This window comes from Paenibacillus shunpengii (assembly GCF_042684905.1).
GTDB lineage: Bacteria > Bacillota > Bacilli > Paenibacillales > Paenibacillaceae > Paenibacillus > Paenibacillus shunpengii.
Genome location: NZ_JBHUMJ010000003.1, coordinates 115344 through 173014, shown reverse-complemented (window position 1 = coordinate 173014; position 57671 = coordinate 115344). Strand labels below are relative to the sequence as shown.

Genomic DNA, 57671 nt, shown 5'->3' with positions numbered 1-57671 from the left:
TTCATACAGCTCACGAGTAGGATCATAGGACACATTCAGCAGCTTCAGAGAACCATTGCCCTCATTACCGCTTCCGCAAGCTGTAAGTGACATCGCAAGAGAAGCAGCGAGCAATACCCCAACACCTATTTTTAGACGGTTACGAACACCCTTTTTCATAGTAAACATCCTTTCTTTTATAGAAGCCGCCCATCTATTGAATAGTAAAAACGGAGGAACATGGCCCGCAATAGAAGGGTCAAACCGGTTATCATCCGTGTCTGCTGTTCTATGCTGCCGCTGCTCATCCGCTGCCCTGCGGTAGGCTGATAATATATCGTTTATTCCTACCTGTTTAGTATGTTATGTTACATTTTAATAACGCAGACCAGCGCTGTCAAACATTTTTTAACAATTATAGATAGGAAAAGATACGTGCTCTCTTTTTTCCAAATCTCGTTTCAATCCTCTCTAATCTATTGGGTCAACAAAAAAAGAACCGCACTAAAAATGCGGTCCTTCGATACCTGATTATTCAGTTCTTCGTTAAGGTCCTCCGACCAGTCGAATATTCGGTGCAGGCGGCGTGCTCATCCCCGTTCCCAAGTAGAAGCCGGTATGCGGCGGCTGATTGTAGGCCACATTTTGCCATGCGATGCCAAGACGGTAGATCGGGTCGTGCATCAAGGTGTAGATCCGCTGTTCTGTAACTGCGGTCGTTGTATAGATCCGAAGGGCTGTACTGTCGTCCGTTCGCCACACCGCTTCCTCGCGCCAGTCTCCCAGCAGATCAGCTTGAAGGTTTGGAGTCGCCTTCGTTCCATTATTGCTTGCTGCTCCTGTAGCAGTCAGCAGATTCGTTGTTGTGGATGTTTCATAATTCCATTTATCAATTCGGTTATTATCCAGCAGCTCCCTGCTCAGATCTCCGTCCCACCAGATTCCAAAATTCGTAGACGGTACCTTGTTAACAATAACCTGCCCCTTCGCTGTATACAGTACTCCGTTGGCCCAAACCTCCGCTCCTTTGTAACGAGGATCAATGTCTGAGGCCATTCCTCTGCCTATGTCCTTGGTCGTTGGTACTCCCCAGATTAAGGCCCCGGAATCGGCATCTCTGAATTCGATGCCCGCATTTGAAGGAACCTCATGAACCTGGAATACCTCAAGTCCAGCCCGATCCGGATCCAGATCGCTCAGGTGCATCGCATCGCCGTGGCCAAGTCCTGTCGTATACAAGCCCTGACCATTATCATCAACCGCCATTGCGCCATATATAATTTCATCTCTTCCATCGTTATCCACGTCGCCAACACTTAAATTATGATTCCCTTGACCGGCATAACCCGAATTCCCGGACGAATTGGAATCAAAGGTCCACCGCTTGGTGAGCTGACCATTTCTATAATCATAGGCTACTAGAACAGACCGGGTGTAGTATCCTCTCGCCATGACCAGACTCGGTCTTTCTCCATCAAGATAGGCAATGCCTGCAAGGAAGCGATCAACCCGATTGCCATAATTATCTCCCCAATTGCTTACGGTGCCGCGCGGCGGCTCGTAATTCACTGTAGTGAGCACTCGGCCCGTCTGGCCGTTAAATACGGTCAGATACTCCGGCCCCGATAATATATAGCCGCTGCTGTTCCGATAATCCTTGCTTCCATCACCGATGACCGTGCCTGCAGCGTCTTTGGTACCGTCAGCCGTTTTCATTGCAACTTCGGCCTTGCCGTCGCCATCCAGATCGTAGACCATAAACTGAGTATAATGCGCGCCTGCCCGAATATTTTTGCCGAGACTGATCCGCCAGAGTCTTGTTCCATCAAGCTTGTACGCATCAATAAATACTTCACCCGTATAGCCGCTCTGCGAATTGTCTTTGGCGTTCGACGGGTCCCATTTTACAATCAGCTCATATTTGCCGTCTCCATCCAGATCGCCCGCGCTCGCGTCATTGGCACTATACGTATAAGCTACACCGTCAGGGGTTGTCCCCCCAGCAGGCTTCACCAGAGGCACATTCAAATAGTTTGTTCCCCACACGCTTGCTGCCGGAGAAGCCGCCTGCTCCGTACCATTCACGACGGCTCTTACCGTATATTTCGAGCTTGTTGATCCCGCATTATCCTGCAGATTCGTACTGTTTGTTATTGGGGAGGAATTCACCTTCGTCCCATCCCGATACACATTGAATCCAACGTTAGAGCCTTCGGTTCCGAGAAGCCGCCAGCTGACGAATACACCTGTGCCTGTTTTTACAGCAACGACGCCTCGATCCAGGTACTCCATTTGTCTAGGATTTGCTGCTCTGGCGTCATCTGGCGATACACCAAAGCACCCACCAATCATGGCTGCACTGAGCATAGCGAGCCCGGCCGTTCGCCAGCTGCGTTTTTTGGTTAACATGACATAGCCTCCTTTAATTTAAGAAAACGATCTGCCTGGGATACCCATTATTGTAAGCGCTTTATATTGTGAGTAGAATTATATTTTATACAAGTAATTCCATAAATAGGTCCTTTATCATAAATCGTATTTAAATATCAGACTTTTTCGGGCAGGCAAAGGATATTGGCTATTGGAGGACACAAGTTTTACTCATAGGGGATGAATGCTTATACGAGATCGCGGTGCCCGGAATACAACTAAAGAAGAGCAAAGATATAAGTAAAGACCTGCAACCTGCGGCAGGCCTGTTAGAAAAGAGGGGATTTTCTTGAGAATCGATCTAGGCTGTGGACGGCAGAAATTTCCCGGATGCATCGGTATTGACTTGATTCCTTATGATGGGGTGGATCTGGTCCATAATATAAATGATCCTCTTCCGTTTAATGACAACAGTGCTGAATTTCTTATTGCTTCACACAGCCTTCAGTATGTACATGATCTGAATAACGTCTTGCGTGAGATTTACCGGGTATGTAAGCATAAAGCCATTGTATGTATCGTGGCTCCTTATGCCCACGTAACTGCCAATATGGTGAACCCGCTGTATAAACAGCAATTCAACGAGCATTCCCCCCGCTACTGGACACAGGATAATCACAAGCTGATTGGTGATGAGGAGCATTTCTTCTCCTGGCCATCCACATGGTCCCTCGCTGAACCGATCCCGGGAGCGGCTCCAATCGATTTAAGACTGATCCGAATGGAGTTTTTTTATTTCCCTGAATACGGAGCGTATGATGATCTGGAGCTCGTGCTCCTTCGGCAGAGCCAATTAAATGTGGCCTATCAAATTATGTATCATTTCCTTGTTATCAAGGAACCTGTATCATCACCCGATCTTGAAATGTGGGGATCCTGCGAATTGGAAGAGCCGCTGTACATTAAAGAACAGAGAGCTTCATTCCGAAATCTCCGCTATGGCGATCAATGGGTGCAGACAGAACATCTCTCCGCAATATTGGACGCAGATCACTCACGACATTCACATCATGTACTTGAAGGAAGCACCGCCCCATCCGCTCATGATCCTCATCCGGCTGTTCCAGAGCCTTCTCCTAATATCGCTCCCTTGGACAAGAAGCGTCCCCATAGATCCGGCAGGAGTACGAAGGCAAATCAATCTCGACTTTCCAGATACAGCAGATCAAAGAATGGGTCTGCCAAAAACAAATCAAGGATAAACAAGAAGAAGCCCGGGAAAAGGAATTGATTCCCCGGGCCTTTCATTTGCGCTTTTTTAATACTATTCTATCTTATTCCTCTCCGCCCGGAACGACTCTGATATTGACGATGACCGTATAGATCTCGCCCGAAGCAAGCGTAACGATGAACGTAATCTGATCAGGTCCGATATAATCGAGGTCCGGTATATAAGTGAAGGTGCCATTGGCATTTAACGTGACCCGTCCGTTATTCGGCGGATCCACGAGCTGTGCTGTAGACAATCGTCCAAATGAGTTCAGATCCCCGGATACAGAAGTATTCTCCTCTGTTCTTAGATCAATTAGCACCGTGTTGGATAACGCCACTACATTCACGGTCACTACATATAGATAAACTGCTCCTCTGGCATCGGTATATCGGATGGTAAACGTATCGCTGCCGATAAAGCCTGGATTTGGCGTATACGTAAACGTGCCGTCTGGACGTAGCCTTAGATTTCCATTCGCAGGCTGGCTATACACCTGATATACGGCGCCTGGTCCGCCATCAGCCGCTCCGCTTACCGGTCTGCCCTGAGGTGTCGTCAGCTGAACTTGAATGATCGTCTCTCCTCCCGTATTTGCTGAAGGGTATACAACGACGGTCACTGTTGAAACGGCTGCCCGGCCCTGGCTGTCTGTTACTGTAATCGAGAACGTATCTATACCACTAAAGCCTGGATTCGGTGTATAAATAAAGCTTCCATCCGGGTTCAGCTCCAGTGATCCGTTAACTGGCGATTGCAGGACGATATATGCTAATGCAAGCCCTGCCGGGCTGCTGGCCAGAATCTGTCCGGTGACCGGCTGCCCCTGATTCGTTCCAATACCGATATCTGTCGTGATTGGTCCCCCTGTAAAAGGAGGACTATCCTGAAGCACCGTTACCGTGGCAAAGGCCACTGTAAACAGTCCTGCACTGTTGGTCACGATCACAGTAAAGGTATCGGTTCCGACAAAGCCCGGATCTGGCGTGTACGTAAACGTGCCGTCCGAATTAACAACCACCGTACCATTTGATGGAGGAATGCCCAGCGAGAACGTCAGCGCGAGTCCATTCGGATCGTTCGCGATGACTGTACCACTAACCGGCTGACCCTCTGTCGTTCTTACATTCACCGGAGATGCAACTGGCGAGTCGCCGCCTACAATGACCGTAACCGGTGCAACTGCCGATATTCCTGCACTGTTCGTCACGATCACACTAAACGTATCTGTACCGGTAAAACCAGGATTCGGTGTATACGTAAACGTACCATCCGGGCTCACAACAGCCGTCCCGTTCGTCGGCGGATTCCCGAGTGTGAAGATCAGCGGCAACCCGGCGGGATCCTCTGCCGGTATAAACCCGGTAACCGGCTGCCCTGCGGCAGTCCCTACATTCACCGGAGTCGCAATGGGTACATCTTCACCTACCACGATGGTCACTCGAGAAATTCCGTTCTCCCCATACAAGTCAGACACAATAATCGGGAAGGTATCGACACCTGTAAAGCCCGGGTTTGGTGTATACGTAAACGTACCGTCCGGATTGACCACCACCGTACCGTTACTCGGCAGAGGTACATATTGAGTGTAGATCAAGGTGCTTGCTTGCGGATCGGATGCAATCACTACTCCGCTTACCGGCGTATTAATCGGGGTGGTCAAGAAAATATCAGGTGCCACCGGTGGAGCAGAGAACACGGTAATCGTCACCCTTCCGGTGGTTGAAGCTCCAAACGGGTCAGTTACAACCACGGTGAAGGTATCGGTTCCGATAAAGGCGACATCCGGAGTATACGTAAACGTCCCATCTGGATTGACTACGACCGTACCGCTCAATGGCGCCGTTCCTAGCGCATAAGTGAGCGGATTACCCTCCGGATCCACGGCTGGAATCTGTGACGTTACAGGTGTGCCGACAAGTGTGCTTGTTGCAAAATCAGATACAATGGGCGGCAGGTTCGGTATCGTAATACTGACTGTGGATACGGCAGATCCTCCTGTTCCATCCAGTACCCATACCGTAAATGAATCGGTACCGACAAAGCCGGTATTCGGGGTATAGATGAAGCTGCCGTCGGCATTCAGTACGACGGTGCCATTCGTCGGGAGAGATCCAATGACATAAGTCAGCGGATCGCCATCCGGATCTGACGCAATAATCTGTCCGTCTACACTTGTATTTGGTCCCGTTTCAATGGATTGATCCTGTGTAATCGGCGGACGACCTGTGACGGTAATCGTCACCAGGGCAATCGCCGTACCTCCAAGTCCGTCACTGACCAAAACGGTGAAGGAATCTGCCCCGACAAATCCGGTGTTTGGTGTGTACGTAAATGTACCGTCCGCATTTAAGATCACCGTTCCGCTTGATGGTGTCGAATTTAAGGTGAACGTCAGTGTATTACCGTCCGGATCACTAGCTGTCACCGCTCCTGACACAGGCGTATTCTGGATCGTTGTCAAGCTTGCACCATCTGCGGTAGGAGGCACATTGGACACAGTCACCGTCACGGTACCCACACCCGAACCGCCTGCTGAATTCACCGCCAGAACCGTGAAGCTGTCGGTACCGATAAATCCGGGATCCGGTGTATAGGTGAATGTTCCATCTGGATTGACAATAACTGAACCGTTTAGAGGTGGAGACAGCAGTGTGACCGTCATCGGCAATCCATTAGGATCTGTTACTGCTACCTGCGAAGATACAGGTATATTTCCTCCCGTAGTTATGCTCAGATCCTGCACAACAGGTGGATTAATAGAAACCTCAATCGTAATTACCCCAAAGGTGATTCCACCCCGTCCGTCACTGACCGCTACGGTGAAGAAATCGGTCCCGAAGAAGGTCGGAATGGGTGTGTAAGTGAAGGTACCATCCGGGTTAAGCAATACCGTTCCACTCGCGGGAGCTGTATCTATCACATAGCTCAGCGGATCGCCGTCCGGATCACTTGCTGTAACAACACCAGATACGGGTGAAGGCTGTACCGTACCGTATGTTGTATTGGATACAACAGGCGGACGATTGACGACTTGGATCGTGACGGTGGATACTGCCGTTCCGCCCTTCCCGTCGCTCACCAGCACAGTGAAGCTGTCAGGTCCGCTGTAACCTGTGTTCGGCGTATAGATAAACGTTCCATCCAGATTCACCTCGGCAATACCATTTGCTGCAAGTGACAGGATGCTGAAGGTCAGTGGATCGCCATCCGGATCTGTCGCTGTTACTTGCCCGGCTACCGGCGTGTTAATATTCGTCGTCAGACTTAGATCTGATGTCACCGGCGGATTGTCTGTGACGGTAACTTCAACCGAGGCAATGGCCGTGCCTCCCAATCCATCACTTACAAGGACCGTGAAGCTGTCCGGCCCTACATAACCGGTATTCGGGAAATAAGTGAACGTACCGTCAGCATTAACAACTGCCGTTCCATTCACCGGTGAACTGAGCAGTGCGAAGGTCAGCGGATTGCCTTCCGGATCGACGGCAGTGACCGCACCATTGACTGGTGTATTCTGCGGCGTCGTCACACTCGTCCCTGTCGCTACAGGCGGAGCATTGGTCACTGTAATACTCACCGTAGAGATGGCGGTGCCGCCTTTTCCGTCATCTACCAGAACGGTGAAGCTGTCTGGTCCTACATAGCCTGCATTTGGTGTATAGGTGAATGTACCGTCCGGGTTGACCACAGCTGTTCCAAAGACCGGAGCAGCATTGAGACTGAAGGTGAGCGGATCCCCGTCCGGATCGGTGGCGGTCACAGCGCCAGCCACTGGCGTGCTGTTCGGTGTACTTAGACTTACATCCTGGGTTACCGGCGGACGATCAATAATATTCACTGTAACGACGGAGGTCGCTGTTCCACCCCGTCCATCATCGACAAGCACAGAGAACGTATCTACTCCAACGACGCCCGCATTTGGTGTATAGGTAAACGTACCATCCGCAGGATTTAGCAATACGCTACCCAGTGCAGGCGGAACAGACAAGGTGTAGTTCAGCGGATTGCCGTCAGGATCGCTCGCTGGAATTTGGCCTGCAATCGGAATGTTCTGGAACGTATCCAGCGTCAGGTTGCCTGCAATCGGTGGAACGTTGCTGACGTTGACCGTAACCTGTGAATCTGAGAATACGCCGCTTGTATTCGTAACTCGGACCGTGAAGGTATCTGTCCCGGTAAAGCCTGCATTTGGTGTATAGGTAAACGTACCATCCGCCGGATTCAGCAGCACTGTACCATTCGCTGGCGGAACCAGCACGGCATAGGTCAGCGTCTGGCCTTGTGGATCAGTCGCAATGACCTGACCGAGGGCGGGGACATCCGTGGTCGTATTCAAGGTGACATCTGAGGTTACCGGCCCATCAACAGGTACACCGATCGTAACCGTGGAAGTCGCAGTACCTCCCTTGCCATCACTGACGAGCACCGAGAATGTATCTGTCCCTACAAAATTAAAATTGGGAGTATACGTGAAGCTGCCGTCTGGATTCAGTACTACTGTTCCGTTTGCTGGTGGAACAGATAAGGTATAGGTCAGCGGATCGCCATCTGGATCGGTCGCCGGAATTTGACCTGCTACCGGTGTATTGACGTTTGTTGTGAGTGTCAAATCCTGTGCTACCGGAGGCTGATCGATGACCGTGATAATGGCTGTACCGACGGCAGTGCCGCCTTTGCCATCGCTGATCAGAGCTGTGAACGAATCAGTACCCACAAATCCAGCAGCGGGGGTATACGTGAAAGTACCATCAGGATTGACAACCGCTGTTCCATTCGCTGGAGGAGACAGGAGCGTAAAGGTCAGCGGATCGCCATCCGGATCGGTGGCAAGCAGTTGTCCCGGCAGCGGTGTATTTTGCAGCGTGCTGAAATTCTGGGTCTGCCCAATCGGCGGCTGATCGATCACTGTGATGAACACCGTGGATATAGCCGTGCCGCCGAGCCCATCCGATACAAGCACCGTGAAGCTGTCTGGACCCACATAACCCGTATTCGGCGTATAAGTAAACGTTCCGTCCGGATTCACTACCACGCTTCCATTCACCGGTGCAGACAATTGGGAAAAGGTCAGCGGATCCCCGTTCGGATCGGTCGCTACAACTTGACCCCCTGCTGGCAGATTCTGCAGTGTAGATAGAGAAACATCGCTGGTTACCGGCGGCAGGTTCTGGACATTAACCGTTACCGTGCCAATAGCTGTGCCGCCAAAGCCATCAGATACGAGAACCGTGAAGGAATCCACTCCAGCAAAGCCAGGGTTCGGCGTATACGTGAACGTACCATCCGGATTCACAATTACAGATCCGTTCATTGGCAGTGAATTCAGGCTGAATGTCAGTGGATTTCCATCCGGATCGGTCGCAATGACCTGACCTCCAGCTGGTGTATTCCCTAACGTAGACAACGATAAATTCTGGACGATTGGCGGCTGATTCGTGACCATAACGGTGACAACAGAAACTGCCGTCCCTCCATTCGGGTCGCTTACCAGCACGTTAAAGTTATCTACTCCAAGGAAGCCAGGATTCGGAGTGTACGTGAACGTACCATCCGGGTTGACCACGGCTGTACCATTGGATGGAGCAGACTGCAGTGTGAAGGTCAGCGGATCCCCGTTCGGATCGGTTGCTGTAACCTGACCTTCTGCAGGCACACCTAATGTTGTCGCTATACTCAGATTACTTGTTACCGGCGGCAGATTGATTACCTCTATCGTCACGGTAGAGATGGCAGTGCCCCCGCTCGGATCAGTGACCAGCACCGTGAAGGTATCTGTACCGATGAATCCAGGATTCGGATTGTACTGGAACGTTCCGTCTGCATTCACCACTACCGTTCCATTTACTGGCGGAGCATTTAATGTAAACGTCAGTGTATCCCCATCCGGATCGGTCGCAATCACCTGACCTGTAATAAACAGATTCTCTGGCGTTATCAGATCTAGGTTCTGTGCCACGGGCGGCTGATTGAGAACGTGAACCGTGACGATTCCAATGGCTGTGCCTCCATTCGGATCGCTGACGAGATAGGTGAACGAATCATTGCCCGCAAAGCCAGGGTTCGGATTATACTGGAACGTTCCGTCTGAATTGAAGACAACCGTGCCGTTTGACGGCGATGAATTCAGACTGAACGTGAGCAGGTCTCCATTTGGATCCGTCGCTGTAACCTGACCTGTTGCAGGAACATTCTTCGTTGTGGACACATCCAGGTTATTAGCAATAGGCGGCTGATTAAGCACCGTTACTGCAATCGTTGAAACCGCTGTGCCGCCGAAGCCATCGCTGACCAATACGGTAAACGAATCGTTCCCGACGAACCCTGTGTTAGGGGTATATTGATAAGTGCCATCGGGATTGACGATTGCTGTCCCGCTTGTCGGCACCGAATTCAGTGAGAAGGTCAGTGCATCTCCGTCCGGATCGACACCTGTAACCTGACCCCCGGCGGGAATATTCTCATTGGTGACAAGAGAATAGTTCTGTGTCGTTGGCGGCCGGTTGCCGATCGAAATGCTATTGCCGTTCGATTGGGACATCCCTTGGAAAGTCGGCCCGCCCGGAAGACTTTGAAAATTGTAGGTGAGATTTGCTACGTTCGACTGCGTTGATCCTGGCGGCCTAGACACAATTTGAACCGAGTAGATAATCGTCAGCGTCTGTCCTGGAGCCACAGTGCCCAGATTGACACCGACCGTTGGATCTGCCCCCGGCTGTGTAACCCCATTCACCGAGAAGGAGCCAGGGACGAAGACGCCGGAAGCAGGAAATGTATCCTGCAGCAGCACTAAATTGGCAAAGGCCGTACCTGTATTGCCTGCGGTGAGTGTATACTGAACTACATCTCCGACCAGTGCACTGCTCACATTGGAGCTCTTACTGAACACAAAAAAAGGTGCATTGACATCGACTTGAAGCCCAAGACCATTTACAAGATAAGCATCGCCCTGAGATGTGGCCTGTATGACGGCAGAAGTCTGTGAATTGACAAGCCTGGAGGATACGTCGACATTGGTTATATCCCAGCCTTGTCTGGCACCAATGACCGCATTACCTGGCGTACTATTCAGACTGCCAAACGTTCCCCTTGTATCCAAGAGCCCCAGATTGTTGTTAATCTGTGAACCAAAAAAGTTACTGACCGGATTGTTCGGACCTGATATGGCTACAAGCGTTGCTGCTGTAGGCCCAAACCTCAGCTGATCACCTAACAGCTGAGGATCTCCCTCTCCTGCGCTGACCATCAGCCTTCCGCTTACGACACCGGTAACAGGGGTAGCGAATCCGGTAATCGTAGCCGTCGCGGCACCGAGCGCCTGGTTTACGACCTCTGCACCGACAAACACGCTCATGTTCCTTGACGGGAGGAACGGATTCTCATACACGACAGCAAGCGTCCATCCGGCAAAGTTATCATTGTTATTAGATGCTGTGACCGTCCCCGGCACCGCCCCTGTTATATAAGTACCGGCTCCCCCTTGCTGGACAAGAGCCGTTACATTCGCCGAATTGACATAATCATTCGCTGTCGGTGCGGTATTCCGCGCTGTCGCCGGATCAGGAGCAACGGAGAAGGTTCCTGCCGGCGTAGTGAATAATACGGGATTGCCAATCTGCCCAATGACGTTATTCCCCCCCGTATTATAGCTGGCTGCCCAGATCAATTCGGCATACAGCACCGTCGAACCGCTCGGCAGATCCAAAATAGCGGTTGAAGCATTCTGGGTGTAATCCAGCGTTGTGCCCAGCGGGAAATTACCGACTCGGACCGAAGTATTTAACGTGCTGAATGCTCCAATTGAGCCTGTATTTCCCTGATTATTCTGATTCGTCACCTTGTTAAGCCCCAGTGTATTTCCTGTAAAAGTCATAGCCCCGTTCATTGTTGTATTAAACCTTAATATAAAAGGCATCTTGCGCTGTCCACCCCCAAAAATAGCATAAATCCCCATACAATATATTGTTTATGACTCTGTACTATGCAGATTAATTCTGAGTAACAACAAAAAAAGACATGATCCAGATCTGGATCATGCCTCACAATAGCGATATAATTCATGGCATTTCATATTTATATAGTGAAAATGTTAACCCTTCTTACAGGGTTCAATGCATACTGGAGTAGGGATTTCGAGCTCGTACCCCGTAGGTGTAAGCCGCCCGTTTTCACTGTCTATTTTGAAGGAAACCAGATTGTCACTGTCCTGGTTTGCTGCGATCAGCAATCCACCCTCCAGCAGATTGAAGTTTCTCGGCGTCTTGCCCTCTGTACCCACACACTCTACTGCGGTAAGCTCACCACTCTCCTCATTAATATGGAACAGCGCGATTGAATCATCACCACGGTTGGATACATAGAGGAAACGACCGCAGGAGGATATGCGAATATCCGCACCTGTATTTTCTGACTGTTCTGTTTCACCCCGTGTTGAGATATGATGCGTGATCTGGAACTCTCCACGATTCTTGTTGAAGGTTAGCGCCGTAACCGTATTGTTCAGCTCATTAACGACATAAGCAAATTTCTCATTAGGATGGATCACCAAATGTCTCGGACCAGAACCGGCGGGCAGCTTCAGCTCATAATGGGTCGACAGCTTACCCTCCTGCATGCGGTACACAATGATCTGATCCAGCCCAAGGTCACACACGATAGCATACTCACCTGCCGGATCCGGTACGATGGAATGTGCATGCGGTCCCTCCTGCCGATCTTCGCGGAAGCCCTTGCCTACATGCTCAATCTTCGCAGACATCTCCACAGGAGTGGAGGATTCATCCAGCTTATATACATTGACACTTCCACTTGAATAGTTAGCTACAAGCACATAGCTGCCGCTCTGATCCACCGAAACATAGCAAGGGTCAGCACCTTCGGTAGGTTTGCGGTCCAGGAGATGCAGCTCACTCGTCGACGGATCTATTTTATAAGTAAACAGTTCCCCTTCACCTGTCTCGCTCACCGCATACAATACTTCTCCATTCGGATGCAGCGCAAGGAAGGAGGGGCGCTCGATTCCCGATGCCTGGTTCACGATTCGCATCTCTCCGCTATCCTTGTTCACGGCCACCAAATAAATGCCAGGGTCTGCTGCCGCAGAATAAGTCCCCGTATAGAAACAAACCTCGTCTGATTTCTTCGCTTGTGGGTTCATCATCGATCGCTCCTTATATTCAGATCATTACTGGATAGACTACCGGAATTGATATTAATCTATTAACCACAAATGACTTCCATCCCTTCAAAAACAAGGCGGTTTACAAAAATTTCACGAATAGACTATTGCTCTGAAATGCATTTCATAACTTAAGATGCTTATGTAAAAGCTATGGTCAGCTGTAATCATAGACATAACTCGTAAGGAGGACATAAATATGATACACGAAAAATTACCGCCCTTCCCCGCGGACTTTCTCTGGGGCTCTGCTTCTGCTGCCTATCAGATTGAAGGCGCTTGGAATGAAGACGGCAAAGGACCTTCCGTATGGGATCTATATACCAAAATTCCAGGCACCACCTTCAAGGAAACGAGCGGGGATATCGCTGTAGACCACTATCACAGATACAAGGAAGACGTACAGCTTATGGCTGAGATGGGTCTTAAATCGTACCGATTCTCGGTCAGCTGGCCAAGAATTTATCCGCATGGCACAGGTGAAGTCAACGAAGCCGGACTTGCATTCTACGACAGCCTGATTGATGAGCTGGTCGCCCACAGCATTGAGCCCGTGCTGACCCTGTATCATTGGGATGTGCCGCAGGCACTTCAAGACCGGTACGGCGGCTGGGAATCACGTGAAATTATTGAAGATTTCAACCAGTACTGCATCACCTTGTACAAAAGATTCGGAGACCGTGTAAAATACTGGGTGTCCCTTAACGAACAGAATCATAATACCAATCATGCGTACATGCTTGGCATGCATCCACCCGCGGTGAAGGACCGCAAACGCTTCTATGAGGCCAACCATATTATGTTCCTTGCAAATGCCCAGGCCATCGCCTCCTTCCGCAAGCATGTGCCTGACGGCAAGATTGGACCCAGCTTTGCCTATACTCCTTCCTATCCGGCTTCGAGTTCACCAGAAGACATGCTGGCATATGAGAATGCAGAGGAGTTCACAAGCTATTGGTGGCTTGATGTATATTGCCGGGGTGAATATCCCAGCATTCCTTACCGCCACTTGAAACAGCAGGGACTCGCTCCTGTGTTTGAGGAAGGAGATCAGGAGCTGTTAAAACAGGGGATGCCTGATTTTGTCGGTGTCAATTATTATCAGACGATTACGTACGAGCATAATCCGCTGCATGGCGGTGTCTCTTCAGGCAAAATGAACAATACCGGCCAGAAAGGCAGCAATGAATCAACCGGAATTCCAGGTCTATACAAGACAGCAAACAATCCTCATGTTGAAAAATCGAACTGGGACTGGAATATCGATCCCATCGGTCTTCGTATCGGTATGCGCAGGATTACGAGCCGCTATGATCTTCCCATCTTTATTACGGAGAACGGTCTTGGCGAGTTCGACAAGCTGGAGTCCGAAGACCAGGTTCATGATGAATACCGGATCGCCTACCTTAAGTCCCATCTTCATCAGTGCAAGCAGGCGATCGCTGACGGGGTGGAGCTGATTGGCTATTGCAGCTGGTCCTTCACGGATCTGCTCAGCTGGCTGAACGGCTATCAGAAGAGATACGGCTTCGTCTACGTGAACCAGGATGAGGAAGGCGGGAAGGATCTTCGCCGTATCAAGAAAGACAGCTACTTCTGGTACCAGGATGTTATTAAGACGAACGGAGAAAACATCTAGGTTGTTTGGATTTGGATCCTCTGAAATTTCTGGATTCACTAGATTGACTATGTGTTGTGTGCTATATGCAACAACGCTTCTTCTAAGCCCCTTGGCCCCTTCCAAAGGGGCTTTTTTGCGCAAGCATTTCGTGATTAACAGTGTACACGGGTATAATGTCGTTAGATCAGGAGGTGTAACGTTTAAATGGCCAATATTAAATCCATTGCCAAGCTCGCTGGCGTATCTGTAACTACCGTGTCCCGCGTGCTGAACAATCATCCATACGTCAATGAAGCAACTCGCCAGAAAGTACAGCACATTATGGAGAAGGAAGGATACAGGCCGAATTCGAGTGCGGTGCATTTGATTAAAGGTCATACAGATCGTGTCGGGGTCATCGTCCCGAACAGTCATCCCTATTTTCAAGCGATATTGTCAGGCGTTATGGATGAAGCTGCTAAATCCGGCTATGGAACGCTGCTATACCAATCTCGGTATGAGACACAAGAAGAGCATAAAGCACTTCAGCTGCTATCCACTAAACAGATTGACGGTCTCCTCTTCTGCTCCCGTGCACTTGAGCTTGAAGCTATTGCCGCTTACGCCAAGTATGGCCCGATCGTTACTTGTGAGTATACAGAGAATGAGCAAATTGCGGCTGTCTATACCGATCATTATGAAGCCTTTCAAAAAGGAATGCAGTACCTGATTCAGCACAGTCATAGGGCCATCGGTTATTGCGTGGGACGAGCGGACAGTGCAAGCAGCCAGGCCAGGTATCTTGCTTATAAGACCTTGCTTCATGAGCATGGGGAAGTCTTGCATCCGGAATGGATATTTACCAATTGTACAGAGATTAAAGACGGAATCCGTGTCATTGATACTCTCATGAAGATGGAGGAACGCCCCACCGCCCTGCTCGTTACAGGCGATGAAGCGGCAGCCGGTGTCATCCTGAGAGCTCAAGCCCTCGGGCTTCGCATTCCCGAGGATCTTGCCATTATCGGCTTCGACAATCTCCCGATCTCCGAAGCACTTGGTCTTACGACCATTGACCAGCATCTGCAGGAGATCGGAAGAGAAGCCTTTCGCACGTTCTATAACAGCAGGAATGTGGAAGTGAAGGATATTGCGCGTAGTTCCAAGACCGTCATCCCTTTTGAATTAGTTGAAAGATCCAGCGTCTAATCACGGTAGCTTCATAGCGTCTAATCCTGTGGATTTATAATGAGGGGAACTGAAATACGACCTTCCAGCGGATCATAATTCGCTAGGTTATTGTCCGCACTCCGTTGATCCTGGTCCAGTATTGAGAAGTAAAATGTAAGCGGCTGTTCATAATCTAGATCAGGAATCATCATGTTGACGTTATCACCATCAAATATATTACTAATTGCTGTATACACCTGACCTGCCGCATCCGTATAATAATCCGAAATCTCATATTGAATTCCTTCCCAAACAGGAAATTGGATCGTGTGAAATAACGTATCTATTTCAGGGTCGGCATAGGTAACCCCGAAGGACTCAGGCTCCATCCCTTTAGGATACTGGACAAGATTAAGATTATTTAGATCAATAACAAAAGGAGTCTCCAAGCTGAACAGCTCCTCATCTAAGGTAAGCTGGAGTTCTTCATATGAATCCTCATAATAGATGGATGGAAAGATCAGATCATCCCCTGCAATCTCCACTACTCTGCTTCCGGACCTCGAATTCTCTCTTACCCGGTCCAGACGAACATTCTTCAGACTCTCTATCCCTTTCTCATTGTGAATATCAGGCTTCATCTTCACCCTCGTGTAGTCCGAGCTGATTGTCAGCCCGGTAATATGGTAGGTCTGGCCTTCAATCGTAAAGCTCTCATCAAGCGCGATCTCTTTGGCCGGCTGCTCGACCTCATGAGGATAGTCTGTTTCCAACATGACGGTATGCGCCTCATCCCCCTGCACCTCAACTTCGAACTGGAGCAAGGCTCCTTCCGTAGAAACCGTGGGATTGGTTCGAACAAACGTAACAAAACCTTTCTCAGCCTTCTCTGTCTCTTCGAGAACCATCTGATTCTGCAAATAACCTAACAGCAGCAAAGTCGAGCGCTCCAAAATGGATCCATCCACGATCGAAGTGGAGACCTCGGGCTCTCTCTTTTCCAGCGTATACATTAACAATGTTTCTCTCCCATAATCGATCGCTCCGTCAATGATCAGCCGGGATCCATCATCTAATTTCATTGCATATCCGAGCTTCTTGTAATCACCATCCGCAACCCGTGATCTGTAATCCCCATCGCTGCTCGCAGTACTATAGATTAAGCTCTCGTCCGGAACGACCCTTGTGCCGGAAAGATTAAGAGACGCGTGGGTCTCCTTTTCGCGGAAAGGATTAAGCACAATGATAGCAAGGACAACTACACCAAGCGATACACCAAGGGTCCAAGCCCATATCTTCTTGTTCCTGTGCCTCGGGAGGACACCTTGCCCAGCATGGAGCAGTCCCTTCTGTACTGCTGCGTCTGCATCGTTACTCATTTCCACTGAGCTCAAGTATTCTTTTTCCTTGGAAAAATGTTTGCGGATAAAAGACGAGACCGCTGTAGTTTCACCTTCCCCCATCTCTTTGGCCACAGCATTCAGCATCTCATCAAGCCGTCTAGAAGTCGTCTTCTCCGTTCTTGATATGTATTTTGCTATCTCTGCTATAGGTTGTTCTGCAATATAATTCAGCAGGAATACGACACTGTGTTCAAAGCTCATCTGGCTGATAAGTGTCTCCATCAAGTCGGCTCGGTTGCTGCGCATTACTTGAACATGCTCACCCGCTACAGCCGAGTCACCCAGCTTATTTGAGCTAGGTGTAAGATCATCAGGTTCCCCCACTGCAGCGGATGGTTCTATTGCAGCATCAGCTCCACCTGCCCTCCTCAACCTTTTGGCATGGAGCATCATATTATGAAACAAGGCAGTCACGAGATCCTCTCGCTGCTTCCCTGCTTTGACCTGATGCCAGGTGATGGACACCGTGGCCGATACGAGTGCATCCGCGGTGCTCCTGCTTCGAGAGATAGCGTAGGCCACGATAAACAAACTTGCAGCATGACGCTTCAACAGGTGCTCATAAGCATCGAAATCCCCACTAAACGCCATTTTCTCTAAATCCCGATCATTCATCTCATCAAAACTTTGCACCGTATCACCTCTTTTTCCAAATCGGATCAAAGCCTGGGGGTGTCTGCCCTTATTTTTTTACCAAGGTTAGGCTAATGCTACTACGGTTGTCTAAGCGAGGATATATATCTTTTTGCTATGGCGCTTAATTAGCTCCTCATATGCTTCAAAATCACCTTGGCATGCAGCGATCGACAATTCGGAATCCTTAAGATCAGTATAGGTTCTCATAGGTCCATCTCTTTTCAATTATTGTTTAATAGAATCAATTTCATAATACCTTTAGCCGCTTAAATCAAGGGTATATATAGTTTCAAGTTCACCGTTTTAATGTTTTATGAAATTGATTCATAAGAGAGGAATATTTAATGTCTCCTCGTCTACTTTTTCGTAAACTACAGGAATCGTAATCGGCTGAGGATAATCCGCATCCTGAATGTAGTACGTGCGCCATTCTCCCTCATAACCTGTTCCGCTGGAAGCATAATAATTGCCCTCCGCATCATAAAAGTCAAATACCAGCTGTGCATTCGGTACACCCTCTAAAGAGGACAACACCTCTTCGTTGATGTATCCCGCATCCTTAAAGTACAGCTTAATCTCAGAACCATCACCTGAGCGCTTCATTTTAAAATCTCCATTGAAATGATCTGGATAACCAACTAATTTCCCCTCATCCAAATCTACTTTAAACTCTTCGGTTATGGTTACAAGTCCAACATCCTTCACCAGAGATAATCCACTGTAATCAAGATAATGCACTGGAGGATATATCAGCGTCGTTCGCCCTTCTGCGTCAGTCTCGTAGTTCATCAACTGTCCATTCAAACCCAAGTAACTCTGATCATTATTACTAAGCCTCAGCCTCAAGCTGTGTAGTAGTGCTGCATCCTCCTCGTGCCTTGATTCTGATTCAATCACAATCTTGGTATAGTTCTCGGCAAGCTCGGCCTGCTTGATCATAAAAGAACGATTATTCAGTTGAAATACCTGGTTGACTGTAATCAGCTCAGGCTTCTGTGATGGCACGGATGGAACCGTAAGGCTTAGAGAGATTACTGACTCCGGACGCTCCGCATCTGCCGCATTAAAGATGACAACCCATTCCTCCGGGACTGTCTGATGGACGATATCATGCCGGCTATCGAATACCATCATCCCTTGTATGGTGGAAGGACTCTCCGTTTGTACAATCTTATTTCCCGTTCGAGTCCATATCGTTTCACCCGAATTAAAGCTGTCGCTCCCATACATATAGCCGCTAAACTTATCCGGCATCTCTTGCCCGTTCTTCACAGTTAAGGTATACCAGATCATGGTCGATTCGCCTTGTGTCATCATTCCATCAATAATCAGCTTAAGTCCGTTCTGTTCAACCACATAGCCGAGATATTGAGCTTCCCCCTCCTGCAGCCTTCTTTCGGCAACGCGATCCGAGCTTACGGTGCTCAGCCAATAGCGGTCATCCGGCACGACTCGGGTTCCCGCCCGGTCAAGGGGCTCATGGATCCCCTTCTCTCCCCAAGGGTTAAGGCCAACTACGAGTATGATTATTGTAATACCGATCACCAAAACTCCTGCTGCACCCCATGTTCTCATTAGCCGCTTGGAGAATCTGCCAGCCCTAGCATCGGTTAAACCTTGTTGAAGTGCGTCTTCCAAATTTTCATGCTCGTGTACATATACGATCTTTCGATCCTTCTCGAAAAAGGTATTAAGAAATGACGATGATTCATTCATCATCTGCTTGGCTTGCTGTAAACTGGCGGCAGCCCGCATCTCCCCTATTCCCGTATAATCTCCGAATTCGGCAGGCGTTTTGCCTAATATGTATGAGGCTAGTAACATCGTACGTTCTTCAAACGACAGACTATTCATTTTTTGTAACAGCAAACGGTCGGTATCCCTTATCATTTGGGATGTAGTCTCGTCTTGCGTCGTCGATCGAGAGGGAGATATCTTATTCCAAGCAGCAGCTCTATATTGCATCCTCGCAGTACTGTACATCGTTTGAAATAGGAGCTCTACAAGCTGAGCCTTGTCCTTAGGTTTATTGCGCTGATACCAGCTCTTCGAAATCGATTCTATGAGTAAACGTCGCCTATCCTGTCCTTTTCTGCTGTATATAAGACCACGCATAGAGCTCCTTGCCATAACGCCGAACCAGCTCCTCATACGCTTCAAAATCACCCTGGCATGCAGCGATCGACAATTCGGAATCCTCCATCTGTACGTATAAGTCCATGCCTGATCTCATAAGGTCACCCCTTAATTAAAATTGCAAGATAGCGGCTGCTTCCATTGTATATTAAAATCCATTTTAAGGTAAAATAATCCTTCTGAGTACTATTAATGGAAACAAAAAAAGACCCGGTACCCGACCGGATCTTTCATAAACCATAGACTTAGGTTAAATCTCTATTCTTCCATTTATCCTCCAGACGATGCTTCACTTCTGCAAGGGTAATGCTGTCCAGGTATTGTTCCACCACATGCTCTCCATCATGATATATGGTACCCATGACTTCCTTAATATTAGAAGATACCATGCAGCTGGAGTCCTCATCCCCCGAACGCCAATGAGGCCCAAAGGATCCTAACGCAAACAAGCGATACAAATCACCAAGTCTCACTTCTTCCGGCTTACTGTTCAGCATATAACCGCCGTGAGCCCCTTCCTTCGTCATTACATACTGATGCTTGCGCAGCACACTAAGCACTTTCCGTACTCTGGCAGGATGCGTAGATACACTCTCTGCAATGTCCTCACTATTTGCGATGCGTCCTTCACGGATACCCAAAAACAACAGGCAATGCACTGCAATCGTGAACTCACTGTTCATTACCCTGACCTCCTGTATTAGCGCTCAAAGCTTCCTGTCTCCCGTACTTTATCAATTAGTTATGCCCTGAAATCGTCTATTAATCTCGGACTCATCATTCATATACATCTTCAGTTAAGATAAACGTACTTCCTAGCAACTGTTATTCTATTGATAACAGTTTTGTTTGTCAAGTTTACATCCAATCCAAAACTTACAAAAGAAAGAGTCCACAGATTCTTCTGTATAGACTCTTCTTTGTCATTTTCATATATATTAAACCCGCTTACTCTCAATATCAGACAAAATGGTCTTCATCAAGGGAATATAAATCTGCCAGTAAAAAGCATTTGGACTGGAATCCGAAATAAAGGTACCGACAAACTGATCCCAGCCTTTATATTGAACCATCAATGGCGAGACCGTTCGTTCTGCAAAATCACCCGCAAAGTAATAAGATTGATGCGAATTCTGCTCATACTGAATAATGGCCGGGAACTGTGCAGGAACCCCTGCCCTTCTCAGCTTCTCCGAACCGGAGCTTGTTAATTCGAGCTTGTAATCGGCTACAGTCTCCGTGCCTGGCTTGGGAGTGACAACCTCGAACCATTGATGATAGCGAGCTGATCTTTCGACATTGTATTTATCACTGTTTTCTTTGGAAAAAGAGATGGACATGCCCGGCTCCCTTAGATCTTGTCTGCCCAGCACAATGACCTCCCCTTCATGATGAACGAGTACCATCCCTATGCCGCTGTAAGACCATTCCTTGCCGGTCTGTCCTGTATACTTCTCCATGATATGGAGGGGCACTTCTGTTGATAAATCCTCATAAAATTTCCCGGCCCAGCCCTTCCATTCCACGCCCAGCAGCTTCTGCAGCTGCCTGCTAACGGATTCTGCCGTCGGGGCTGCCAGTACACTGTGTTCAGCAATGATTGTTGTTCCTGTCATAGCAGCAGCCTGAATTTTTTGGACATCTGTCAAATTCATTCCGCCATACACCAATCGCTCGACATGTTCCTCCCTTTCTTCCTTCGAACGTACAGATTCATAGATGCCATAGGAGTCTGCAAGATAGATCAGATCAGTCCCGCGAAGCGTAGCAGGTAAACGCCTCATCCGTTCATCTCCGGCTTTGTGAGGATGATATCCATAATAAGATTCATCATATGCGTACCCCGCTCCATTCTGATCCACTACCTTCTGCTGATTGAGCAGCCAGGTCAGGCCTTTATGCTCACGGTATGTAATGTCCGGAACCGTTTTATCTATAATGACAACATCAATAACCCGGCTCGGCGCCGCTCTCCATTGAATCCAGGGGAAAGTGAGAAGCAGCAATACACCAACCAAAAACGCAAGTCCTGCTTTGAGCTTCCATTCCCTTGGTCTCACTTCTCTCCCCCCTTTATTTAAAAAATATTTATATACACAGAGATTTATTTCATAAAAATATAGAAGCACACTCCTAGTATATGACCTGTTTCCGCAAATTGGAAGATAAGTTCTTGATCATTCGATAATCTTCTACAAATTCCTACAACAACGAACTATCGATCCGATGAACTCTTCATATTTCACCGGATATACTTACAGTATTTCTAAGAATTTATGATATACTAAGGAAAAATGATTTCCAATTAGAGAGAGGTCCTATTCGTGGCTATTAACTCCTCATTTCTTCAGATCGCCGCAACGGTCGGCATGATCTTTATTGCTGTGAGTGCTATCTTTATTCGTATGAAGGCAGCTAATCGGCCAATCAACAAGAAAAGAATCATTATCCCTCCGCTCGGTATGAGCACGGGATTTCTTATGTTTGTTGTTCCGGAGACGCATATTCCGTGGCTGTGGGCACTCATCGCGTTTTTGGTCGGCTGGTTTATTTTCTCGTATCCGCTGATCAAGAGCACCAAGTTTGAAGTTAGAGACGGAGAGGTCTTTGTTACCAGCTCCAAGAGCTTCATGTTCATTCTGGTCGGTCTTCTGATCGTCAGACTAGTGCTGCATGAAGTCGTTTATCAGTATATTACTGTCGTACAGACCGGAGCCGTCTTCTTCATTCTAGCCTTCGGTATGCTGCTCCACTGGAGACTATATATGCTGAAGCATTACAACGAAACTTATGGGTCGGCATTTGAATCTTCAGCCAAACAGTAACGAATGTCTGTATACATCGTGATATAATTAGCTTCGTTCAAAGCCGACTCAAAATATACAAAAAAGCTCAGTACAAGGGATGAAATTCTCCTGCTTGTACTGAGCTTTTTTTAGAAGTATGCTCCCTCGAAATAATAAAGAGCAGCATCCCTTCCTATGGAGGATAGAAGGAATCCTGCTCTCTATACTGCGGCCGTATGGCCTTGAATGATCTTAGAACAGCAAGCGTCCCTGCTGCAGGTCATTCCTGTTATTGCTCGGTTAGAATAACCGGGCCGTCTGCTGTAATGGCAATGGTATGTTCGTACTGTGCAGACAATTCGCCGTCCTGTGTACGGGCTGTCCATCCGTCACTGTCCAGCTTGCTGCGGAAGGTACCGACATTCAGCATCGGCTCAATCGTAATGACCATGCCTTCCTTCAGACGCGGTCCGCGTCCGGCTGGTCCGTAATGAGGCACTTGGGGCTCTTCATGCATATCCTGACCGATCCCATGCCCAATGAATTCCCGAACGACCGAGAATCCTTCGCCCTCGGCATACACCTGGATCGCATTGGAAATATCCCCGATCCGGTTGCCAATAACCGCTTTTTCAATCCCCTTGTACAGGGATTCTTTGGTCACATCCAGCAGCTTCTGTGCCTGCTCGGATACATTGCCGACCGCATAAGACCAAGCGGAATCCGCCAGCCAGCCATCCAGATTAACGACCATATCCACCGTTACGATATCCCCGTCCTTCAGCGCGTATTTTCCAGGGAACCCATGGCAGATTACGTCATTTACTGAAGCGCAGGTAGCATACGGATAACCGTTGTAGCCCTTTTGCTCTGGAGTCGCTCCATGCTTCTTCATGAAGCTCTCTGCAAATGCATCAATCTCTTGGGTCTGAATGCCAGGGCGAATGAGCCCGGCAATCTCTCTATGGCAAGCAGCGAGAATCTCGCCAGCCTTCTTCATATACTGTATTTCATCTTTGCTCTTCAAAATAATCATTTATGGCTCTCCTTGTCGCTAGTATCAATCACTCCTTTCTATTGTAACTCTAATACTGTAAAAATAAAAACAAATTCCTATGCTTTAGGCGGTCCTGTATCCTGATTCGTCACTTTTTGATGCAGGGTGGCGTAAATGAATTTTCGCATCATCACGCCTCCCTCCTACTCTTTGGGAGCAATCCGAACAGCATCCTCAGTGAGTGTCCCCTCTGCTTGGGCTTTGGCTTCTGATTACGCCCCTGATAGCTTCGCAAATTTGTGATCAGCTGACGGTCGCGATCCTCATCCAGCTTCTCCTTAATCCATAAGCGCTGTTCTTCTACCTGCTCCTGCAGCTGTTCATTCTGCTTCATCAGCTTCGTTTGTTCACGCTCAAGCTCAGCCATGCGTTCCTGCAGAATTTGCCATTCCGAATTGAGCTGCTTAACTTGCTCCTGCTCTACTCCTGCCTTCTGAAGCACCTTCTCCTGCTCAATGAGGGGTGCATGTGCACCTGTCTGTTGTTGATCCGAGCCATCCTTGGCCGCCGCAGCCATCTCATGATTCAGTTCCATAACGAGCACGGCTGCATCATTCAGCGGCAGGTTCTGCTCTCTCATCAAATTCATCATTTCCTTAATCCGCTCTATTTCAAGCGTTCCGAACAGTCTCGATTTATTCGCAGCCCGTTCAAAACGATGTCCATGCTCCTCCAGCGCAGCCGCGTATTTGCGGAGTGTGCTTGCGCCGATCCCCAGTTCCTTAGCCGTTTCCGTCGTAGCTCCTGCTTCATTCATATTCAAATGCATATTCATTATCATTCCCTCCCGAATTTTTTAGGGTCTAATAAATCATTAACGTATGCCGACAGTTATCAAACCTCATACCATGCACTTGCCCGTTAAGAAACAGCGCTATTTCTTCCGCTTGATCAGGGCGGACAGAGCGAAATAGTTGTCTGTGAGATAAGCAATTCGCCTCTCTGCCCTGCAATTCCTTTGGCATATTTCTTCTAAGAATGTGGTATCGTAAGAAGTTTTGTCAGGGTGAAATTACGACAGGTTCGACAGATTCTGTAGATTTATTAAGAAATATCGAGCAGCAGTTTCATCACACGTCACTTATTTGTAATAAATGTTCACTTGATTCTCTGGGTAATCCGAATTTCCATTGCTGTTTAGGAGAAAATTATGTTATCTTATGTAACGTTGAATAGACATATGCATACAATACATTTATAGATGATAGACCGATAACGATATGGAGACAGGGGGCAAGCAGGTTATGCGAAACCGAACAGGAAAAGTGGCGATTGTTGGAGCGGGGCTTGTCGGATCAAGCGCAGCTTATTCCATGATTAATCAGGCGATCGCTGGAGAAATCATGCTCATTGGCCGAACATATGAGAAGGCTCTCGGGCAAGCGCTCGACTTGTCCCACAGCATGGATTTTACGTATCAGCGCACCAAGGTCCATGCCGGAACATATGCGGACTGCAAGGACATGGATGTCATTGTCCTGACCGCAGGAGCCAATGTCAAACCAGGTCAGACCCGGCTTGATATTCTGAGTGAAGCAGAGATTATAACGAAAGATATCGTTCAGCCTATTATGGAAAGCGGCTTTAACGGTGTATTTGTCGTAGCGGCGAATCCGGTAGATATTATTACGTATCTGGTATGGAAGCTGTCAGGACTGCCGCGGAATCAGGTCATCGGCACAGGCACATCCATCGATTCTTCGCGGCTCAAGACCATTCTGTCGGAAGTGTTCTCCATTGATCCGCGCAGTGTTCACGGCTATGCGCTCGGCGAGCATGGAGAATCTCAATTTGTCGCCTGGTCTCATGTCACGATTGGAGGAAAGCCGATCCTGCACATTCTTGAGCAGCATAAAGAAAGATTCAAGACACTGGATCTTGAGGATATTGCACGAAAGACCCGAGATGCGGGCTGGGAGATCTTCACCCGCAAAGGCTCTACCCAATTTGGCATCGGCAGCGCCATCGCTTTTATTACCCGTTCCATTCTAACAGATGATCATAAGATTATAGCGGTGTCCGCAATTCTTGACGGTGAGTACGGCGAGAGTGACTTGTGCATCGGGGTGCCAGCCATTATTGGCAGCGACGGAATTAAGGAGCTGCTGGAATTAAACCTAAGCCAGGAAGAAATGGTCAAGTTCAAGCACTCTTGCCACATTCTTAGAAACAACATCAACAACTTAACGATCGACGATATCGCAATGCGCTGATGCCCTCGATTTGAAGCGGTGAAGAGACTTATCAAATATGAATACAGGGCTGCCTCTCCATTGTTTCATAGCGGGAGCAGCCCTGTTTGGGTATTCAGCTTATCATCAATTCATTTCTGTATTCATATCAGAAGCGGATCCAAATCTCTTCCAGGAATTCCAGCAGCGCTTGGAGGAGCACACCACCGTAGAGTCAGATTTCCTTCTGTCTAAAGTACATCGCGCCAAGGAGTATAAACAGAAGCGCACTCCCGAGTACTACAGGCAATATGGTCGACAACGGTACCATAAACGCCCCGAAACTGAATTCTTCTCTCGGCATCATCAGCAGGAAGGGCTGCGCCCACGGATAATACGGTGCAATGTCGCTGGAGTTCACGATCAGCAGGTTTGGTATCGTCAACATAAAATTAATGCCGAGCGGCGCACCAAAGCTGCTCCACATCAAGGAGACGAGCAGCTGCAGCGCTGCCAGAGGCAGTGCAGCGATCCACCCTGCTCCTATACTCTGGAGTAGCATTCCCCAAGGAATATCGTTACCCATTCCATGATAAGCTCCTGCCGCAAGCAAACTGAGCAATAGAAGCAGCTGGATGATCAGGATTAACAACATAATCACCGTCAGCTTGGCTGCATAGAAGGTGAAACGGCTTACCGGCAGTACCAATACCTGCTTCCATCCACCCGCCGCATGCTCAAATCTGCAGATAAAAGAAGCGAATACCCCTGTGAAAATAGGTAGAAACAGCATCGCATGAAAGGTTGCCTGGGAAGCCATTAGATCCCAATAGCTGACTGGCTCCGCAATAAATCCTAGCAGCAGAGCAATGGCTGGACTGACGAGCACCAGCAGCCAAACCCACGATTTCATGATTTTAAGTCTTTCCGCAGATAATAGACGAAAGTATGCACTCATGGTCAGGCCACCTCCTTTTTACCGAATAACGACATTCCGGCTAGAAGCAGTACTGCCCCAAGACCTAGTCCAAACAAAGCCAGCATCTCTCCATCTGGCAGCATAATACTGAACATTGGCCAGGAGAGCGGCACAAATTCGGGAAGCTGGGCACTAAACAAGCCCATGATGGCAAGTGTAATCCCGATGGTCACAGACAAGGCCTGATTCTCATACGTCATCGTCAGCATAAACAGTAATGCAATCATCGGCGAAGACGCCGCAAGCGGAAGGAAGCATAGCTTCAGCAGCTCCAGCCAGGGAATATGCATATTGAATCCAAGGGACAGTCCAAGCAGAACGATGCCGATATACAGCAGTGCACAAGAGCACAATAGCAGCAGAAAAATGACTGAAAACTTGGAACAATACACCTTCCATCTGGATACGGGAAGAGCAAGCAGCTGCTTCCAGGAGCCCTGCTGATACTCTATCCCTGCCAGCATGGAGCTCAGGATGGTAGCGCCAAGAAGAATGGCAAGCGGCACAAAAGGTTCAAAATTGTAGAGTAGTCCATCCCACATCCCCTCTTCACCGTACAATCCCTGTAAATAATCCAGACGAAGTCCGAAATTAAGGGCATTCATCGCAACCAGACCAATGGGAGCCAGAAAGACGAGAAACCACAAGCCTTTTTTACGTATCTTGAGAAGATCACTATGAAACAGCCGCATCATCATTTAACGACCCCTCCAACCACTTCTAGGAAGAAGTCCTCCAGCGACTGCCTATGCTCCTCAACCCGGTATATGCTGTGATCCTGCTCCACCAATCGGCGGACCAGCGCGGCAATGAGATGATCGTCCATATGGTTAAACGTAAGCCTCGCTCCTTCGACTTGACCCCATTGTCCCAGCTCTCTGGCAATTTGCAGAGCAGCTTCAGCATCAGATACGGTGAGACGAATCGTGCTTCCAGCTTCCTGGTGCAGCCGCTCAATCGTATTCTGAAATACGAGCTGTCCTTCGCGAATAATACCGACGGTGCTTGCCATCTGCTCCACTTCGCTAAGCAAGTGGCTGGAGACAAGTACGGTAATGCCGTATTCCTGCGGCATTCGTTTGATGAGCTCACGAATCTCCTGAATTCCTGAAGGATCAAGACCATTTGTCGGTTCATCCAGGATGAGCAGCTCAGGATTACCAAGCAGCGCATTTGCAATACCGAGCCTCTGCTTCATTCCGAGAGAGTACCCCTTCACCGGCCGCTTGGCATCCTTCGTCAGATCGACAATACGCAGTACTTCGTCGATTCTCGATTTCGGTACATCCAGCAGGAGACGGCTTGTCTCCAAATTTTGAATAGCATTCAAATGGCCATAGTAGGATGGATACTCGACCAGGGAACCCACCTTCCGGAGAATTTCCATCCGGTGGTTACGGATATCCTTGCCGAAGATACGGATATATCCCTTCGTCGGTTTAATAAGACCGAGCAGCATCCGAATCATCGTTGTTTTTCCAGCGCCGTTCGGTCCCAGGAAGCCGTAAATTTCACCTTTCTTTATTTGCAAGCTGAGCTCTTTGACCGCTGCCTTGCCGCGGTATGTCTTCCACACATCAGCTGTTTCAATCATCCATTCATTCATTTGTTTATCACCTCGGGAACTATCATAACGCTCCCGGTTTAAGGTGAGGTAGGCACGAAGTTTAAGTTTTGTTTAAATTGTACTTATCACGGGGATCGCGGAAGCGGGGCCCAATCGTGATGCTTGTCCCCCGTGCAGAGCTTTCTGCCTCCCGCGAGAGCTCCATTCCTTCAAGCAGCAGATCCACGATTCGAAGTCCGATTCCTGCACCAGCTGATGCAGAATCTCCGCTTATGCCAGGTCCATGATCCTCAATCACAATGCAAGTCTCCCCAAGATGCTGTGCTGTTGCAACTCTCACATACCTGCCTGATTTGGCATGACGCATTATATTCTGAAACAGATTGTCCAGTACGCGGCGGAAGCCTTGAATATCCACATTCCATATCAATGGCTGCTCGCTGAGCTCAATATCGATGGTAAATTCAGCGGATTCCCATAATGGATACCAAGCTGCTGTGCTCTCTCTTACAATGCGGACGACATCCGCTTGCTGCAGCTTCATCGTATACTTTCCGCTCGACAGTAAGTTATAGGACAGCAGGTTGTCGATCAGTCCCCCCAGGTCGTCAATCTTCCCCTCAATTCGGTGGAGCGATTCCTGTCCAATTGCTGTGAGCGGCTCTTTATGAAGCGCATGCAGATGCCCGCGCACGACAGTCAGCGGCGTTCCTAGATCATGCGACAGGTCAGCGATCAAATTTTTACGCAGCTGCTCCTCCTCCTGCTGTCTCCCCCTGCTGTCTCTCAGCTGATGCACCATCCCATTGAATGACTTCTCGAGCTGTCCAATTTCGTCGGGCTGTCTGACTTCTACCGGCAGCGGAATACCGTCAGCGCCAGGCGTCGATACCGCGACCTCAAGCCTTGTCAGTCGCTTGCTGATGCGCCGGAAGAATGACCAGGAAATGAGCATAAACAGCCCTAAAATGATGATCATAGCGAGCGTGTTATAGATGGCCCAGCCTCCCGTGTCAGAAGAGCGGCTCAGCACATCCCTTGGCAGCGCGAGGGATATAAATCCTTCACCCAGATCCTCCTGCCCGCCTCCGATAAAGGCTACGACAGTATAGACTTCCGTGTTGCCTTGTGCATTCTTCATATATTCCACAGCATCAGAAGGCTTCCAGCGGGACTGAACCTGCAGGGTGTCCGGCTTCTTGAAGCTGGTCATACCCGTATCATCCACCCAAAGAATCGTCGATTCCTTATAATGCTCGCCAAGCTCTGCCAGCCTCGACCTAACGCTGTCCTCCGGCAATCCGCTGAGCTTCTTCGCTTCTTCATGCCAGTCCGTTTCGATCTGAATGGAGCTGCCGTAAGGCAGATTATCGTCCTTAGCCGAATGGACAAAAGGATACAGAACACCGAAGAGAAGCCCTGTTGACATAAAGGCAATCGGCAGGAACACCATCGCAATAATGACGATCAGCAGATAACGCGACATCAGTGAATTTTTAAAATGAATTCTCCCATTGCGTTGGCGAAGCCCCCGTTTGTTCTCCTCGCCTTCTCTTAGGTCTTGTCTCATCCTATATCTCATGCCTTCACCCGGTAGCCTACACCCCTGATCGTCTCAATAATTTGGGGTTCAGCGGGATCCTGCTCCAGCTTCTCTCGCAGATGACGAATATGGACCATAAGCGTCTTGTCTCCTTCCATATAAGGCTCACCCCATACGGATTCATAGATCTGCTCTTTTGTTTTGATCTGTCCCAGATGTCTCAGCAAGTAATTAAAAATATGAAACTGCTTGCCGGTGAGCACGATTTCTTCATTCGCTGACGTATCGATGATTCGCTGTTCGTCCATATAGACATTCAGATGATGGAGCACGATATGCTCTAAACGGGGCAGCGCCTGGCCATTCCGCCGAAGCAGCACCTCTACTCTGGCTGCCAGCTCATCCGGATGAAAGGGCTTGGTCAAATAATCATCAGCAAATTCGAGTCCCTGCAGCTTGTCATCAATGGACGTACGTGCAGAGAGCATCAAGATTGGCAGCTCCGGAAGCTCCTTCTTAAGCCGCTGGCCAACCGTGAAGCCATCAAGTCCGGGCAGCATGACATCGAGAATGGCCAGATGCGCTTCACGTGCCATGGAGACAGCCTTCTCTCCGCTCTTTAACCAGAGCACATCATAACCCCGGTCCTCAAGATCGGCCCTTACCAAATTCCCAATTTCGATATCATCCTCAATATAGAGCAGTGTTGTCATTCCAGTAACACCTCATTTATAAATTATGTACGCGCTTCATTGCAGAAACCAGGATCTGCATGGTATATTACAAATTGAAGCTAATCTGCTGCAAAGTTCTACAACCCAGTATAACTTCACGCATTTTAACTCACAATTAAAAGGCCATGATATCTGTGATGAATCCAGTACAGGTACAACCTCGGAGAACATTATCTCTCTTTGGTTGTGCCTTTTGTTTTTTATGATCAGGACAGAACCGGTATCTCACCTTAACACTATGGCCCTCATTCCATTCATCTTATTATGTGGAAATATACAAAGGAGGATTAATACTATGCAATTAGAAGCCATTTATCATCACCCTAAACAGCAGTGGTCCTGTGCTTATGACAAGGATACCATTATCATTCGGATTCGCACCAAAAGAGATGACGTTCATAAGGTCTCCATTATAACCGGAGATAAATACGACTGGGAGCGAACTAAAAAATACATACCCCTTAGCAAGATGACCTCCGATTCCATGTTCGACTATTTCAGCTGTGAAGTACAGCCGCCTTACCGTCGCCTGCGCTACGCCTTCCTGCTGGAAGATGGGGAAGAGAGCATATGGATGGATGAGAATAACTTTCTCGAGGAAGAGCCTGACAATCCGGACCGTATGTTTGAATTCCCGTATATAAATGGAGTGGATGTATTTACCCCGCCGGCTTGGGTGAAGGACGCTATATTTTATCAGATCTTCCCGGAGCGTTTTGCCAACGGTGACAAGAGTAATGATCCGGAGAATGTACTGCCTTGGGGCGGCAAGCCTGAGCGTGATAACTTTTTTGGAGGCGATCTTCAAGGGGTCATTGATCACCTGGATTATTTGAGCGAGCTCGGAATTACAGCCATTTATTTTACTCCGATCTTTGAAGCGACCACCAACCACAAGTATGACACCGAGGATTATATGCGGATTGACCCGCACTTTGGCGATGCCGACACATTGAAGAAGCTGGTGAAGCAGTGCCATAAGCGCGGTATCCGAGTACTGCTTGATGCGGTGTTTAACCATTCCGGCCGTACATTCAAGCCCTTCGTTGATCTGCAGAAGAATGGCGAGCAGTCCAAATACAAGGATTGGTTCTATATTCGCAGCTTCCCGATTGAAGTCGTTGACGGCATTCCAAGCTATGAAACGTTCTCTTTTGAGCCGCTCATGCCGAAGCTGAACACCGAGAATCCTGAGGTCAAGGAATATCTTCTGAATGTGGCGGAGTACTGGATTAAGGAGATCGGAGTAGACGGCTGGCGTCTTGATGTGGCGAATGAGGTAGATCATGAATTTTGGAGAGAATTCCGTCACACCGTCAAAAAGGTAAATCCGGATGCCTACATCCTTGGAGAAGTGTGGAATGATGCTTCCCCATGGCTGCAAGGGGATCAATTCGATGCGGCTATGAACTATCCGTTTACCAATGCAGTCGTTGACTTCTTCATCAAGGATGAGATTGACGCTTATCATTTTGCCAATTCGATCGGGCGGCAGCTATCCCGTTACTCGCTTCAAGCGACAGAGGTAGCCTTCAACCTTCTGGATAGCCACGATACCCCCCGCCTGCTCACCTTGAGCAAGGGAGACAAACGCAAAATGAAGCTGGCCGCCCTCTTCCAGTTCACTTATATCGGTACTCCTTGTATTTACTATGGAGATGAGATCGGGATGGATGGAGAACACGACCCGGGCTGCCGCAAATGTATGGAATGGGATGAATCCAAACAGGACCGTGAGCTGTTCACTTACTATCAGCATCTGATTGAATTGCGCAAATCTCATCCTGCCCTTCGTACTGGCAGTGTTCACTTCCTTGAAGCTGAGCAGGACGGCAAGAAGCTGGCCTACGCACGGAAAGACGAGAATGAAACCATCGTTATATTGACCAGCACTTCCGAGGATCCAGAATCCTTCGCTGTTCAGGTGGATGGAGCCTCTTACCTCGATCTCCTGTCCGGTAATGAATGGCCGGTTACGAACGGTAAGCTGAACATGGAGCTCCCTCCATTCGGTTATGCGGTTCTGAAATCTGTATAAGTACACACAGCCGGATGTTATCCTTCCTTGTGATTTACTTTCCCAGGGAAGCAGCATCTGGCTTTTTTATGCAAATGGAGCTTACGGTTGATTTATATATCACTATATCGTAATATTACAATATAATGATTTATAATAACAAATGAATCATAATTTTAAGTTTTCATAACGATTCGTTTATTACCCATCACCTTGAAGTTCTTAAGAGGAGGCTGTTATCAGTGGATAATAATATCAAAATATATAACGAAATGGCCGAATGTCTGAAGGCGCTGGCCCATCCGGTTCGGCTATGTATTTTAAGGGGACTGCTTCAGAAGGGCAGCTGTAACGTCAGCTACATGCAGGAATGTCTGGAGCTTCCTCAATCGACCGTATCCCAGCATCTGCAGAAGCTGCGGAGCCTGGGCATTGTCGAGGCTGAACGGCATGGACTCGAAGTGACTTATTCCGTAAAAGATCCCCGAGTTAAAGGGATTATCGAAGTATTTTTTCAGGAGGAAGAGAAATGAGTAAAAAGGTAATTATTGTCGGCGGCGTTGCTGGCGGCGCTTCTGCTGCTGCACGGCTGCGGCGGCTGGATGAAACAGCACATATCATCATGTTCGAACGGGACGAGTACATCTCATTTGCCAATTGCGGACTTCCCTACTACATCGGAAATACGATTCAGGACCGCTCCAAACTGATTGTTCAAACACCGGAAGCGATGACGAAGCGTTTTAATCTGGATATTCGCACTCGAAGTGAAGTCATCTCCATTGATCCTGACGCCAAAAAGGTAACGGTTAGAAGCTTGGAGCATGGAACCTACGAGGAGACCTACGATGCACTTGTGCTCTCACCCGGAGCCAGACCCATTCGTCCGGAGCTGCCAGGCATTGATCTTCCGCATATCTATTCCGTACGCAACATTCCGGACACCGATCGGATTAAGCAGCAGGTCATCTCGCCAGACACCCGCTCTGCGATTGTTATCGGCGGAGGATATATCGGTGTGGAGATGGCTGAGAACCTGAAGCTGGCTGGCCTTGAAGTGACACTCGTGCAATCTGGACCGCAGATTATGAATTCCTTTGACCCGGAAATGGCAGGGATGCTGGCGAAGGAAATGGAAGAGCAAGGTGTACAGCTGATCCTTAATGATAAGGTGCGGTCGTTTAAGGAGCATGGCGTTCAAGTTGAAGCGTTACTGGAGAGCGGACAGACGCTGCATAGCGATATCGTTATTCTTGCTGTAGGGGTTGCACCGGATACAGGCTTCCTGACAGGAAGCGGCATCAAGCTGGGAGCGCGCGGTCATATCCAGGTGAACGAAGCACTTGAGACCAACGTGGAAGGGGTCTATGCCGTAGGAGACGCTGTCGAGATTCATGCGGGTAACGGAAAGACAGCTATCCCTCTTGCCGGACCGGCAAATAAGCAGGGAAGAATTGCGGCTGACCGCATTGCAGGTCTAAGCACAACATACAGCGTATCTCAAGGAACCTCTATTATTAAAGTGTTTGATGTGACAGGAGCCCAAACCGGGCTAAGTGAGAAAACGTTGAAATTACTTGGGCTAGCATATCATGCAGTTTACATTCATCCGAATGCACATGCCGCATATTACCCTGGCGCAACTCCCCTTACGATGAAGCTGCTCTTTGATTCCGAGGGTAAGATTCTGGGGGCTTCAGCTGTCGGGCGTACAGGAGTAGATAAACGGATAGATGATATTGCAGCTGTGCTGCATTTTGGAGGGACGGTCACCGACTTAACCGAGCTGGATCTTGCTTATGCCCCGCCCTTCTCATCTGCCAAGGATCCCGTCAATATGCTTGGATATGTTGCCGAGAATGTGGTAACCGGGAAAACGACGGTATATGTGAGCGAAGACTTGCAGAACCGAAATCCGGACACGACACTGCTCGTCGATGTCAGATCAGAGCTCGAGCATCAGAACGGTCACATCCCTGATTCGGTTAATATTCCGGTCGATGAGCTGAGAGATCGATTATCTGAGCTGGATCGAAATAAAGAAATCTGGGTGTATTGCCAGGTGGGGCTGCGCGGATACACATCAGCCCGTATTCTGCAGCAGCACGGATATCGGGTCCGCAACCTGACAGGAGGATATAAAACCTATATGATGAACAAATTTGAGCCAAAAAAGCCGGACAGAAAGGAAGCTTCCACTGAAATCGGACAAAAGCCTGAATCTCCAGCTAAGGAAAAAGGATCAGGAACAGAATCACGTTCCGGCTCCGCTGTGACCGCATCCCCTGCCTCCGTTCCGGTGGTCGAGAAGGAAAGCTCCATACCAGAAGGTATGCCTATCCATGCAAATATGAAGCTGGATGCATGCGGCTTGTCCTGTCCTGGGCCTCTTGTGGAAGCGAAGCAAGCGATGGATGGGCTTGCAGCAGGACAGATCCTGCATATTACCGCTACCGACCCCGGCTTTTATGAAGATGTACAATCCTTTGCCCGTATGTCGGGTCATGAAGTACTGTCCGTAATTAAACAGCCGAACGGAGAAATAAGCGCACATCTGAAAAAGGATGGCGTTAAGCAACAAGCTGCTGTGCTTTCACTGCAAAATGAGTCCCAAGCCTTCGCAAGACCGGAAGGCACTACCATGGTCGTATTCAGCGGCGATCTGGATAAAGCGATCGCTTCCTTCATTATTGCAAACGGTGCTGCAGCAAGCGGCAAGAAGGTTACCCTGTTCTTCACCTTCTGGGGACTGAATATTCTTCGGAAAACCGAGCCGGTGGATGTGAAGAAGAACTTCATGGGGCGCATGTTCGGAATGATGATGCCAAGAGGAAGCCGGAAGCTTGGCCTCTCTCGTATGAACATGCTGGGTGCAGGCTCCAAGATGATTCGCAGTGTGATGAAGCGAAGCAACATCTCCTCGCTGGAAGAGCTGATGGACACCGCAGTTTCTCAGGGTGTTGAGCTTGTCGCTTGCCAGATGTCGATGGATGTAATGGGCATCAAGCACGAAGAGCTGATCGATGGGGTGAAGATCGGCGGTGTCGGGTACTATTTGGGACAAGCCGATCAATCCGGAATTAATTTGTTTATCTAAAATTTAAATTAACAAGAGGAGCAGCACTCATGGTTAATACCACGAGAGCTGCTCCCTTTGCTATCCCCGATCTGGAGTTCGGAGACGTCTTTAAATCGCTGATTTCTCCAGTCTTTTTTTATTCATATACATAATGACGCCGACGAGCATAATTCCGATAGCGGTGAGCACTGCAGCCGATACGTATGCACTTGTAAATGCTCCTGTCGTTTCTTTATAGTAGGAGGCAATCCGCGGGCCCACAAATGAACCGCCGGAATAACCAACAAACACGATCGCATAATTGATACCCAGATTCTTAGGTCCAAACGACTTGCTCGTCAGTGGAGGGAACACAACAAGTAAACCCCCAAAGGAAAAACCAAGCAATATGATACAGATTGCAAAGAATGTATAATCCTTAGCTACCGTCATCAATAGAAGTGCCGCAATGGTCATGAGCAGACTTACAAGCAATGCGGCGTAGTCACCAAATTTATCGTAAATGACGCCAAAGCTGAGTCTACCAACAAAGTTGGCAAGCGTACTGATGCTGACAATGATTGCACCTGCTGCAGCTGTTAATCCAATCTGGTCCTGAGCTATAATGGAAGCCGAGCTGACCATCATGGTACCCGCTGTACTTGCGCTGACCAGCGTTAAGAAGAGCAGATAGAACAGCGGTGATTTCAGCATTTCCTTCCAGTTATAATTCATCACCGTGCCCGTTGAAGTGCTGCCGGAGGTGGATTGATCCGGATTCCAGCCCTTAGGTCTGTAATCCGCAGGCGGAGAGACTAACAACCACCCCGTAAGGAGAATCGCAATGGTATAGAATATCCCCAGGATCTGATAGGATGATACAACCCCCATCCGTTCAATCAACGTTGCAGAAACCGGTGACAGAATAAACGGACCAATTGCCGCACTGGACAATAATAGACCGGAAATTTTCCCACCCTTATCGGGGAACCAACGGACCGCTGTAACAAGGGCGGAGTTGTACATCAGTCCTGCTCCTCCACCGGCAATCAAGCTAAAGGTTACATAGAACATCGGAATACTTTGGACATAACCAGTAAGAAACCAACCAAGTCCGAATAGTACACCCCCTACATACATTAACACTCTAGCGCCATATTTATCCGTTATTCCTCCTGCATAAATAGCAATCAAAGCAAAAATCAAGGTGTACAAGGAATAAGCCAAGTTGTAATCTGATGTGGCCCATCCATGAGCTTTGGTCATCGGATCCGAAAATACACTGTAGATGGCTACAGAGGATACACAGAATATAATAATCCAAGCTGCTGCAAAAACAGCCCATCGGTTAAACTGTTTGGGTTGAGATGACATGCATAACATCCCCTTTCTCTTTTTTCAACTCATTTTTTGAAAGCGTTTACTCAAAGAGGCGTCACAACTTATAGAAGCAACTATTACAATAAGAAATCCCCTGTAGGGTCGTTGGCCATGACTTCTCGATTCATTAAATTGTCCCTATATACACATCATAAAATTGACGGAATTGTGACATCGCTCTTTCTTCCCCTATCTTATAAGAATATAATAACAATGTATAATACATATTTATTAATAAAATCATTCCATTGAGGTTATCAATTATAGAAAGCAGGTTACAACGATATGGAACTTCAGCAGCTTCGCTACTTTCAAGTTACCGCCCGCTGTGAACACATGACGAAGGCAGCTCAGGAACTCAATGTTTCTCAGCCTGCACTAAGCAAAACCATTGCCCGCCTTGAAGAAGGACTCGGAGCACCACTCTTCCATCGGGAAGGCAGACAAATCAGACTCAATAATTTCGGGAGTTCGTTTCTTGTACGAGTCGATCGTATCTTTCAAGAGATTGAAGAAGGTCAGCGCCAAATTCGCGATATGTCCGGTCTCGATAATGGCATCATATCGGTTGGCATTTCGTTGCCGCATATTTTGCCCTTTCTGCTGACTGATTTCTTGAAGCTCCACCCCAAGGTCGAAATCAAGCAATATCAAATTCATTCAAAAGATATGAGGGGCCCGCTTGAACAAGGCAGTATGGACATATGCATTTCCTCCAGCCCTATATTTGGAGGTCATATCGAATGGATGCCGCTGCTTGAAGAGGAGATTTTCCTCTCCGTTCCGAGCAACCACCCCTTTGCAGACCGCAACAGCATTTCTCTCGAAGAAGTCAAGGATGAGATCTTTATTAATCGTTTTATTGGATATGAATTTCGGGATCTATGTGATCACTTCTGCAGTCAGGCTGGATTTACAGCGAACACTTCAATTGAACTGGAGGAGGCAGGGGCGATCCTGCGATTGGTAGAGCTCGGTGCAGGCATCTCTTTTACGCCTCAATTATCTCTACTGAACAAGTGGGGTCCGAATACGGTCCAGCTTCGGATCAGCAACCCGAACTGTAAGCGTACCATCGGTATTGCTTGGAACAAGGAACATTATCTTACCAAAGCGGCCGTGGAATTCCGGCAGTTTACGGTTGATTTTTTTCGCAACATCGTCTCTACGTATTACCATCAAACCTAGAATTACTCGAAATCTTGTTTATAACTTTAAGGTTATAGAATTATGTCTAAATATGTATTAGATATTATATAAGAGAAGTCTATAATTAAACCTGTAAGAGTTAGTTACATTCATCCACTTTACAGGGGGTAATTATAATGAGATTACAAAATAAAGTCGCAATCATTACCGGATCAGCCTCCGGTATGGGTAAAGCGGAAGCGCTTGCATTTGCTAGAGAAGGCGCTAAAGTCATCGTAGCCGATATGAACCTCGAAGGAGCAGAGCAAGTCGCAGCGCAAATTAAAGAGAACGGCGGTCAAGCCGCAGCGGTCAAAGTGAACGTCACTGTGCTGGAAGATCTCTCGAATATGGTTGAATATACGAAGAATACCTTCGGTCAGATTGACATCGTTGTTAACAACGCAGGGATCTTTGACAAGTATACGAACAGTCTGGAAACGACTGAAGAACAATGGGACTTAATGTTCGATATTAATCTCAAAGCCATCTTCCGTATTTCCAATCTAGTACTGCCTCATATGATCGAACGTAAACAAGGAACCATCGTGAATATTGCTTCTATTGCTGGACTCGTTGCCCAGATGGGAGGCGCAGCCTATACTGCATCCAAGCATGGAGTGATTGGTTATACGAAGCACCTCGCGGCAGTGTATGGCAAGCACAATATTAAGATCAATGCGATTTGCCCGGGTACAATCTCTACTCCAATGACAGAAGAGATGCTCAAGACTCGTCCTACCGACAAGATTCCATTGGATCGCTTCGGTCAAGCCCAAGAAGTTGCTGATCTAGCTGTATTCCTCGCTTCTGATGAGGCCAAATTCATGAACGGTGCTATGGTACCGATTGACGGCGGATACACTATCATTTAATTCTTCTTGATGAACTGAATTCTATTTGTGATAGACAAGCCGGCTCCGCTATATGGAGCCGGCTTTTTTACATGCATGCCAGAGCCCTATCTTACACATAACTAATATGAATCCAGACAAAATCCACATATCTATAATTTATGATATAATGGAAATGCTATTCTTTTTGTGCCTTATCTCGAAAGATTAACGATACATCATAACTACAAGGAGGCTTACTACAAATCAATGACTACTGAATCTACAACCCATAAGAAATTAGAGGAGATTCCCTTCTCCATTCTGGATCTGGCCACAGTAACAGAAGGGTCCAACATCAGCAGTGCGCTGAAGAACTCCCTTGAGCTGGCTCAGCATGCAGACGAGCTTGGATATAACCGTTTCTGGCTTGCCGAGCATCATAATATGCCGGGGATTGCAAGCTCCGCAACTTCTGTAGTCATCGGACATATTGCAGGCGGGACGAAGCGTATTCGTGTCGGCTCTGGCGGTATTATGCTGCCGAACCATGCCCCTCTCGTTATTGCAGAGCAATTTGGTACACTTGAATCTCTGTATCCGGGACGTATTGATCTTGGCCTTGGACGCGCTCCAGGTTCTGACCAACTGACATCTCGCGCCCTTCGCCGCGGACCAGGAAGTGACGGTCAGGATTTCCCGCAGCGCCTTGAGGAGCTGCAGCATTATTTCAAGCCGACGTCGACCTCATCAATGCAGGTGCATGCATATCCAGGACGTGGACTCGATATCCCGATCTGGCTGCTCGGGTCAAGCGGCTTCAGTGCTGAGCTCGCGGCACGCAAAGGTCTCCCGTTTTCTTTTGCCAGCCATTTCGCTCCAGACTATCTGCTGCCTGCGCTGGATTACTACTATAACAACTTCCAGCCTTCAGAAGTGCTGGAGGAGCCTTATGCCATGGTCGCTCTGAACGCTTTTGTGGCAGAGACAGATGCGGAAGCCCATAAGCTTGCGACTTCACATCAGAAGCAGTTCCTCAATATGATCCGTGGGCGCTTCGGTCTCATGCAGCCTCCCGTTGACGAACTGGACTGGAATATGCAAGAGAAAGCTATTGTGAAAGGACAGCTCCGCTATTCTGTCATGGGAGATAAGGACAGTGTCCGTGATCAATTGAATCAAATGCTGAAGCAAACCGGCGCTAATGAGTTCATAGTAACCAGCCCGATCTATGATCATCAGGCAAGATTGCATTCGATCAAGCTGCTCAGTGAAATATTTAACCAAGGTTAATAGAATCAATTTCATAACTCAAGGCATTATGAAATTGATTCTATAATTCCAAAATATAAAAAAGCCAAGACGAAACAGGGAATCACATGATCACTTTTCCTGCACATTCGTCTTGGCTTCTTTATTAGAAATGATCCCCCCTTCATAACGTCATTTTAATGAGTCACTTCTTTAGAAGCTGATGATTTCCTAGTCATTATTTTTCACTGAGCATCTTCCCAGTCTCAAGCAGTGTCTTCATACCCGAAAGCACAATGGGCAGCCCGTTCTCAAGAATCTTTGCCGTGTGCCCAGCCTGCTCGAATTCATCATGGATCACGGTTACAAGGGTCACATTCTCAAGCTCGGCATGCGGATCAATCTCCCAAGTGATACGCGATGGGGTATCGCTTTCCGTACCCGGGAAAGAAACAAACCGCCAGCTCATCACAAGCTTTTTGGGAGGCTCCATCTCGAGAATGATCCCTTCTGCTTTCTTCTCTTCTCCATTCCACAATTCAAAGGTTTCTTCGACTTCCCAAGCGGACCGAACAGCACAATTGAACCAAAATTTCGATGTCTTCTTCGGATCTGTGAGAGACTGCCACACTTGCTCGGGCTTAGCTTTAATCGCGATCCGATTTACATGACTAGGTTTCTTTTCCATATTCATTTCACACTCCAATTCGTTTTGAAGAGATGTTAATCCCATTGCCCATGGTTCTGCGTATTTGCTCACCCATCGTTCATAAATATGACGGATAGGCACCGCGTTTAAATAATGCAGCTTTTCACGTCCTACTTTTCTGGTGGTGATGAGACCGGCTTCCTCCAATATTTTCAGATGCTTCATAACGCCGAATCGGGACATCTCCAGCGGTTCGCATAGATCAACGAGCGCCTGCCCGTCAGAGGTGTGGAGCAAGTCTAAAAGCAAGCGGCGGCTAGGATCCGAGAGCGCTTTAAATATGTCATTTTCCAAGTTAAATACCGCCTTCCAGATTTTTTGGTAAAAATTGATTGACACGTTACCACTTGGTAACGTATTATAAAAGCATAACAAGTTACCTATAAGTCACATATTAACACAAACGGATGGGTTTGTCAGTCTAAGACAGCCATATCCTGCACTCACAACTATTTAATTAGGAAAGGTGATGTTAGAGATGAAAGTAACCTTGATCGCGGGCAGCAATCGCACAAATGCGAGTAGTACGAATCTTCTTCGCTATGTTGGGTATCTGTTGGAAGCAGAGGACATATCAGTTCACTTCATTGACTTATCGAAGATACAGCTGCCTCTTTTTTCTCCAGACAACTGGGATTTTCATTCGGATGCTAAACGTGTATTGAATGCAATTGAAGAGGGAGACGGTTTGATAATTGCTACCCCTGAATACCATGGCTCAGTATCAGGAGCGCTTAAAAACGCCTTGGACTATATAACCGCAAGCCAGGTTGCAGGCAAGGCGGTACTGTCGGTAAGCTCCGCAGGAGGCCCGCTCGGAGTCAGCTCGCTATCACATTTGCAAGCCATTATACGCAATTTACACGGGATTAATTGTTCGGAGTGGATCTCGATCGGCTATGGACAGAATACATTCGATTCCGATGGAGCTCCGCTGGATGAAGGAATGAAGGAACGGGTGCAAAAAGCAGTCAACCACTTTGTGGATCTGACTCAAAAGCTTAGAGCAGCAGCTCGGGCGGAACACTAACTCGTCTTTTTTTTCATCAATACGTTACTAAATGGTAACATATTTAAGGAGGCACCAACTTGATAAAAGAACAGAATGAATCTGAAGGCACATGGATGACCACCTGGTTTGCGAGTCAGACATACTATGACGGAACATTTGCCGAGGAGCGATTCGAGAAACAGACCATTCGAATGATCGTACATCCTCATGCCTGTGGCTGCAAGATTCGGTTGAAGTTCTCCAATCTTTACGGCTCTGAGCCAGCCGTATTCTGCGCAGTGAACGCAGCTATATCCACGAAGGGCGGGGAAACGATGCCCGGGACCAGTCGCCCTGTTACCTTGAACGATCAAAGCACTTTCAATATTCCCGCAGGGGAAGAAGTGCTTTCGGATCCTGTTGATCTCGAAATTAATGAAGATGTTGACGTAGCAATAAGTATTTATATTTCGGAAGTGACCCGAAGCTCAACATGGCATTTCTCACCTTCCCATTCAACCTATATAGCCGAAGGAAACCATGCCTGCGATCATAGTGCAGAATTTTTTCGAAAAAAAATTCACTCTTACTATTGGCTATCCGGCATGGAAGTATTGATACACAGCGAGCATTTCCGAGTTATAGTCGCTCTCGGCGATTCCATCACTGAAGGAAGCACATCCACTCCAGACGCTAATCAATCTTGGCCCGATCTGTTCTTTGCACGGCTTCGGAGGCATATTCCCGCCTATCCTATCTCCGTTCTCAATGCAGGAATCGTTGGTAATCAAGTATTGAGAAATGGACTTGAGGCTCGATTCCCAATCGGTGGAGAAAGTGTACTTTCCCGTCTAGATCGCGATGTAAGTTCACATTCAGGAACTACCGATGTGATCTTTCTTGGAGGAATTAATGATATTGGGCTTGGAAATGCAACCGCAGATCAGTTAATTGATGGAATGAGGGAACTGGTAGTGCAATTGCATGCGAAGGAAGTTCGCATCTACGCAGGTACAATCCCTCCTTTCGGCGGAGCTTCGACCTACTCCAATGAGAAGGAACTCGTCAGGCAAGAAGTGAACCGCTGGATCCGAACCAACGAAGTCTTTGACGGCATCCTGGACTTCGAAGCGGCTCTTGCTGATCCACAGCAACCCGAACAATTGCTTCCGGCCTATGATTTCGGCGATCACCTTCATCCTTCCGATGCGGGATTTCAAGCCCTAGCTGAGTGTATTCCCATTTCCCTGTTCATTAAAAAAACAACGAAGTTAAATAAAAAGGAGATGTGCAGCATGAAAACGATAGAACAAAAAAATATAGAAACAGTAACTGCGTTTATCGAGAATTTAGACAATCAGAGCATATTGGAGAAGACAGACCAATTTTTTGCAGCACAAATAACGGAAGCATTTACAGATCGGCAGTTTACCGTGGATGAGATATTGGCCCAAGGAGAGAAAGTGGTTGCCAGAATATTCATGACCGGAGTACATGCAGGCCATTTTGCAGGAAACGCACCTACAGACAAAACCGTGAAAGTTACACAGTTCCGCGAATTCCATGTAATCAATGGGCAAATTGCCGAACATCGCGGATGGTTCGACACAGCAACGCTTTTACCTCAAATTCAGGCGAAATAACCTAATAAAACACTAAGGAGATGATTGTATGAATACCCTGGAACAAAACAATGTGGAGATGGTAAAGCAATTTATTGATTCATTTTGGAACGAGAGTGAATTCGATGCAGTGGATCAATTCCTGTCCGAAGATTATCAAGAGCTCTCTTATCAATCCAAGGAGGGTCTACAAAAGTTTGCTGCAACGATTCTAGATGCCTTTCCCGATAAGCGCTACACCGTGGAAGAAATCATTGGTCAAGGAGAGAAGGTACTTGTAAGAATGACGGTAAAAGGGACGCACGAAGGCATGTTTTTTGGGACTGCTGCCACGGGTCATATGATTGATGTCACGTTGTACCGTCAATATCGTGTCGTGGACGGTAAAATTGCCGAGCATCGCGGCTGGATCGATATGGTGACCATGTGGAGCCAAATCCGAGGAAAAATAGATAGATAATGGTATGAAGAAAAGATGAAATTACTTCCTTAAAAAACTCAAATAACATAAAAGCCAAGGTCCTTGATTGGATGAAGTGCCCCCTAAAAGTTAGACACGGTTATTTCATCAGGCAGCTTTCTCAAAATGAGTTTCGTACTGTACCGGACTCATTTTGAGTTTTGACTTCATTCGCTTAGTATTATAGTAATCCATATATTTTTCAAGCTCATGTATAAAATGCTCTACACTTTCGAAATTCCTTATAGTAAGGAGTTCTGATTTCATGATACCAAAGAAGTTTTCCATCACTGAATTATCGTAACAGTTTCCTTTACGAGACATGCTTTGTTTAATTCCTCTTTCTTGGAGCGCATGACGATAAGGTTTCATTTGATAGTGCCATCCTTGATCTGAATGAAGTAGTAGTTCGTGCTTTTCCGGCAAGCATTCTAGAGCTTTCTCTAACATCTCCGAAACAAGTGAATAGGTTGGTCTAGTGCCGATTGTATAAGATATAATTTCTCCGTTAAACAAGTCTAAAACAGGCGATAAATAAAGCTTCACACCTTATAATTTGTACTCCGTAATATCCGTTACCCACTTCTGGTTTGGAGCATCAGCTGTAAATTGACGTTCTAAATGATTGGGTGCAATTTTACCTATCGTACCCTTGTAAGATTTACCGTTGTATACGTAGAGATTTTAAAAAGAGCCGCAGTATCCATTAAAGACGCACCTGATTGAACCATGTAGCTTAGTACGTCTAGTTAAAACGAATAGAACAGTCTGTATAGGTGTTTTCAAATCCTTGTTCTTCCATGCAAGTCGTACAACTTCAACCAGTATTGAAATTGTGCTTTGTTAACACCTACTTGCTTTGCATATTCTGATTGAGAATTAACTCTCGAGTCAAAGTTCTGAACAATTTTTAATTTTAGATCACATGTATATTTGGCCATAAAATAAAAGTGCACCTCCAATTGTTAGATCGTGTCTAAGAATTGGGGTGCACTTCAAGTAACTTCGCACAATATGCCGGTCAATATACAATGTTGCTCCCTCGCATTTGCGCTCAATCTGCCGCTTTCTTAGGCTTGGTTTTTTCCTTCTTCGTATCTGCCAGCTGTTTCGTCAGCTTCTTGCCCGTTGGCGTCTGAGCAAGTCCGCCCTGTGCGGTCTCCCGATGCCGACTCGGCATTGCGCTCCCCACCTCAAGCATGACGTCGATGACTTCGTCAGAAGGAATCGCGCTTCGCACCCCTGCGAGGGCCATATCTGCAGCTGCAAGCGCTGTAACTGCCCCCAATCCGTTTCGTACAATACACGGAATCTCAACCAGCCCTGCCACCGGATCGCAGATCAATCCAAGTGTATTTTTCAGAGCTAAGCCGACCGCGTGCACGACCTGCTCCGGTGTTCCGCCTCGCAGCTCAACCATTGCCCCTGCTGCCATCCCGATCGCTGATCCGACTTCTGCCTGACATCCTCCCTCGGCACCCGATATGAAGGAATTGTTGGCAATGACATAACCAATGGCCCCAGCAGAGAATAAGCCATTAACCATATGCTCATCTTCCCAGCCAAAACGCTCCTGTGCACTTACGAATACACCGGGAATGATGCCTGCCGAACCCGCCGTAGGCGTTGCCACAATTCTTCCCATGGAAGCATTCACTTCCGACACACCAAGCGCATAGGCCATAGCAAGTGTAGAGGCGTCACCCGAGCAGCTCTGATTGTTCTGCAAATAATGGCGGACCCGCTGGCCGTCTCCACCCGTCAGTCCACTGCGCGAGGTTGTATCCTCGTTCATCCCTTTATTCACAGCCTGCTTCATGACCTGATAGTAATCCGACATCTGCCTCACAACCTCAGCCTCTGGTGTTCCGGTCTCCTTCACCTGTTCTTCAATCATCAGCTCAGCTAGTGTCTTGCCTTCTGCCGTACAGATTGCATTCAGATCCTTTAAGTGCTTAAACCGCATCCGTATCGTCCCCCTTCTTCAAATCAATGACCTTGATATCATAAATATGAGGCAGAGACTTCAGCCTGATGAGCACGTCAGAGGCCGGTATCGTGTCTGTCTCCATCGCTGTCAGTGCTTCCCCATCCCGGCCCTTACGATCGACCTGCATGAAGCCAATGTTAACACCGGACTCACTTATCGCAGATGTTACCGAAGCGATGACTCCGGCTTTGTCCGAGTGTCTCAATACCACCGCAGGAAAATCACCTGTCAGCTGCACACGAAAATCATCCAATAAAGAGACGGTAACGTTTCCTCCACCAATAGAGGCTCCCACCATCGTACAAGCCCGTTCGCCTGCAGACAGCTCAAATTTGACGGTATTCGGATGTGCCGCCGGAAGACCACTCGTGACAAACTCATATTCCATTCCCAGCTTCTCAGCCCATTCCTCTGCATTCGGTATCCGCTCATCATCGGTAGCCATATTCATCAGTCCACTGATCAGCGCCAGATCTGTTCCATGTCCGGTATAAGTGTCGGCAAATGAGCCGTATAATATCATTTTTGCTTTTTCTGGTCTCGTTCCAAGCCACTGCCTGGCGATACGCCCAAGTCTAACAGCCCCTGCAGTATGGGAGCTGGACGGTCCCGTCATTGCCGGTCCGATAATTGAGAATACATCCTTGAACCTTGTCATCATAACTCCCCATTTCGTATTGTTCTATCTTATATTGTGCAGAAATATCCGTTCTTCCACGCAAAAAAGGACAGAGTAAGGGTGTAATCCCCTCTCTCTGTCCTGGTACCTGAAAGTTTCGTCAGAAGTGGCCGGCGCATCGAAATCCGCCCTCACTCTCACTTACCCCTTTGGCGGCGCATCGGCTCTCTCCAGAGTTGCGTCGAATCAAGGTTCTTCTACCTGAGAGATTCTGCTGTATAAGCCGGGTGCTTATCAGCTTGCTCCTTCGGTGTCCCGTGGTTTCCCCACGCGATCTCTCCCATTGATCTTCATCCGCTGTTCTATTCATTTTGAACTTATTTGAAATTATAAATTTACTATAAACAGATTAATCGATAAGCTGACCGCATGTCAACAAAAGTAACGAAGAGGCCTGGTATAGAAATGAGTTGCGTTATATTTCCTTACACAGCAGTATTGAATTCAGATAATATTCACTCTTGTTCTGATCATATATTATGCGCATTCTTTCTAATTCGCTTATACTTCTACCCCTGTTAATGCCATTGCATACGCTCATGTTAGTCTGTCCTACAATCTAATCTGTGACTTGTCTTCATCGAAATAGCCGCCTCTCGAACGCTGAAGACTAATTAACCAGAGCAACAACGATAGAAGGACAAGCACGATCGATACTGTAAAATAGACGTAACGCAGCGACACGAGCTCGGCAATAACACCAAACGTTATAATAGCAGCTATCTGAAGCAGACTAACCATCAGGCCGAATATGCTTGTTACCCTGCCCATCATGGCTGCAGGAACATTATTTTGATAAAAGGTCGCCAGACCCGTATTGGAGAAAGACGAGAAAAAGCCCAGTAGGATGAAACCAGCTGCAGCCCATACGAATGAATTCGAGATGGAGAAGATCAGATACCCTGCAGATACAAGCAGCATTCCCCCTCCCAGCATATGTTTGACTGGAATCCATTTTGCTAAGATTGAATTCAGAAATGCTCCGGCGACACTTCCTGCTCCTGTCAGACTGACAATCAATCCGTATTCCAGCTCAGACATCTTAAGGGTACTGCGAATAAACACAACCTCCTGTGAGTCCAGCGCCATACCTAGCAGTAAAATAAAATGAAACAGGCTGTAGACAAATATGACATATGCGTTAGATCTACTGAACTTCATTACACCGCTCCAATCAGCTGCTATCATGCGATATGTTATCCTCTGTCCTGCCGCTTCTCCCTCTTGCACCTCTATAGGTAGCTTGGGGAGCAGCGATAACAAGAAGGCTGATATCAAGAAGGATGCTGCGTTAATATAGATCGCAATATCAGGCTTCATATATATGAGCAGCACCCCGGCAATGGCCGGACCCACCAGAAAAGCCCCCGAGGTCGTTAAACCCTGAAAAGCATTAAACTGCTTGCGTTCTGCTGCTGGTACAAGTCTAACGATATAGGTCATCGAAGCCGGTTGAAAAATAGAAGAGGCCATACTGTTAATCATCAGGCAGGCATAAATCATCCACAGCTCGGGCAGCAGCGGGAGGGCAGCTACAAATACAGTCCGGATCAAATCAGTAATGATCATAATCTGCCGCTGATTGTATCGATCCACCAAGCTTCCAGCCCAGAATTTCGTCAGTAGTGAGGCTGCTGGTGCAATGATCCATAATCCTGCAACGGCTGCAGGAGAACCCGTCATATTCAGAATCAACACGTTAATCGCAATGAGATAGACAAAATCTCCAATCCTGGAGATCCCGATACTTCCAAGCAGCAAGCCTTTTCGACGCCAATTGGCGAATGATTGCTCCATAAATAGTCCCTTTCAGGTTAGCATTGGATTGAAGAAGCTTATTTATACTTTTTCTATATTTATCCATTCAAACCCTCTCTCTAATAACCTGACTCAACGGACTACTATGCAAAAAGAGCACAGCCTCGGCTCATGAAGCCGTAAATAAGCTGTGCTCTTCTGAATATTATGAATACTCGATGATTTTGGATCAGCCGAAACGTCCCATAATATATTCTTGAGTCGATTGGTTCTCCGGATTGGAGAAGATTTTCTCGGTTACATCACGTTCCATGAGATTGCCCAGGAAGAAGTACGCTGTAAAATCGGAAATTCGTGCTGCCTGCTGCATGTTATGAGTAACAATAACGATACGCAGATCTTTCTTGAGCTCTGTAATCAGCTCTTCAATCTTACCTGTAGATACCGGGTCTAGTGCCGAGGCCGGCTCATCCAGCAGCAATATTTGCGGCTCGACCGACAGTGCGCGAGCGATGCATAGACGCTGCTGTTGTCCACCCGACAGTGCCAGGGCAGAATCGTTCAGCCGATCTTTAACCTCGTCCCACAGAGCGGCACGACGCAGGCTTTTCTCCACAATTTCGTCCAGATCCTTCTTCTTCTTCATACCACGGTATTTCGGACCAAATGCAATATTGTTATAGATCGATTTATGGAACGGGTTTGGCTTCTGCCACACCATTCCGATGTTCTGCCGAAGCTTGATAACATCTGTGCCTGGCGCATTCAAGTCTTTGCCGTCCATCCAGATATGACCTGTAACGCGAGCCCCTGCGATCTCATCATTCATTCGGTTCAAAGATCTCAGGAATGTGGATTTACCGCATCCAGAAGGACCGATCAAGGCCGTTACGGTATTCTTCGGGAACTCCATGCTGATTCCCTTCACCGCTTCTTTCTCGCCGTAAAAAACACTCAGATCCTCTGTGCTAAAAGGTTGTTGTGGCATTATTCAAAGTACCTCCCTATATACAAAAAGCCGATTCTACTAGTTCATACGCTTAGCTGCTGTCATCTTGCGATATACAACGCGTCCAAGCCAGCGCGCAAGCAGGTTAAAGATGAGAACAAGGATAACGAGCACAGCTGAAGCTCCTGCCGCAATCTCAACCGCATCAGGCGCAAGCTGCTCACTATTTACTTTCCATATATGCACGGCAAGTGTTTCTGCCGGACGCATCGGATTCAGCGGTGATCTTTCGCTGAACGGGTTCCAGTCCGTAAAGTCAAGCGGCGGACTACTCATACCGGCTGTATACATCAGGGCTGCCGCTTCACCGAAGATCCGTCCGGCAGCAAGAATCGTACCGGTAATCATGCTGGGCAGAGCAACAGGAAGCAGAATGGAAGTAATGATCTTCCACTTGGACAAGCCGAGTGCAAGACCTGCCTCCTTCTGTGCCGTTGGAACAGAACGGAAGGCCTGCTCTGTTGTACGCACCATCAGCGGCAGATTAAATACCGCCAGCGCGAGTGCACCAGACAAGAGCGAGAAGCCAAATCCAAAGGTGTTAACAAGTAATAACAAACCGAACAAACCGATAACGATGGAAGGGAACGAAGACAGTACTTCAACAACCAATCGAATAAAGTTTGTAATTTTGCCTGGCTTCGCATATTCCGCCATATAAATACCGGCTCCCCAGCCGAGCGGAATGGTAATGATCAGGGTCAAGACAAGCAGGAACACGGAGTTAAAGAGCTGCGGCCCAATACCGCCTCCTCCGCGAAGATTTTGCGGCCGGCTGGTAAGGAAGTCCCAGCTGATATGACTGACGCCGCGGAATATAATATAACCGATCAATCCCACCAAGATCGCAATAATAAATACAGCGAAAGCGATGATGATGCCAGTAGCTAATTTGTCGGCTGTTTTTGGTTTCATCATACCCGGTTTCTCCTTTCAAGCAAACGCACCAGCAGGACGAACAAGAAGGTCATAATCAGCAGGACAAGTGCCATACTCCACAATGCATTGTTGTGTACTGAACCCATTGCCGTGTTACCCATGCTAAGCGTAATTACACTCGTTAGTGTTGATGCTGACTCCAGTAATGAGGTTGGAACAAATGGAGCGTTACCGATGACCATCTGTACTGCCAGCGCTTCACCAAACGCACGCGCCATACCGAGCACAACACCCGTCAGGAGCGCAGGAAGCATTGTCGGAATAACAACACGGGCAATGGTCTGCCAGCGAGTAGCTCCGAGCGCGTATGAGGATTCACGGAGTCCTCCAGGAAGAGACGTAATCGCATCTGCCATAATACTTGTAATGGTAGGAAGAATCATGACGGATAAGACTAGGCATCCTGCAAGAATACCAACCCCTGTACCTCCAAAGATTGAACGCAGTAACGGAACGATGACACTCAGACCAACAAAACCATAGACAACCGAAGGAATACCGGACAGGAGCTCAATGGCTGGCTGCAGTATTCGCTTGCCCTTGCCAGGTACAATCTCGGTCATAAATAGTGCCGCACAGAGCGCCAAGGGACTTGCAATCAGTGCTGCCAGAATTGTAACAGCGAAGGAGCCGACAATGAATGGCAGAGCCCCGTAAGAAGCCGGATCAGATGTTGGACTCCATGTTGCTGATGTAAAAAATTCTTTGACGCTTACGCCGTCAACAAAGAAGGTAGCAAGCCCTTTGGAGGCTACAAAATAAACAATTGATACAATGACGACGATAAGGAAAACTACACAGATGGAAGTATATATTTTACCGATCCAATCCTCGTAGAAATGCTTCTCCCGCTTGGGACGAGACTGTTCACCGGACTCAAGCGCCGGCTCCCTCTTCGTTAGGCTCATCTAAACCATCCTTTTGAATCATTTTAGTATAATTTGTATATCATCTCGTTAACCGAACGAAAGAGGTCGGGCAAATTTGCCCGCCTCTTCTCATTAGGTCATGTACGAAATCATGATAGAAATCACAATTTCATACCGCTTAATTCGTTTTCAGCATTATTTTTTAGTGATGTTACCTTCTACGTCACGCTCAACTTGCATACCGCTAACCGGGATGTAACCAAGCTCTACAACATAAGTGTTCTGAACTTCGTCAGAAACCATGTAGTCAAGGAATGCTTTTGTTACTTCATTCGGCTCGCCGTTTGTGTACATATGCTGGTAAGCCCACACTGGATATTCACCAGATTCAATGTTTTCAACTGTTGCTTCAATACCTTCATATTTAACTGCAGTCAGCGTGTCATCCAAGTAGGACAATGCAAGGTAGCCGATTGCACCAGGAGTTTCTGTTACGAGCTTCTTAACGTTACCTGAGGATTCTTCTTGGATGGATCCTTCAAGGTCAGGAGCAGCTCCGCCAAGTGCATATTTCTCAAAAGTAGCACGTGTACCAGAGCTTGCTGGGCGGTTGATGATGACGATATCTTGATCCGCTCCACCAACTTCACTCCAGTTCGTTACTTTACCGTTGAAGATATCGGACAGCTGTTGTTTAGTCAGATCTGTCACGCCTACTTCTTTGTTTACTACAGCTGCCATACCAACGACAGCTACTTGGTGATCAACAAGTTGCGATGCTTGATCAGCTTCTAGCTTCTCTTCAGCAAATACGTCGGAGTTACCGATGTCTGCTTGCTTATCAGCGACTTGTGTAAGACCCGTACCGCTACCGCCGCCTTGAACTTGAACCGTGATGTTCTCATTGCCTTCTACCATCATGAAGTCTTGTGCAGCTTGGTCAACAAGCGGCTGAAGCGCTGTAGATCCTACTGCAAGCACGGAACCGCTAAGCTGTGTTGCTTCTCCGCCTCCATTAGAACTTCCTGCTGGGTCTGTATCTCCAGATCCGCTCGTACTTGTACCTGATCCGCAGGCTGCGAGTACGACGGTCATCGCTAGTGTAGTCATCATTAAAGGTAATTTCTTAACTCTTTTGAACATGTTAGGTTGTCCTCCCCCAATTTGTGTGTGGTCTTATTTGTGTTCACCACTTACATTATTCATTCTAGTGGCGGTGCATCATCTTAAAATTTATCCTTTGTTAAATGTGTATTAAATATGTATACATGAAATCTATTAAAACATATAATAAATCTATAATAGATATAAAGAAGCACGCCTTTTTACCTGCAATCTCTCTTATAATGAACCTATTTATGAGCTTATATCCCAAATGTTGCGTCTATTTTAACAATATCACTATATGTTGATGTTAAAAGTTCGTTTACAAATGTCAAAGCTTCAACCAGGAGGAACATGGTAATGAATTTAATCAAATTTCAAATCCTTGTGTTAATAGATAAGTGGAACAAAGTTACGGATGTCGCCAAGGAGCTTGATATGAAGCAGCCCACGGTTTCTTTTCATATGAAGAGCCTTGAGAAGGATATGGGGACTGCTCTATTTATCTCAGCACGGGGAAGAATCATGCTTACCGAAGCGGGAAAAGCCATCCTGCCCTATGCTAAGCAAATGATCAATCTGGATCAGACGGCACGGCGGACCGCACAGCTGTTCACTGAGCTGAATCAAGGAAGTCTTCAGATCAAATCAGATCCCCTTGTCTCGAGCTATTATCTATCTAGTCTTATCGCAGAATTTGCAGATCAATATCCGGGCATCCGGATTTCAAACCGCTTGTTTGATGAGGTATCAGATCCAGGCAGTGAGGAGAACTTTATTGCGGCCAGGCTGGACAAGCTGGGCAGCCCATTAGAGGAGTCTTCTGATAAGGTTTTGATTCAAACAGATGAACTGATTCTTCTCGTCCCGGAGAACCACCCCTTTACGCAAGAGCCAGATTTACATCCTGGAGAACTCAGTAAGTATATGTTTGTGAATTATGAGAGCTGCGGATGGATATCCGAGCGAATGGAGCGTTTTACACAGATCACGGGAGCTCATTTGTGGGAGAGAGTGTATGCAGCGACACCCGAAGCAGCTGTAAATATGGTTGCTGCAGGCAAAGCGATTACTTTTTTTCCGGCAAGTGCTGTACGATCTGCAGATAGTCGAGTCGCAAAGCTCCCGATCCCCGGTCTATCGAAGGAGGATGTCATGATGTGCGTGACATTATCTAAAATGAACGAGCTAACACCAGCAGGTCAACAATTTTGGTCCTTTCTCAGCCACGATCATAGGAACCCAGAAGCTCCCTAATCCATATATATAAGAACATGGGCGTATGCACCAAGTTACAGGATGGGAGCTGATTCAATTGTCATTCATACCGATATTTCCCCCTTCAGTGGCAGGAGGCGGAACTAGTTCACTTCAAAGTTTGCTAGGGTCTATTAATGTTGCAAGCTTAGCTGCCACACCGAATGCTACTCAAGCCGTTCCTTCTAATATACTTACCTCATTGCCGAGTCCTCCATTTCAAGCCATTCAACAGTATCAGCAGTTAACTTCAAATCCGGCACAGGCGCAAAGCTTAGTTGCTCAGTCCAGTCAACAGACAGGACCTGGGGGCTCCGCCTGGCAGATCCTTTCAGGTGGAATAGGCTCTTCTTCCATTGGAGGAATTGGCGGACCAAGCGGGATCGGTTCTCCTGGAGGAATTCTAGGCAATCTTCTCCCTGGCTTAGGCGGGCCAAGACCAGAAGAGGCACCTGCTTACTCAGAGGATACGGAAGCAGAGCAGACCGAATATCGCAGCGCCCGCTTCCCTTGGTTGCTGCCTTATTGTACGTACCGCTGGGCCGTCTTGATCACCGGACCGAATCCTTTTAACTTAACTGTTCGTCTTGGTATTGTTCTCTTCACCAATCCAGGGGTAACCGTACTGCTTCAGACGCAGCCCTTCCCGATTATTCAGGCATTTCCAACTTGGCAAATTCTATATGTGCAGTGCTATTGATCAGATAGCTGCCCGTTTCTCTGCTTCTGCCTGTCCTTTGTCTCAATAACGAGAAAGAAAGACCCTCTCCTGCATGGCCCTGGTCAAGGAAATGGACTCGGCGCTACAGAGAGGGTCTTTCTTCATTATAAGATAGCTGAATTATTGTAAAATCACTGAAGTATAGGGTGGCAGCGTCAATGTCTGATCTGTCCATTGCACTTCAGCATTCGTGGCATGTATAAGCTCGGTATACTTCACTTCTGAATCGTCCAGAACAACTTCCTTCTCCTCATTAGAGAGGTTATGAAGGACAAGCACCCGCTCACCCTCTGCTGCCCTGACATACCCTAGCAATTGATCGTCATCCAGATCATAATCGGCAATAGTCCCATCTGTAAGGGCTCTGCTTCCATTTCTCCAATCGATCAGTTCACGATAGTGAGACAGAAGGGATGAGCTGTCCTGCAGCTGACTCTCGACACTAACAGCAGCCTCGCCCAGATTATGCTTCGGTGTCTGCCAGGTCGTCTGTCCCTCACCGGCCTCTGCCTGATACCATAGCATCGGCTCGCGAATCTGCTCATCCGGCTTGGCACCTTCCATCCCAATCTCCTCACCATAATAGATGAAGGGATTACCGGAAAGAGTCAATAGAATGGATGCCGCCATTTGTGCATGATCTGCCGATCCGCCCAGCTGACTCATGACGCGATTCTGATCGTGATTGGCCAGAAAGACGGCATCAACAAATGCTCCGCCAGACTTCTCATTAAACAGCTCGTAATTACGGGTCAGCTGAGTTACAAATCCGCCGTTCGTTTCGCTCGACACCGTACGAATGATTTGATCTGCCAGACCGAAGTTGAATCCCGAATCAAACGCATTGTCCAAGTAAGGTGCTACAGAGACCGGGGAGTTCTCCCACACCTCTCCAACAATATAGGCATCTTCCTTGACCTCATTCATCGCCGTTCTAAACTCCTGCCACCAAGAGACATTCTTCGCCGTTGTCTCAGCACTTCGATCGCTCTGCACATCTTCGTAGATATGCTTTGCTGCATCGAGCCGGAAGCCGTCAAAACCGAATTCCAGCCAGTACTGACCGATCCTCAGCATCTCAGTTCGAACTTCTTCATTATCGAAGTTGAGATCAGGCATTCCACTCCAGAAGGTACCCAAATAATGATTGCCGCCAAGTTCGTGCCAAGCCGGTCCACTGCCTGCGGCACTCATGCCTGTTGTATTCTCGCCAGTGTCCTCCGCCCAGCTGTACCAGTCACGGTATGCACTATCCGAGGAAGTACTCGATTCCTTAAACCACGGGTGCTCTGTGCTCGTATGATTGACGACCAGATCCATAATGACCTTGATGCCCCGCTCATGCGCTTCATCCAGCAGGCGCTTCAAGTCATCCTTCGTTCCATAATCAGGATGGACATCATAATAATCCGTTACATCATATCCATGATAGCTTGGAGAGGGATTGATTGGCATCAGCCAGATGCCTCCCACACCAAGATCATCTCCGCCGGGCTGGCCATCATTTAAGTAGTCCAGCTTCTCCGTAATTCCGTTCAAATCCCCGATCCCATCCCCATCCGAATCATAGAAGGAACGAACAAAGATTTCATAATAAACGGTTGACGGCTGTTCAAGGGCAGCAAGCTCAGCTTTACCTTGTCCCCCTGCTTCAGATTCCTCGGCTAGATCATTCTCATCCGCGCTCTTCTGCCCAGCTTCGGTACCTGCCGCAGCAGGGTCTTCTCCTTGCTGCGGCGTCTGTTCTACTCCTTTACTGCTGCACGCAGCCAGCATGCAAGCCATTAAGAGAACAATGGCGGGATAAGCAAATCGTTTGTTTAACCCAAGCAGATGGCGCGGCGCCATAGAGCCTCATCCTTTCGTTGCTCCCGCAGTCAAGCCATCCACCAAGAAGCGCTGCAGGAACATGTATAGGAGTGTAATCGGCAGGGCTACGAGAACAGATCCCGCCGCAAACAGCGTAAATTCGGTACTTGTGTAGCTGTTCACCAGCTCATACAAGCCGACGGCCAATGTCCAATTTTCACGTGAGCGCAGGATCAGTCTGGCAAATATAAAGTCCACCCATGCTCCGCTGAATGTCATCAAAGAAATGTACGTAATAATTGGTTTCGATAACGGCAGTATAATAGAAACAAAAATTCTCATATGACTTGCCCCATCGAGCAATGCCGATTCTTCAAGTGCACGCGGAATGGTATCGAAGAAGCCCTTCGCTACAAACATACCGAGTGCTGCACCCGATGTATACACCAGAATAAGAGCCCACGCTGAATCAAGCAAATTCATTTGCAGGAGCATTACGTATACCGCAATCATACTCATGAAACCTGGGAACATCCCAAGAATCAGGATAACTGACATGGCCGTCTTACGTCCCTTGAACCGGAACCGAGACATCGCATAGGCAGTAAGCACTTGGATAATCGTACCGAGCACCATGCTGGTGACCGCAATCTTCAACGTGTTCCAATACCACTGGAGAAAAGGAATGTCCTTGTCTGCCTGCGGCAAAAACAGATCTTTATAGTGCTGAAGTGTAAACTGTTCAGGTATGATCGTCTCACTGTATAAGGAATCCCCGACTTTAAAGGAGGACATAATAATCCATAGAGCAGGATATATACATACGATGGCGATCAGAATCAGCAAAATATAACTGAAGGTGAGCTTAATCCGTTTTTTTCTCTTCATTGAATCATATCCTCCTCTTTAAACGAACGACTTCTGCGATAGTTATAGATCGAGAACGAGGCGATGATTAAGAATATGAGAATGCCGATCGCAGATGCAAAGTTGTACCTTTGATTATCCAGCGTCAGCTTGTAAAGCCACGTTACGAGAAGGTCTGTACTACCCGCAAATGCGTAGTCACCGTTCGCCGGAGCACCTCCGGTCAACAGGAAGATGACGTTAAAGTTATTGATGTTACCCGCAAACTGCATGATCAGAATCGGTGCAGTCTGGAATAATACAAAGGGCATTGTAATGTTACGGAATTTCTGGAATGCAGAAGCACCGTCTACTTCGGCCGCTTCATACAAATCCTTCGGAATCGCTGTAAGCACACCAAGCACAAGAATCATGGATACCGGAATACCAATCCACATATTGACGAGGATAACGGTGACTTTGGCCATGAATGGATCATTCAGCCACGGCAGCCCGCCAAGTCCCAGCATGCCTAAATACTGATTGATTGGTCCAAATTGCGAATTGAACAGGTTCTTCATAATCAGCAGCGAGATGAACTG

At 47.7% G+C, this 57671-nt stretch carries 44 protein-coding genes, 1 pseudogene and 1 riboswitch (2 of these 46 cut by a window edge); of the genes and pseudogenes, 16 read left to right on the top strand and 29 right to left on the bottom strand.

Annotated features, from left to right (window positions below; all coding sequences use genetic code 11):
* Both ACFSVM_RS15150 and ACFSVM_RS15145 read right to left on the bottom strand, forming a co-directional pair.
* Positions 1-159 carry the start of a sulfate ABC transporter substrate-binding protein gene (locus tag ACFSVM_RS15150; RefSeq protein WP_379263152.1) on the bottom strand. The gene continues 885 nt to the left of window position 1, outside the view, so 159 of the gene's 1044 nt are visible here — the first part of the coding sequence; the start codon lies at positions 157-159; the stop codon falls past the left edge of the window.
* Positions 160-525: 366 nt separating this feature from the next.
* The gene (locus tag ACFSVM_RS15145) at positions 526-2331 is read right to left on the bottom strand and encodes a rhamnogalacturonan lyase (RefSeq protein WP_379263419.1); all 1806 of its coding nucleotides are present in this window, start codon (positions 2329-2331) and stop codon (positions 526-528) included.
* A 367-nt stretch (positions 2332-2698) separates the two neighbouring features.
* Between ACFSVM_RS15145 and ACFSVM_RS15140 the strand changes: the two genes are divergently transcribed.
* Positions 2699-3640, top strand: a complete 942-nt coding sequence (locus ACFSVM_RS15140) for a class I SAM-dependent methyltransferase (protein ID WP_379263150.1) — start codon at positions 2699-2701, stop codon at positions 3638-3640.
* Between the two features lie 43 nt (positions 3641-3683).
* Here the strand turns inward: ACFSVM_RS15140 and ACFSVM_RS15135 are convergent, their stop codons facing one another.
* Positions 3684-11534, bottom strand: coding sequence for an Ig-like domain-containing protein (locus tag ACFSVM_RS15135; protein ID WP_379263148.1), 7851 nt, complete (start codon positions 11532-11534; stop codon positions 3684-3686).
* A 174-nt stretch (positions 11535-11708) separates the two neighbouring features.
* Positions 11709-12779, bottom strand: coding sequence for a lactonase family protein (locus tag ACFSVM_RS15130; RefSeq protein ID WP_379263146.1), 1071 nt, complete (start codon positions 12777-12779; stop codon positions 11709-11711).
* 217 nt (positions 12780-12996) lie between these two features.
* Between ACFSVM_RS15130 and ACFSVM_RS15125 the strand changes: the two genes are divergently transcribed.
* A complete protein-coding gene (locus ACFSVM_RS15125) occupies positions 12997-14436 on the top strand; it encodes a glycoside hydrolase family 1 protein (RefSeq protein ID WP_379263144.1) in 1440 nt (479 codons plus the stop codon).
* Positions 14437-14622: 186 nt separating this feature from the next.
* A complete protein-coding gene (locus ACFSVM_RS15120; protein WP_076314829.1) occupies positions 14623-15606 on the top strand; it encodes a LacI family DNA-binding transcriptional regulator in 984 nt (327 codons plus the stop codon).
* A 20-nt stretch (positions 15607-15626) separates the two neighbouring features.
* Here the strand turns inward: ACFSVM_RS15120 and ACFSVM_RS15115 are convergent, their stop codons facing one another.
* The 5 genes from ACFSVM_RS15115 to ACFSVM_RS15095 all read right to left on the bottom strand — a co-directional run bounded on the left by ACFSVM_RS15115 (position 15627) and on the right by ACFSVM_RS15095 (position 21802).
* A complete protein-coding gene (locus tag ACFSVM_RS15115) occupies positions 15627-17603 on the bottom strand; it encodes an RNA polymerase sigma factor (protein ID WP_379263142.1) in 1977 nt (658 codons plus the stop codon).
* Positions 17604-17930: 327 nt separating this feature from the next.
* Positions 17931-19475 carry a hypothetical protein gene (locus ACFSVM_RS15110; protein WP_379263140.1) on the bottom strand — a complete coding sequence of 515 codons (1545 nt, stop codon included), beginning with the start codon at positions 19473-19475 and terminating at the stop codon, positions 17931-17933.
* A 208-nt stretch (positions 19476-19683) separates the two neighbouring features.
* Complete coding sequence (locus ACFSVM_RS15105; RefSeq protein ID WP_379263138.1) at positions 19684-19839, bottom strand: hypothetical protein; 156 nt, start codon at positions 19837-19839, stop codon at positions 19684-19686.
* Between the two features lie 148 nt (positions 19840-19987).
* Complete coding sequence (locus ACFSVM_RS15100; protein ID WP_076314832.1) at positions 19988-20425, bottom strand: RrF2 family transcriptional regulator; 438 nt, start codon at positions 20423-20425, stop codon at positions 19988-19990.
* A gap of 255 nt (positions 20426-20680) precedes the next feature.
* Positions 20681-21802 (bottom strand): hypothetical protein, encoded by a 1122-nt coding sequence (locus tag ACFSVM_RS15095; RefSeq protein WP_076314833.1) that lies wholly within the window; start codon positions 21800-21802, stop codon positions 20681-20683.
* Between the two features lie 264 nt (positions 21803-22066).
* On the opposite strand from ACFSVM_RS15095, the gene ACFSVM_RS15090 reads away from it, so the two are divergent.
* Positions 22067-22567, top strand: coding sequence for a CcdC family protein (locus ACFSVM_RS15090; RefSeq protein ID WP_256209803.1), 501 nt, complete (start codon positions 22067-22069; stop codon positions 22565-22567).
* Positions 22568-22817: 250 nt separating this feature from the next.
* On the opposite strand, the gene map is transcribed toward ACFSVM_RS15090, so the two are convergent.
* On the bottom strand, positions 22818-23564 hold the full coding sequence (map, locus tag ACFSVM_RS15085) for a type I methionyl aminopeptidase (RefSeq protein WP_076314834.1): 747 nt from the start codon (positions 23562-23564) through the stop codon (positions 22818-22820).
* Between the two features lie 151 nt (positions 23565-23715).
* Positions 23716-24360, bottom strand: coding sequence for a hypothetical protein (locus tag ACFSVM_RS15080; RefSeq protein WP_090725780.1), 645 nt, complete (start codon positions 24358-24360; stop codon positions 23716-23718).
* A 469-nt stretch (positions 24361-24829) separates the two neighbouring features.
* Here ACFSVM_RS15080 and ACFSVM_RS15075 point away from each other — a divergent pair, with 469 nt between their 5' ends.
* The gene (locus ACFSVM_RS15075) at positions 24830-25798 is read left to right on the top strand and encodes an L-lactate dehydrogenase (RefSeq protein ID WP_076314836.1); all 969 of its coding nucleotides are present in this window, start codon (positions 24830-24832) and stop codon (positions 25796-25798) included.
* A 193-nt stretch (positions 25799-25991) separates the two neighbouring features.
* Here the strand turns inward: ACFSVM_RS15075 and ACFSVM_RS15070 are convergent, their stop codons facing one another.
* The 5 genes from ACFSVM_RS15070 to ACFSVM_RS15050 form a co-directional block, all read right to left on the bottom strand.
* On the bottom strand, positions 25992-26714 hold the full coding sequence (locus ACFSVM_RS15070) for an ABC transporter permease (protein WP_076314837.1): 723 nt from the start codon (positions 26712-26714) through the stop codon (positions 25992-25994).
* A gap of 2 nt (positions 26715-26716) precedes the next feature.
* Positions 26717-27433, bottom strand: coding sequence for an ABC transporter permease (locus tag ACFSVM_RS15065; protein WP_076314838.1), 717 nt, complete (start codon positions 27431-27433; stop codon positions 26717-26719).
* Complete coding sequence (locus ACFSVM_RS15060) at positions 27430-28341, bottom strand: ABC transporter ATP-binding protein (RefSeq protein ID WP_076314839.1); 912 nt, start codon at positions 28339-28341, stop codon at positions 27430-27432. The genes ACFSVM_RS15065 and ACFSVM_RS15060 overlap by 4 nt, the downstream gene beginning before the upstream one ends.
* 61 nt (positions 28342-28402) lie before the next feature.
* Positions 28403-29872 carry a HAMP domain-containing sensor histidine kinase gene (locus ACFSVM_RS15055; protein WP_256209804.1) on the bottom strand — a complete coding sequence of 490 codons (1470 nt, stop codon included), beginning with the start codon at positions 29870-29872 and terminating at the stop codon, positions 28403-28405.
* 8 nt (positions 29873-29880) lie between these two features.
* Positions 29881-30558 carry a response regulator transcription factor gene (locus tag ACFSVM_RS15050; RefSeq protein ID WP_076314840.1) on the bottom strand — a complete coding sequence of 226 codons (678 nt, stop codon included), beginning with the start codon at positions 30556-30558 and terminating at the stop codon, positions 29881-29883.
* A 316-nt stretch (positions 30559-30874) separates the two neighbouring features.
* Here ACFSVM_RS15050 and ACFSVM_RS15045 point away from each other — a divergent pair, with 316 nt between their 5' ends.
* The 3 genes from ACFSVM_RS15045 (at position 30875) to ACFSVM_RS15035 (ending at position 35693) form a co-directional block, all read left to right on the top strand.
* Positions 30875-32617, top strand: a complete 1743-nt coding sequence (locus ACFSVM_RS15045; protein ID WP_090725782.1) for an alpha-glycosidase — start codon at positions 30875-30877, stop codon at positions 32615-32617.
* A gap of 221 nt (positions 32618-32838) precedes the next feature.
* Positions 32839-33129 carry an ArsR/SmtB family transcription factor gene (locus ACFSVM_RS15040; RefSeq protein WP_090725784.1) on the top strand — a complete coding sequence of 97 codons (291 nt, stop codon included), beginning with the start codon at positions 32839-32841 and terminating at the stop codon, positions 33127-33129.
* Entirely contained in the window at positions 33126-35693 is a 2568-nt protein-coding gene (locus ACFSVM_RS15035; protein ID WP_090725785.1) for an FAD-dependent oxidoreductase, read from the top strand. Before ACFSVM_RS15040 ends, ACFSVM_RS15035 begins: the two co-directional genes overlap by 4 nt.
* A gap of 90 nt (positions 35694-35783) precedes the next feature.
* On the opposite strand, the gene ACFSVM_RS15030 is transcribed toward ACFSVM_RS15035, so the two are convergent.
* Positions 35784-37028, bottom strand: a complete 1245-nt coding sequence (locus tag ACFSVM_RS15030) for an L-lactate MFS transporter (RefSeq protein ID WP_076314844.1) — start codon at positions 37026-37028, stop codon at positions 35784-35786.
* A gap of 291 nt (positions 37029-37319) precedes the next feature.
* Between ACFSVM_RS15030 and ACFSVM_RS15025 the strand changes: the two genes are divergently transcribed.
* The 3 genes from ACFSVM_RS15025 to ACFSVM_RS15015 all read left to right on the top strand — a co-directional run bounded on the left by ACFSVM_RS15025 (position 37320) and on the right by ACFSVM_RS15015 (position 40348).
* Positions 37320-38222, top strand: a complete 903-nt coding sequence (locus tag ACFSVM_RS15025) for a LysR family transcriptional regulator (RefSeq protein ID WP_090725787.1) — start codon at positions 37320-37322, stop codon at positions 38220-38222.
* A 137-nt stretch (positions 38223-38359) separates the two neighbouring features.
* Complete coding sequence (locus ACFSVM_RS15020; RefSeq protein ID WP_379263130.1) at positions 38360-39097, top strand: SDR family NAD(P)-dependent oxidoreductase; 738 nt, start codon at positions 38360-38362, stop codon at positions 39095-39097.
* A gap of 228 nt (positions 39098-39325) precedes the next feature.
* Positions 39326-40348, top strand: a complete 1023-nt coding sequence (locus ACFSVM_RS15015; protein ID WP_379263128.1) for an LLM class flavin-dependent oxidoreductase — start codon at positions 39326-39328, stop codon at positions 40346-40348.
* Between the two features lie 196 nt (positions 40349-40544).
* On the opposite strand, the gene ACFSVM_RS15010 is transcribed toward ACFSVM_RS15015, so the two are convergent.
* Entirely contained in the window at positions 40545-41309 is a 765-nt protein-coding gene (locus tag ACFSVM_RS15010; RefSeq protein WP_379263126.1) for an ArsR/SmtB family transcription factor, read from the bottom strand.
* A 184-nt stretch (positions 41310-41493) separates the two neighbouring features.
* On the opposite strand from ACFSVM_RS15010, the gene ACFSVM_RS15005 reads away from it, so the two are divergent.
* From ACFSVM_RS15005 to ACFSVM_RS14995, 3 genes are read left to right on the top strand one after another with little or no spacing between them, the layout of a single operon-like run.
* Positions 41494-42045: an NADPH-dependent FMN reductase gene (locus ACFSVM_RS15005; RefSeq protein WP_379263125.1), complete on the top strand. Its 552-nt coding sequence runs from the start codon at positions 41494-41496 to the stop codon at positions 42043-42045.
* A gap of 59 nt (positions 42046-42104) precedes the next feature.
* Positions 42105-43649 carry a GDSL-type esterase/lipase family protein gene (locus ACFSVM_RS15000; RefSeq protein WP_379263123.1) on the top strand — a complete coding sequence of 515 codons (1545 nt, stop codon included), beginning with the start codon at positions 42105-42107 and terminating at the stop codon, positions 43647-43649.
* 28 nt (positions 43650-43677) lie between these two features.
* Positions 43678-44088: an ester cyclase gene (locus tag ACFSVM_RS14995; RefSeq protein ID WP_379263121.1), complete on the top strand. Its 411-nt coding sequence runs from the start codon at positions 43678-43680 to the stop codon at positions 44086-44088.
* A 108-nt stretch (positions 44089-44196) separates the two neighbouring features.
* Here ACFSVM_RS14995 and ACFSVM_RS14990 read toward each other — a convergent pair.
* The 8 genes and pseudogenes from ACFSVM_RS14990 to ACFSVM_RS14955 all read right to left on the bottom strand — a co-directional run.
* Positions 44197-44751: pseudogene (locus ACFSVM_RS14990) on the bottom strand (IS3 family transposase); the annotation flags it as partial.
* A gap of 391 nt (positions 44752-45142) precedes the next feature.
* A complete protein-coding gene (sdaAA, locus tag ACFSVM_RS14985; protein WP_379263119.1) occupies positions 45143-46054 on the bottom strand; it encodes an L-serine ammonia-lyase, iron-sulfur-dependent, subunit alpha in 912 nt (303 codons plus the stop codon).
* Positions 46044-46739 (bottom strand): L-serine ammonia-lyase, iron-sulfur-dependent subunit beta, encoded by a 696-nt coding sequence (gene sdaAB / locus ACFSVM_RS14980; protein WP_256209805.1) that lies wholly within the window; start codon positions 46737-46739, stop codon positions 46044-46046. Before sdaAB ends, sdaAA begins: the two co-directional genes overlap by 11 nt.
* A gap of 198 nt (positions 46740-46937) precedes the next feature.
* Positions 46938-47050, bottom strand: a riboswitch (glycine riboswitch).
* A 259-nt stretch (positions 47051-47309) separates the two neighbouring features.
* Positions 47310-48554 (bottom strand): MFS transporter, encoded by a 1245-nt coding sequence (locus ACFSVM_RS14975; RefSeq protein WP_047911395.1) that lies wholly within the window; start codon positions 48552-48554, stop codon positions 47310-47312.
* Positions 48555-48744: 190 nt separating this feature from the next.
* Positions 48745-49503, bottom strand: a complete 759-nt coding sequence (pstB, locus tag ACFSVM_RS14970) for a phosphate ABC transporter ATP-binding protein PstB (RefSeq protein WP_047911394.1) — start codon at positions 49501-49503, stop codon at positions 48745-48747.
* Positions 49504-49542: 39 nt separating this feature from the next.
* Positions 49543-50439 carry a phosphate ABC transporter permease PstA gene (gene pstA, locus ACFSVM_RS14965; RefSeq protein ID WP_047911641.1) on the bottom strand — a complete coding sequence of 299 codons (897 nt, stop codon included), beginning with the start codon at positions 50437-50439 and terminating at the stop codon, positions 49543-49545.
* A complete protein-coding gene (gene pstC, locus ACFSVM_RS14960) occupies positions 50439-51371 on the bottom strand; it encodes a phosphate ABC transporter permease subunit PstC (protein WP_047911393.1) in 933 nt (310 codons plus the stop codon). The genes pstA and pstC overlap by 1 nt, the downstream gene beginning before the upstream one ends.
* A gap of 156 nt (positions 51372-51527) precedes the next feature.
* The gene (locus tag ACFSVM_RS14955) at positions 51528-52475 is read right to left on the bottom strand and encodes a phosphate ABC transporter substrate-binding protein (protein ID WP_090725793.1); all 948 of its coding nucleotides are present in this window, start codon (positions 52473-52475) and stop codon (positions 51528-51530) included.
* A gap of 321 nt (positions 52476-52796) precedes the next feature.
* Here ACFSVM_RS14955 and ACFSVM_RS14950 point away from each other — a divergent pair, with 321 nt between their 5' ends.
* Both ACFSVM_RS14950 and ACFSVM_RS14945 read left to right on the top strand, forming a co-directional pair.
* Positions 52797-53693: a LysR family transcriptional regulator gene (locus ACFSVM_RS14950; RefSeq protein WP_177178770.1), complete on the top strand. Its 897-nt coding sequence runs from the start codon at positions 52797-52799 to the stop codon at positions 53691-53693.
* Positions 53694-53751: 58 nt separating this feature from the next.
* Positions 53752-54393, top strand: a complete 642-nt coding sequence (locus ACFSVM_RS14945; RefSeq protein WP_143042130.1) for a hypothetical protein — start codon at positions 53752-53754, stop codon at positions 54391-54393.
* Positions 54394-54534: 141 nt separating this feature from the next.
* On the opposite strand, the gene ACFSVM_RS14940 is transcribed toward ACFSVM_RS14945, so the two are convergent.
* The 3 genes in view from ACFSVM_RS14940 to ACFSVM_RS14930 are tightly spaced (at most 6 nt apart) and all read right to left on the bottom strand, a layout consistent with a single transcriptional unit that may run on beyond the window.
* Positions 54535-56262 carry an alpha-amylase family glycosyl hydrolase gene (locus ACFSVM_RS14940; protein WP_090725799.1) on the bottom strand — a complete coding sequence of 576 codons (1728 nt, stop codon included), beginning with the start codon at positions 56260-56262 and terminating at the stop codon, positions 54535-54537.
* 6 nt (positions 56263-56268) lie between these two features.
* Complete coding sequence (locus tag ACFSVM_RS14935) at positions 56269-57111, bottom strand: sugar ABC transporter permease (protein ID WP_090725802.1); 843 nt, start codon at positions 57109-57111, stop codon at positions 56269-56271.
* Positions 57108-57671: the end of a carbohydrate ABC transporter permease gene (locus ACFSVM_RS14930; protein ID WP_047911639.1), read on the bottom strand. 777 nt of this gene lie beyond the right edge of the window; the window shows 564 of its 1341 coding nt (coding positions 778-1341); the start codon falls outside the window, past its right edge — the gene reads right to left on this strand; it ends in the stop codon at positions 57108-57110. Before ACFSVM_RS14930 ends, ACFSVM_RS14935 begins: the two co-directional genes overlap by 4 nt.

Excerpts from the sequence above, each read along its gene's own strand:
- pstC (WP_047911393.1), bottom strand. The coding sequence starts at position 51,371 with ATGAGCCTAACGAAGAGGGAGCCGGCGCTTGAGTCCGGTGAACAGTCT.
- ACFSVM_RS15020 (WP_379263130.1), top strand. The coding sequence starts at position 38,360 with ATGAGATTACAAAATAAAGTCGCAATCATTACCGGATCAGCCTCCGGT.
- ACFSVM_RS15080 (WP_090725780.1), bottom strand. The coding sequence starts at position 24,360 with ATGAATATGCATTTGAATATGAATGAAGCAGGAGCTACGACGGAAACG.
- ACFSVM_RS15030 (WP_076314844.1), bottom strand. The coding sequence starts at position 37,028 with ATGTCATCTCAACCCAAACAGTTTAACCGATGGGCTGTTTTTGCAGCA.
- ACFSVM_RS15145 (WP_379263419.1), bottom strand. The coding sequence starts at position 2,331 with ATGATTGGTGGGTGCTTTGGTGTATCGCCAGATGACGCCAGAGCAGCA.
- map (WP_076314834.1), bottom strand. The coding sequence starts at position 23,564 with ATGATTATTTTGAAGAGCAAAGATGAAATACAGTATATGAAGAAGGCT.
- ACFSVM_RS15015 (WP_379263128.1), top strand. The coding sequence starts at position 39,326 with ATGACTACTGAATCTACAACCCATAAGAAATTAGAGGAGATTCCCTTC.
- pstA (WP_047911641.1), bottom strand. The coding sequence starts at position 50,439 with ATGAAACCAAAAACAGCCGACAAATTAGCTACTGGCATCATCATCGCT.
- ACFSVM_RS15035 (WP_090725785.1), top strand. The coding sequence starts at position 33,126 with ATGAGTAAAAAGGTAATTATTGTCGGCGGCGTTGCTGGCGGCGCTTCT.
- sdaAA (WP_379263119.1), bottom strand. The coding sequence starts at position 46,054 with ATGCGGTTTAAGCACTTAAAGGATCTGAATGCAATCTGTACGGCAGAA.
- ACFSVM_RS14950 (WP_177178770.1), top strand. The coding sequence starts at position 52,797 with ATGAATTTAATCAAATTTCAAATCCTTGTGTTAATAGATAAGTGGAAC.
- ACFSVM_RS15065 (WP_076314838.1), bottom strand. The coding sequence starts at position 27,433 with ATGATGATGCGGCTGTTTCATAGTGATCTTCTCAAGATACGTAAAAAA.
- ACFSVM_RS15070 (WP_076314837.1), bottom strand. The coding sequence starts at position 26,714 with ATGAGTGCATACTTTCGTCTATTATCTGCGGAAAGACTTAAAATCATG.
- ACFSVM_RS15060 (WP_076314839.1), bottom strand. The coding sequence starts at position 28,341 with ATGAATGAATGGATGATTGAAACAGCTGATGTGTGGAAGACATACCGC.
- ACFSVM_RS15005 (WP_379263125.1), top strand. The coding sequence starts at position 41,494 with ATGAAAGTAACCTTGATCGCGGGCAGCAATCGCACAAATGCGAGTAGT.
- pstB (WP_047911394.1), bottom strand. The coding sequence starts at position 49,503 with ATGCCACAACAACCTTTTAGCACAGAGGATCTGAGTGTTTTTTACGGC.
- ACFSVM_RS15045 (WP_090725782.1), top strand. The coding sequence starts at position 30,875 with ATGCAATTAGAAGCCATTTATCATCACCCTAAACAGCAGTGGTCCTGT.
- ACFSVM_RS15120 (WP_076314829.1), top strand. The coding sequence starts at position 14,623 with ATGGCCAATATTAAATCCATTGCCAAGCTCGCTGGCGTATCTGTAACT.
- ACFSVM_RS15135 (WP_379263148.1), bottom strand. The coding sequence starts at position 11,534 with ATGCCTTTTATATTAAGGTTTAATACAACAATGAACGGGGCTATGACT.
- ACFSVM_RS15130 (WP_379263146.1), bottom strand. The coding sequence starts at position 12,779 with ATGATGAACCCACAAGCGAAGAAATCAGACGAGGTTTGTTTCTATACG.
- ACFSVM_RS15075 (WP_076314836.1), top strand. The coding sequence starts at position 24,830 with ATGCGAAACCGAACAGGAAAAGTGGCGATTGTTGGAGCGGGGCTTGTC.
- ACFSVM_RS15055 (WP_256209804.1), bottom strand. The coding sequence starts at position 29,872 with ATGAGACAAGACCTAAGAGAAGGCGAGGAGAACAAACGGGGGCTTCGC.
- ACFSVM_RS15100 (WP_076314832.1), bottom strand. The coding sequence starts at position 20,425 with ATGAACAGTGAGTTCACGATTGCAGTGCATTGCCTGTTGTTTTTGGGT.
- ACFSVM_RS15050 (WP_076314840.1), bottom strand. The coding sequence starts at position 30,558 with ATGACAACACTGCTCTATATTGAGGATGATATCGAAATTGGGAATTTG.
- ACFSVM_RS15125 (WP_379263144.1), top strand. The coding sequence starts at position 12,997 with ATGATACACGAAAAATTACCGCCCTTCCCCGCGGACTTTCTCTGGGGC.
- ACFSVM_RS15025 (WP_090725787.1), top strand. The coding sequence starts at position 37,320 with ATGGAACTTCAGCAGCTTCGCTACTTTCAAGTTACCGCCCGCTGTGAA.
- ACFSVM_RS14955 (WP_090725793.1), bottom strand. The coding sequence starts at position 52,475 with ATGTTCAAAAGAGTTAAGAAATTACCTTTAATGATGACTACACTAGCG.
- sdaAB (WP_256209805.1), bottom strand. The coding sequence starts at position 46,739 with ATGATGACAAGGTTCAAGGATGTATTCTCAATTATCGGACCGGCAATG.
- ACFSVM_RS15105 (WP_379263138.1), bottom strand. The coding sequence starts at position 19,839 with ATGAGATCAGGCATGGACTTATACGTACAGATGGAGGATTCCGAATTG.
- ACFSVM_RS14940 (WP_090725799.1), bottom strand. The coding sequence starts at position 56,262 with ATGGCGCCGCGCCATCTGCTTGGGTTAAACAAACGATTTGCTTATCCC.
- ACFSVM_RS14995 (WP_379263121.1), top strand. The coding sequence starts at position 43,678 with ATGAATACCCTGGAACAAAACAATGTGGAGATGGTAAAGCAATTTATT.
- ACFSVM_RS14935 (WP_090725802.1), bottom strand. The coding sequence starts at position 57,111 with ATGAAGAGAAAAAAACGGATTAAGCTCACCTTCAGTTATATTTTGCTG.
- ACFSVM_RS14975 (WP_047911395.1), bottom strand. The coding sequence starts at position 48,554 with ATGGAGCAATCATTCGCCAATTGGCGTCGAAAAGGCTTGCTGCTTGGA.